We start from the raw sequence: 56,117 nt of genomic DNA, 5'->3' as shown, positions 1-56,117 counted from the left end.
CGATTACTTTTAGAGAAGAGTTTGTAAGACCTCCCCTGGCACCCCGCCGGCAGCGGGAAGCGTATATCCGCCAATTTAAATTGGAGCAGATGACCTCCAATGAATGGATCAGCTTTGAAAGGGCTGTGTCCTGCCTAACCGGCCAAAAGGATTTGATCACCTCGGGCGATGCGCGCCGCACTCTTTTAGATGCTATATGCGCGGGGAAGATCCACAGAGACAATCCGAGGGCATTACAGTGCTTGGATGCGTCATCCGGAGATGATTGGCACTGGAGCGTTTCTGACTTCAAGGCGCTCGTTGACCATCGCGAGGGACTGGAGGCCACACTGAAGAATGCCTACTTCGAGCGCGATAGCTTGCTCCGATGGATGAAGGGATGCGGGTTCGAGCCAACGGCCGACATCCAAAGCTCGCCACTTGCAGCGGCGGAGCAACTCGAGTCCACATTTCGAGAGCTGCCGAACAAGCGGCCGAAATCAAGCAGAAAAGCGGATTGTCTGGTGTACGACTTGTTGCTCAACAAGCATCCTGACCGCAAGATACCGCGCATAAAATTTGAAGCTATCCGAGATTACGCGCAAACTCTTTTAGCCGAGGAAATTAAGCGCGGCGGCATTTCGCTTGATGCAAATCTAAGAACAATCGGTATTGACGCAGTCCGCCGCGCGTTTGGTAAAAAGCTGTAGCACAGGCAAAACGGCAAATTCGGCGGCAAATCGGCAAACACACCCGCGCCCCTAATGTTAGCGTTAAATGCCTCCACATGCACCTAGCATGAATGGAGGCCAATTTGTCAGCACCGAATAAATATCTCACCACGAAGGAAGCCGCGCACTACGTCCGGCTATCCGAAAGCTCCCTAGAAAAAAAGCGTGTCTCTGGCGACGGCCCTGAGTTTCTCAAGGTCGGCAAAGCTGTTCGCTACGAACAGACGGCGCTGGACGCCTGGATGCAGACCGACCGCCGCACATCAACAGCGGACGTGGCCGCCTGAAACGACGAAAGGCCGGCGTCGGAAGCGCTCGGCCCTTCGAAAATCAATCCCGCAGTCATCAATCAGGAACACCAATGAACTATAGCTTTGCTTCGCCGCCTGCAAGCGGCAAATACCCGAACTACCCCGGTTCTAGAGACAACACACCCGAGACCAGCCGAGACGCTGCCAAGACCGTTGTCGATATCGCCAGGACTCATCGCTACAAAATCCTGGAGGCGCTGAAGGGCGAGACTTTCGGCCTCAGCTCCGAAGGGATCGCCGGCAAGGTCGGACTGACCAAGTATCCCGTCCGCCCTCGTATCAGCGAGCTCGTTGCGAGCGGCGACGTTATCGAGACGCCCTTCCGGCAGAAGAACGCCGAAGGCCGCTCCATTGTGATCTGGAGGGCTGTTCAGTGAATAAGACAGTCACCCCCAAACAGCCTCAGCTGACCGCCGGCAAAACCCGCGAGGAACTGATCCTGGCGACCGCGCCGCACATCGACCCGGAAAGCCCTGCGATGAAGGAAAGCATCGCGAAGGTCGAAAAGATCGAAAAGGAAGAAGCCGCACGGGCCGTCTTGGGTTCGGGCCTTGCATTCGGCGCTTCAGGCGATGACTTTGATTGGGATACAGACGATAGCGTTATCTTGCGAGAACAGCGCGCGACCGCTGCCTACCGAAACCGCCATGGCGAGCTGATCATTCGGCAGCGGGCAAGCTGGTGCGACGACGGAGACACCTTCGTTTACATCTCTCCAGAAAACGAAGTCTCCTTCATGGAAGGCCTCGCCAAGCGAGCGCGGGAGTAAAGCCATGAGCTTTGCAGAGTGGCAGCCCATCTATGCCGCGCACGGTCTCAGTACCTTCCCGGTGCGGATCGAAGCCGGCGACAAAAAGCCGATGGTGAAAAACTATCTGCGAGCTGGCCGGCGCTATAGCGATCGGCTGGCAAAGCAATTCCCGGACGCGCAAGCGTTCGGGTTTGCCCTTGGCGCTCGGACCAAAATCACAGTCTTGGACAGCGATTCCAACGATGATCGGATCCTCGCCGACGCGATGGCAAGGCATGGCAAAACGCCGCTCGTCGTCCGCTCTGGCTCAGGAAACTATCACGCCTGGTACCGACACAAGGGAGAGGGGCGGCACATCCGCCCCAACCCGGAAATTCCCGTCGATGTACTAGGAGGCGGCTTTGTCGTCGCCCCTCCAAGTCGGGGGGCAACAGCAGACTACGAAATCGTTGAGGGCTCGCTTGACGATCTGGATCATCTCCCGACCCTTCAAAACTTCGCCCCGCCCTCAACCGGCGAGGTGATCTCAATGGGGCGGCGTAACAACGCCCTATGGGAACATTGCATGCGACAATGCCGGTCGTGCGACGACTTTGGCGCTCTTTTGGATGTCGCGGAAACGTTCAACACCCAATCGCTCTCCCCTCCTCTTGATGCCGATGAGGTCACAAAGACCGCCCGCTCAGCCTGGCAAGCTACTGAGCGAGGGGAAAACAGGTTCGGCCAAATTGGCGCGTTTCTGTCTGTTGAAGAAACCAAATCCATGGTCGGCGACCCGCACCTACTTGCGTTGTTCGCCTGGCTAAAAGCCCAAAACTCCCCGACCCGACAATTTCTAATCGCTGATGGCCTTGAAACATTGCTGGAATGGCCGCTCGCCCAGCTCAGGCGATGCCGGAGGCGTCTCGTCGAGTTGGGTATAATCGAAATGGTGCGCCCGCCCAGCAAGGGATGCGCTGCGCTGTATCGTTGGGGCACTCAATCTGGCAATGGCCTATCGATTTCAGTAGGCCATGCCTTAGCTTTGAAGCCTCAAGCCCTAAGCAGTAGGGGGAGTGTTATTGAGGATAGCCTATCGATTTCAGTAGGCCATTGCCAAAATGAAAGCGGGATGACCGCCACCGTTTGGCGGATTGCATCGCGGGTTCCTCGATGACCCGCGCTCTATCTAAAATCAGATTAGCCGCTCTGCCTCGTCGGGGATTGTCCCGCGAGGAAGCCGCCATGTATCTTGGCATCGGTGCCGGGCTGTTCGACGAGATGCGAGCTCTAGGCCAAATCGGCCCCGCCCGGCTTATCAAAGGCCGCAAACTTTGGGATATCCGCGATCTGGACATGGCTTTTGACGCCCTGCCCCGCGAAGATGCCCCCGGCATCGGCGTGTCCTGGAGTGACGCCTGATGCTCGGGGTCGACATGGCAAATCTTCCTTACGTCAAGGAATACACGGACGATTGCGGTATCCGCAGGCGCTACTTCCGCCGGAAGGGGTTTAAGGGCGGCCCTCTCCCCGGCCCGATCGGCTCGCCGGAGTTTCTGGAGGCATATCAGGCTTTCATGGGTGGCAAGCCTGCGCCACTCGCCAAGGGCGCAAATGGTCCCGGAACATTCGGCGGCTTGATTGCCGACTATTACCGTTCCGTCGAATACGCCAATCTGAAACCGAACTCAAAGACGCTCTACCGTTACGCTCTAGAACCCCTGAAGGAAAAACACGGGCATCGCCCGTTGAGCACGATGAGCCGGGAAAACTTGGTTCGGATCATTGAGACGATCGGCGCTCGTGCTCCTGGGATGGCAAATCTCACGCGCGCTGTTTTGCAGAAGATGTTGAAGGTTGCCGTCGCCCGCGGCCAGATCAGGATTAATCCGCTCGCCGACAAGGTGGAGGCCTACAAGATCGGGACGCATCACACCTGGACCGATTCCGAACTCGCACAGTTCGAAGCCAGGTGGCCGTTAGGAACGCGTCAGAGGCTCGCCTATGCGTTGCTGTTCTACACGGGGCAGCGCGGCGGCGACGTGGTCCGAATGACTCGGGGCGACATTTCTGAGGGCCGGATCAAGGTCGTGCAGGAAAAGACCGGGACCGAACTCAAGATCAAGATACACCCGGACCTTGCTCGTGCAATCAAGGCTGGACCCGCCAAGGGACTAAATCTGATCGGCGACGAGCATGGGCGGCCGATCAAGCGGGCCGCACTGTCGCATCTCATGCGCGTTGCGATACGCGACGCTGGCTTGCCAGCGCGCTGCGTACCACACGGCCTTCGTAAGGCTATGTTGCGGACCATGGCAGAGGGTGGCGCGAGCGCCAAACGGCTTGCAGCCGTGAGCGGTCACAAGACCACTAAGGAGCTCGACCGCTACACCGCCGCAGCGGATCAGCAGACTTTGGCGGATGATGGTATCGCTTCGATTCCGTCCAGAAAGTGAACAAAAGTGTCTAGTCATTAAATCCGAGGTGTCTAGTTAAGCGAGAAATACCAATAAAATAGGGCACAACTTGCATTCTCAACTTTAAGAGGCGTAAAGGTTAAGCCGTTTTGCAACGAGCGGGCGAGCCCATCACAGGGTCGTGCTTTGAAAGACCCCGCAGATCAGGTCACGGGCGAATTGTCCTTGAGCGGCAGCAACACTCTGCTAACCATAATCATCGCGCGTCATCATTCCAGCGATGTAGCGGCACACGATGGTGCAGAACGCCACTGCAGCCAGCAGCCGTTAAGGCGATTGCTCGCGGTCGGGTGGTCAGTGAATTTCGGCGGACCGCCTCAAAGCCTCCTTCAGCTTCTCGAGGCTGAAATCCTTCGATCGTGCGATCTCGAGAATCGGCGTCTCGCGGCGGCCGCAGAGTTCGGCGGCATCCGGAATTTTTGCGGCAAGCTCGAGCGGAATCACGATCGCCCCATGTCGATCGGCATGAATGAGATCATCGGAGCGTACCGTCATCCCGGCGACGCGCACCTCGCCGCCGAAGCTTTCGGCATGAACCCAGGCGTGCGATGGTCCGATCGATCCGGCAAGCGCCTGAAAGCCGGGCGCCCATTGCGGGATGTCGCGAATGGAGCCGTCGGTGATGACGCCGAGGCAGCCGAGCGCCTTGTGGACGTTGCTTTGCACCTCGCCCCAGAAGGCGCCGTAACCGACGTCCGGACCATCGATGTCCTGGATCACCGTGATGCGCGGCCCAAGGCCGGTGCCGATATATTCGTAATAGGCGATCCGGCGCCTCGCCTGCTCCTCGGGGGCAAGCGCGGACTTCAGCACCGAGCGGATGGTGACGGTGCGGGCATGGCCGACCATCGGCGGCAGGTCGGGAAACGGGCACACCAGGGGCTTGGTGGTGTAGCCGATCAGGCGGCGTTCCGGCGCGACGATCTCCATCGCATTGCAAATCGTGGGCGTGTCATAGCGCGCCAAAGCCTCGAACAGGGTTGCAGGCAGCGGCGCGGTCGCGGAATTCGTCACGGCGTTCTCTCCGGATTTTTTTTCGATAGGCAGGTCTCTGCCGTCAGCCATATAGCCGACCGGCGGGCGATCGGCAAAACCGTATTCGGCGGACAAACGAATTCGTTTGTCGGCAGTCGCGTTTAGAACCAGGTAGTTCAGTTCAGGCGCGAGGGCCGATTGTCCTGATGGGCTTCGGTGACCTTCGACACATAGGGCTGTGCCGATTCCGGGGGAACGACATCGGCCGCTGTCGCGCCTTGCGCCGCGGCCCTGCGCTGATGGTCGCGATAGGATTTCCACCCCGCGGGCAGGCTGAGCAAATAAAGCACGGTGCCCACCGAGAGAATGTACCAGGGATAGCCGATCAGAAGCGCGATGAACAAAACCACGGAGACAAAGACCGGCAGCACCATTTCCGGCGGCACGCGCATGCGCCAGGTCTTGCCCGAGAATACCGGCAGGCGCGAGACCATCAGGAAGCCGATCAGGAGCGTATAGCCAGCCGTCAGCATGGCCGGCGGTTTGGAAAGACCGAGGAAGCCGAGATAGATCGGAAGCAGCACCGTGATCGCGCCAGCCGGCGCCGGAACGCCAGTGAAGAAATTCGCCGCAAAAGCCGGCTTGTTCGGATCGTCGATGCTGGCGTTGAAGCGCGCCAGCCTCAAGCCGCCGCTGATCGCAAACACCATCGCGGCGATCCAGCCGCCATTGTGCAGTTCGCGCAGTTGCCAGAAATACAGGATCAGACCGGGCGCAACGCCGAAATTGACGAAATCGGCGAGGCTGTCGAGCTCGGCTCCGAATTTCGACTGGCCCTTGATCATGCGCGCCACGCGGCCATCGATGCCGTCGAGCACGGCGGCGAACACGATTGCGGCCACGGCCAGTTCCATCCGCCCTTCCGTCGACAGCCGGATCGCCGTCAACCCGGCGCAGATCGCGAGCAAGGTGATGAAATTGGGAACGAGCATCCGTATCGGAATCGGGCGAAACCGGCGGCGGCGCATTTCCGGACTTTTGGGGTCGATCAGCATCGGCATGCCCTAGAAGCTATCGCAGCGACCTCTGATGCGAACTTCGGAATCAAAGGTTAATTCCAGTGCGGCTTTGAATTTGGAGTTCCTATCACGAACTTGCCGCGATACCGCAGGAACTTCAAATTCGCCGCACTAGATATAGCAAGCGTGGGCCGGTTCCGCCATTGCGGCGGTCGCCGGCAGGAGCGCAGGGAACGGATGGTTAATCGGGCCGGTAGGTTCGGCCCTGATCGGCAAGCCTGAAATCAGCCAGAACAGTCTCTCCGGCGACCGCGGTTTGACCTTCCGCGACCAGCAGATTTGTGCGCTCCGGGAGGTAGACGTCCAGCCGCGAGCCGAAGCGGATCAGGCCGAACCGCTCGCCCGCGCCGATCGTTTGCCCTTCCCGAACGAAAGACACGATGCGTCGCGCGATCAGCCCCGCGATCTGGATCACGCCAACGCGACCGTTCGGCGTCGAGATGACGAGCGAATTGCGCTCATTGTCCTCGCTCGCCTTGTCGAGTTCGGCGTTGATGAACGTGCCGGGCCGATAGGCGATGCGATCGATTCGCCCCGAGACCGGGCTGCGATTCACGTGGCAGTTGAACACGCTCATGAAGATCGAGATGCGAGGCAGCGGCCGGTCTCCGAGACCGAGTTCGGCCGGCGGCAGGGCTTGCGTCACCATCGAGATCCGACCGTCGGCCGGCGCCACCACGATGCCATCCCGAACGGGCGTCACCCGCACCGGATCGCGGAAGAACAGCGCACACCAGATCGTCAGCAAAGTACCAAGCCAGCCAAGCGGCGTCCAGATCCAGAACAGGATCAGGCTCGCGAGCGCGAAGCCGCCGATGAACGGATAGCCCTCTTGATGAATGGGCGGAATCTGCGCGCGAATGGAGTTGGCGATCGACATCAGGGCTCACCGTCTTCTTCCCCTCCCTGCAGGAGGGTTTTGGCATTCAAGTCATTCGGCCGCGGCCGGGGTGACCAGCGTGTCGTCGACCGGCGGCGGTACGAGGTTGGGCGCTTCGTTCTCGTCGGCGATCCGCGCGAGCCTCTCTCGTGCCTCCTGCGCCTCGCGCTGCCGGTTCCACATACTGGCATAAAGCCCATTGGCTGCCAAAAGCTGAGCGTGCGTCCCGCGCTCGGCGATGCGTCCCTGATCGAGCACGATGATCTCGTCGGCCGCAACGATGGTCGACAGGCGATGCGCGATCACGAGCGAGGTCCGGTTGCGCGACACCCGCTCGAGTGCGTCCTGAATTTCCTGCTCCGTGTGGCTGTCGAGCGCGGAGGTAGCCTCATCGAGCACCAGGATCGGCGGCGCCTTGAGAACCGTGCGCGCGATCGCGACGCGCTGCTTTTCGCCGCCGGACAATTTAAGTCCGCGCTCGCCGACCTGGGTCTCGTACCCTTTCGGCGACATCCGGATGAAACTGTCGATTTGCGCAAGCCGCGCCGCGCCTTCCACCTCGGCGTCGGTGGCGTCCCAGCGGCCATAGCGGATGTTGTAGCGGATGGTGTCGTTGAACAGCACCGTATCCTGCGGCACCATCCCGATCGACGCCCGCAACGAGGCCTGCGTGACGGTACGGATATCCTGACCATCGATCAAGATCCTGCCGCTTGAGACATCGTAGAGCCGAAACAACAGGCGCGAGATCGTCGACTTGCCGGCGCCCGACGGCCCGACGATGGCAACCGTCTTGCCGGCTGGCACCTCGAAGCTGAGGCCCTTGAGGATGGTGCGGTCGGGTTCGTAGGCAAATTGCACATTATCGAAACGCACGGTGCCCGACGTCACCATCAGCGGTTTTGCGCCCGCAACATCCGTGATCTCGGCCCGGCGCGACAGCACGCTGAACATCTTCTCGATATCGATCACCGCCTGCTTGATTTCGCGATAAACCATGCCCATGAAATTCAGGGGCTGGTAAAGCTGGATCATCATGGCGTTGACCATCACGAAATCGCCGACGGTATTGTGCCCGCTGCGAACGCCGATCGCGCACATCAGCATGGTCGCGGTAAGACCGGCGGTGAAGATGATGGCCTGGCCGGTATTGAGGAGCGCGAGCGAGGTGTAGGTTTTCACGCTGGCCTTTTCATAGCGCTGCATCGAGCGGTCGTAGCGCGCAGCTTCGCGCTCCTCGGCGTTGAAGTATTTGACCGTTTCGTAGTTCAGAAGCGAGTCGATGGCCTTGGTGTTCGCGTCGGTGTCGGAATCGTTCATCTTGCGGCGAATCTCGATCCGCCATTCGGTCGCCAGATAAGTGTAGTACATGTAGATCACGACCATGATCATGGTCGACACGACGTAACGCCAGTCGAACTTCCACAGCAGCACCAGCGTCAGCAGCGAGACCTCGACGATGGTCGGCACCAGCTGCAGGATCACCATGCGCACGATGACTTCGATGCCGGTTCGACCCCGCTCCAGCACCCGCGTCAATCCACCGGTCTTGCGCTCGAGATGGAAGCGCAGCGACAGCTCGTGCATGTGAACGAAGGTGAGATAGGCGAGCTTGCGTACCGCGTGCATGGCGACACGCGCGAAAATTCCGTCGCGCCACTGGGTCAATACCGCCATCAGCACGCGCAAGCCGCCGTAGCTCAAGGTCATGATCAGGGGTGAAGCGATCAGCCAGAGCGTCCAGTTCGACGCCTGCACCGGGGCAGTGTCCGCGCCGGTCAACGCATCGATCGCCCATTTGAAGGTGAACGGCACCGCCAGGGTCGCGACCTTGGCGAGCAGCAACAGCACCACCGACCAGACCACGCGCATCTTCAAATCGATGCGGTCGCTCGGCCAGATATACGGCCACAGATGCACCAGCGTCCCGGTCAGGGTCGCCTGCCCGAAGGGGTTGTCGGACGCCGGGATCTGGTCGCCGGTGCCCGAGGCCGGATCAAGATCGCTCATCGCGCTAGGTCCGGCTCAGCATGGCGCTTTGGCCAAGCGCACTCTTTTTCAGGTTTTTCCGCATTCCGCAGTCATATAGAGCGTTTGGGCGCCGCGCACACCCTCGCGGGAACCAAATTCTTTTGTAACCTTTGGGGTTTACGCCGTTGGATTTCATTCGCCAAACGAATCCGTTAAAGCTTGACGACTTTTACGCTGCAATGCCACATGGACCATATGAGCAAGATCAGAACAGTGTGTGTCTATTGTGGCTCCGGCCCAGGCACAAATCCCCGCTTCGTCGAAGCCGCCAGGGCATTCGGCAAAATCCTCGCCGAAAACGGTATCCGCCTCGTCTATGGCGGCGGCTCGATCGGCCTGATGGGTGCCTTGGCCACCTCCACACTTGACCACGGCGGCACGGTAACCGGCATCATCCCCGATTTCCTGACCATCCGGGAGAATGCGCTCAAGCGAGTCCAGGAACTGATCATCACGCCCGACATGCACGAGCGCAAGCGTCTGATGTTCGAGCACTCGGACGCGTTCGTGGCGCTGCCGGGCGGTATCGGCACGCTCGAGGAACTGGTGGAGCAACTCACCTGGCAGCAATTGGGCCGCCATTCCAAACCGGTGCTGCTTGCGAATGTCGAGGGCTTTTGGGAGCCGCTGTTCGCGCTTCTTGCGCATATGCGCGCCACCCAGTTCATTCGGCCGAGCCTTGCAGTCGACATTCTCAAGGCGGAACGGGTCGAGGACATCCTTCCGCGGCTGAAGGAGGCCGCCGCGCGTGCGCTTGAGGGCACCGAACAAATGGAGCCCGAAGTGGCCCGCCGCCTGTAGTACGTGATTGCGCTACCGCGGCGTCGGCGCCTCATCGCTCAAGAACGTCACCGCCTCGATGCGGTTTCCGTCGAAATCCCTGATGAAGGCCGCGTAATAGCGAACGCGATCGTGTGGCCGCAGGCCCGGCGCGCCATCGGAACTGGCGCCGGCCTCGAGCGCTGCGGCGTGGAACGCGTTGACCTCGCCAGTTGATTTCGCCCGAAGACAGATATGGCAACCGCTCTCTGGTGTGACCGGGGACATCCCGGTCCGCAAATTGATCCAGAACTCCGGGTAGCTCTTGCCAAAACCAACTGTGGCGGGCCGCGTCACCAGCCGCGAGAGCCCGAGCGGCGCGAGCGCCAGTTCATAGAAGCGCGCGGAGCGCTCGAGATCGCCGACACCGATGGAAACATGGTCGATCATCCTAGTCCTCACACGTCATTCCGGGATGGTAACAACGGGTCCGCGCAAAGCGCGGCCCGATGACAGGCTCCGGACCAGACCTCAGATGCGCAATTGCGCATCGGGGAATCTCGAGATTTTCAGGTGCGCAATCGCGCACCAGAGTTCAGGCTTCGCGCGCCCCGGAATGACATTGCTCACGCTGGCGCGCCGGATTTCACCAGCTTGTAGATGATCGAGTCCATCAGCGCCTGGAACGAGGCGTCGATGATGTTGGGCGATACCCCGATCGTAGTCCAGCGCTCGCCCTTCTCGTCCGCGCTTTCGATCAGCACCCGCGTCACCGCTTCCGTGCCACCATTGAGGATACGCACGCGATAGTCGATGAGCTTCAGGCCTTCAATGTACTTCTGGTATTTGCCGAGGTCCTTGCGCAGCGCTACGTCGAGCGCATTGACCGGACCATTGCCTTCGGCCGCCGAGATCAGCTTTTCGCCATCGACATCGACCTTGACCACGGCCATGGCCACGGTGACGCGCTGGCCGACGGCGTTGTAGCGCTGTTCGACGTTGACGTCGAATTGCTCGACCCGGAAATATTCCGCTACCCGGCCAAGGGTGCGCCGCGCCAAAAGATCGAACGACGCGTTGGCGGATTCATAGGCGTAGCCTGCCGCCTCGCGATCCTTCATTTCCTCGACCAGACGCGCCAGTCTCGGATCGTTCTTGTCATAGGAAATGCCGGCACGGTCGAGTTCGGCGATCACGTTCGAGCGGCCGGCCTGATCGGACACCAAAACCTTGCGGTGATTTCCCACGGCTTCCGGCACGACATGTTCATAGGTTTGCGGGTCCTTGAGAACAGCGGAGGCGTGAATGCCGGTCTTGGTCACGAACGCGCTTTCGCCGACATATGGCGCGTGGCGGTTCGGCGCGCGGTTGAGCATGTCGTCGAGCGTGCGCGAGACCTTCATCAAGGTCGCAAGCTTGTCTTCCATCACGCCGATTTCGAAGCGGTCGGAAAATTCACGCTTGAGCCGCAAGGTCGGAATCAGCGAGCACAGATTGGCGTTGCCGCAGCGCTCGCCCAGACCGTTGAGCGTGCCCTGGATCTGGCGCGCGCCCGCGCGCACCGCCGCGAGCGAATTGGCTACCGCCTGCTCGGTATCATTATGGGCGTGAATGCCGACATGATCACCGGGAATGTGCCTGATCACCTCGGTGACGATGGCTTCGATCTCGTGCGGCATGGTGCCGCCGTTGGTATCGCACAACACCACCCAGCGCGCGCCGGAATCATAGGCTGCTTTCGCGCAAGCCAGCGCGAACTGCGGATCCTCCTTGTAGCCGTCGAAGAAATGCTCGCAGTCGAGCATGACCTCGCGCCCGGCCTTCTTTGCGGCCTTCACGCTGTCGCGGATCGAGGCGAGGTTTTCCTCGTTGGTCGTTTCGAGCGCCACGCGCACCTGATAGGCCGATGATTTGGCAACGAAGCAGACCGCGTCAGCTTTGGCTTCGAGAAGCGCCACCAGACCCGGATCGTTCGACGGGGAGCGGCCGGGCCGGCGTGTCATGCCGAAGGCCGTGAAGCGGGCGTGAGCAAGTTTCGGCTTTTTGCCAAAAAATTCGGTGTCGGTGGGATTGGCGCCGGGATATCCGCCCTCGACATAATCGATGCCGAGTTCGTCGAGCATCTTGGCGATCAATCGCTTGTCGTGCAGCGTGAAATCGACGCCGTTGGTCTGCGCGCCGTCGCGCAGCGTGGTATCGAACAAATACAGGCGCTCGCGAGTCATCTCGGTGCCCCCGGCCTTTTGGCATCGTCCAGCTTTTTCTGCATCGTGGTATTGGCAAGCCACTCGCCGCCGACCGAGACGGTGTTGCGCTGCATGGCCTCATAGCCGCGCCTTGCAAAAAATTCCGCCGCGTTGTCGCTGGCGTCCACGGTGAGGTTTTTTGCGCCGCGTCCCTGCGCCAGCTTTTCCAGCGCGTCACAAAGCGACGCCGCCACACCCTGCCCGACCGCGGCCGGATGCACGTAGAGCATGTCGATGTGATCGGCACCTTTCAGCGAGGCGAATCCCACCGGCGATCCCTCCAGCGTGGCCACGAGTGTGAGGGCAGAGGCAAGGCGCTTGCCAAATTTGTCCTCGTCATCGGCTGCACCAGCCCAGGCCTGCTGCTGCGTCTCGCTGTAGTCGTCGCCGGTCAGTTCTTCGATGCTGGCAGCAAAAATCGCCGCCAGCACCGGCGCGTCTTGCGCGAGATACGGCCGCAGCGCGACCTTTGGCAGGGCCTGTCCCATCTTCTTTAAACATCTCGCTTGCTACCTCCCCCCTTGTGGGGGAGGTCGGCGCCGCGTAGCGGTGCCGGGAGGGGGGTAGCATCGGCGTTCGTTCCGCGGACACCCCCCTCCCCAACCCTCCCCCACAAGGGGGGAAGGAGCGAAAGAGGCGAGCGCCGCGCACGGGATGCTTTCAAAAAAAACATGATTACCAAGCCTCGAATAGTTTGAGCGCGATCACCACCGCGGCGGTGATCACAGTCCATTTCAAAACGATGTAGTAACGCCAGTGTCTTGGAAACGGTGTTTCAGGGCGGCTCACGGCGCGATCTCCCCTTTCCTGCCCTCTCCCCCTGCAGGAGAGGGTGACGTCCACTGTTGCCTCATTGTGCGGCCCCTCTCTTCCCCTCTCCCCCTGCGGGAGAGGGTGACGTCGAGCGTAAGCGAGACGTCGGGTGAGGGGTTGCATCGAGTCTGCGGAGAGGAAGTCGGCTAAGTACGGTCCGATAGGGACCTGGCGTCGAAACTTGAATGCCTCGAACCGACGATCCCTCAAGGCAAACCACAACTTCCTTTCGGCATCGGTCATTTGCGATCGCAATTTGCGCGCGACCTTCGTGAGGGAGCGCACCCCCTCACCCGCCTCGCGCTTTTTGCGCTCGGCACCCTCTCCCGCAAGGGGAGAGGGTGAAGCTTGCCGCTCTGTCATCGCGCGATCTCCCACGTGGTGCCTTCCTTGGAATCCTTGATGACGACACCCATCGCGGCAAGCTCGTCACGGATACGGTCGGATTCTTTGAAGTCCTTCCGGGCGCGTGCGGCGGTGCGAGCAGCCAAAAGCAGCTCAACTGCCGAAGAATCTACTCCTGATGTGGCAATATTTTTTGCCTTTCGTTCGGAGTTAGTTGGTAGCAACAAACCGACCAAGATCGCTGAAGATTTTAGATGCGCGGCGGCGTCCGTGCCGGTTCGATCTCCGAGCATAGTCACACCGGCCATCATTCTGCCCGCGACAGGAGGATGCGAAATTTGATGAAGGCGAGCAATCGCGGAAGGCGTGTTTAGATCATCTCTCAACGCTTCCACGAAGGAATGATCCGAAGTTGGAGCAGGCTCGCAATCTCCAATAAAATCGTACCATCCATCTAAGATTTTCGAGCTTTCTTCTAATCCCTTCAGAGTCCAGTCAATCGGCGAGCGGTAATGTGTCTTCAACATGTTGAGGCGCAGCACCTCACCGGGCCAATCTGCAAGCAGTTCCCTGATCGTGACGAAGTTGCCGAGGCTCTTCGACATCTTCTCGCCTTCGACCTGCAGAAAACCGTTGTGCATCCAGAAATTCGCCATGCGATTTTCGTGGAACGCGCAGCATGATTGCGCCAGCTCGTTCTCGTGATGCGGAAACACCAGATCGATGCCACCGCCGTGAATGTCGAACTGTTTTCCGAGATGCTTCCACGACATCGCCGAGCACTCGATGTGCCAGCCCGGACGGCCCTCGACCCTGATGCCCGACGGCGACGGCCATGACGGCTCGCCCGGCTTGGACGGCTTCCACAGCACGAAATCGGTCGCATCGCGCTTGTAGGGTGCGACATCGACGCGAGCACCCGCAATCATCTCGTCCAGCGAGCGGTTGGCGAGCGCGCCATAGCGCGGCAACACTGAGTTGGCCGCATTCATCGCCTGCGGCGAGAACAGCACGTGGTCTTCGGCGACATAGGCGAAGCCGCCGGCTACCAGCTTCTCGATCAGCTCGCGCATTTCGGCGATATGCTCGGTGGCGCGCGGTTCGACGGTGGGAGGCAGGCAGCCGAGCGCGTCGGCGTCCTCGTGGAATTGTTTCTCCGTCTGTTCGGTGACCTTGCGGATCGCCTCGTTCAGCGGCAGGCCCGCAAAATCGCGCACCGCACGGTCGTTGATCTTGTCGTCGACGTCGGTGATGTTGCGGACGTAGGTGACGTGAGCCTCGCCATAGAGGTGCCGCAACAGGCGGAACAGCACATCGAACACGATGAGGGGGCGCGCATTGCCGATATGGGCGAAGTCGTAGACGGTCGGCCCGCAGACATACATGCGCACATTGGCGGGATTAAGCGGCGTGAAAACGCGCTTTTCCCTGGTCAACGTATCGTAAAGGCGCAGTTCCATGGAATTCCCGTTATTGGTGCCGCCGATCTGAAGTTCCTACCCAAGGCTCCGCGAATTCGATCAGGAACTTAAAATCGAAAAGCGGCACCAGAATATTAATCTCTTGCCAGTGTCCCTTCGGCTCTCGCATCCGCAAAACGAGCGTGCCGCACCGGGATGCGGGTGCGAGAGCCGGGACAGTGCCGGCCGGGCGTCCAATGATCTCAGGTGAGAAAAGACGGCCTCAGCCAGCGAATCGCTAGCTCATAATCTCGCGGCAAATGCCGCAGATGGCGAGGAAACCGTACATGAAATTCACCTTGGGCCAGCATGGGCAGCCGCGTCAAGGGGCCGGACGGTCCGGCGCCAGATCACGATGCGATTAAGTGGAATCGCATCATGATCTCATCTCTTTGTTTGAGCATGATCTTTTCGGAAAACCGGTTTCCACTTTGCGCTAACGCGGCCGTTCCGGTCCGGATCATGCTCTAGGGCCGATTTCGGCCATGAAACCGCCGCGAGAACGCTGGTTAACCATTGTTTAAGCGTCGGGCCTGCCTTATGAGGGCGTCCCCTCACCATCGGTGCCACATGCGATTCGTTTCAGCAGTTTTGGCCTGTATTTTTCTGCTCGCGGCTTCGGCGGTCAGGGCCGATACTCGCGTTTTTATCATTTCCAATCCGGCGGACGGCTACGGCGTCGATCAATGCCTCGCCCGGGGCGACAAATGCGGCGCCCACGCCGCTCATTCCTATTGCAAGTCGCGGAATTTCGCCGAGGCCACGGCCTACAGGCGAGTTGACCCGGATGAGATAACCGGCACGGTTGCCAAGGCGAGCGACAATTGCCGTCGGGCGGGCTGCAACGAATACATCGCGATTACCTGCGAGCGGTAGACCATCAGCCCCGGCAAGAACCAATCCCGCCACACTCGCGCCCCGGAAACGACGTGACGCTGCCAGAAGACGAAGGTAATGGAGAGCGCAAGTGCCGGTTTTCGAAGTTCGCGATAGTTCGCAGCAGCTTATGATGCGAATTTGAAGAAACGGAGCACGCGCAAATCGCTTCTTTCGGGCGTCGCTTTTCGATACAACGTTCCTGAAATGAGCTTGGGGCAATTTGTGCAGGAACCCGAAATCGGCGGCGCCTCGCCGCGCCTTGATCCAGAACCTGCGCAGGTCGCCCCTCAATTGGCCGGATATGCCTGAAATCTTGATTGCCTGTCGATCCAGATCGATCCTGACCTGTGCCGTGCTGCTTTGCTCGATGCTCGGCGGACCTGCACGCGCGCAGGTCAGCCCTCCGCCGCCATCTCAGGCACCGGCAGCCAATCCGATCTGCGTGCGGCTTGAGGCTCAAATGGCAGCGGTCGACCGCGGCGGCGGCGGCGACCCGGCCAAGGACGAGCAAATCCGTCGCTATCAGGAGGCCGCCTCCAAGCAGCAGGGCGAACTCGATCGCATCACGTTGCAGGCCAAGCGGATGGGTTGCGACAGTTCCGGCTTTTTCTCGCTTTTCAACAATCAGTCGGCACAATGCGGTCCGGTGAACAATCAGATTCAGCAAATGCGCGCCAACCTGGATCAGATCACCACCAGCCTCGAGCGGCTGCGTAGCGGCGGCCTCGGCGGCAGCGATCGCGAAAACCAGCGCCGCTCGGTGCTTGTGGCCCTGGCCCAGAACAATTGCGGTCAGCAATATGCCAACGCCGTGCAGCAGATGCAGGGACCGGGTAACTTTTTGAGCAACCTGTTCGGAAACAACACCGCTCCGATGACGCCGCCGGCCGATCTCGGTCCGCCGTCAGGCACCTATCGCACCGTCTGCGTCCGCTCCTGTGACGGCGCTTTTTTCCCGATCTCGTTCGCCACCGTTCCGGCCCGTTTTCCGGACGACGACAGAACCTGCAAGGCGCAATGCCCGGCGACTGAGGCGAGCCTCTACTCCTATCGCAACCCCGGCGAAGACATGAACCAGGCGGTGTCGATCAGCGGTCAGCTCTATTCGTCCTTGCCGAATGCCTTCCGCTTCCGCCAGGAATTCAATCCGTCCTGCTCCTGCAAGGCCGCGGGCCAGACCTGGTCCGATGCGCTCAAGAGCATCGACGACAAGGCCGCCGCCGAACAGCAGGGTGATATCATCGTCACCGAAGAGAGCGCGAAAAAGATGTCGCGGCCGATCGCGAAATCGACGCCGGTCCAGGGCAAGAAAGGCAGTACAGCAGCCGTCCCCGCGCCGGACCCGGCTCCGACGCCCGCACCAGCCGCAAGCACTGCTGCGGCAACCTCCGGCGCGACACCGGACAACAAGACGATCCGCTCGGTGGGACCGACCTTCATCCCGGCGCGCTAGCCGCTGGAAATCGGTCTTCGCCCTATCCGTCAAACGCCTCAGCCGATCCGCTGGCGCCGCGCGAGATCAGCGTGTCATCGGGCTTTGCTTGTGGCCGTCCTTCATCGCGAAACTTGTTGGTGATGGGGTAGCGGCGGTCGCGTCCGAAATTACGGCTGGTCACCTTGACCCCCGGCGCAGCCTGCCGCCGCTTGTATTCGGCGATGTTGAGCAGGCGATCGACCCGCGCCACCACTTCCCGATCAAAACCTCCGGCGATGATGGCTGCGAGCGGCTCCTCGCGCTCGACCAGCCGCTCCAGAATCGCATCCAACACATCGTAAGGCGGTAGCGAATCCTGGTCGGTCTGGTTTTCGCGCAATTCCGCCGTCGGCGGCCGAGCGATGATGCCGGGTGGAATGACTTCACCCGCGGGTCCGAGCGCGCCAGGGGGCTTCCACTCATTGCGCAGGCGCGACAGGCGGAAGACCTCCGTCTTGTAGATATCCTTAATCGGATTGAAGCCGCCGTTCATGTCACCATAGAGCGTGGCGTAGCCGACCGACATCTCCGACTTGTTGCCGGTAGTGACCACCATCGCGCCGGTCTTGTTGGAAATCGCCATCAACAGCGTGCCGCGCGTGCGCGCCTGCAGGTTTTCCTCCGTGATGTCGCGCGGCAGCCCGGCGAAAGGCGCGGACAGGATTTCCTCAAAGCCGTTGACCGCCTTCGCAATCGGCAGCACCTCGTAGCGGATGCCAAGATTTGTCGCGAGGCTTGCCGCGTCATCAAGCGAGACCTGTGCGGTGAAACGAAACGGCAGCATGACGCCGCGCACGCGATCTTTACCCAATGCGTCGACCGCGATCGCCGCGCACAGCGCGGAGTCGATGCCGCCGGAAATGCCAAGCAGCACGCCTGGAAAGCGGTTCTTGCTGACGTAGTCGCGCAAGCCCAGCACGCAAGCCGCATAATCAGCCTTGTCGCCTTCGATCAAAGGCGCGATCGGGCCTTCGCAGCGCCAGCCGTTTTCACCCCGAGTCCAGCGCAGGGTCGTGATGTTCTCCTCAAAGGCCGGCAGCTGCGCCGCCACCGACAGATCGGCGTTCAAGACAAACGAGGCGCCATCGAAAACGAGCTCGTCCTGCCCGCCGACCTGATTGAGATAGACCAGCGGCAGACCGCTTTCGGTCACGCGCGCGACCGAGATCGAAAGGCGAATGTCGCCCTTGTCGCGCGCATATGGCGAACCGTTCGGCACCACCAGAAGTTCCGCGCCCGTCTCGGCCAGGCATTCCACGACATTCTCGTAGTCTTCGGATTCCTCAAGCCAGGTGTCCTCGCAGACCGGAACCCCCACCCGCACGCCCCGGACCGGCACGGGGCCGGGGACGGGCCCGCGCGCAAATACGCGCTTTTCGTCGAACACGCCGTAGTTCGGCAGATTGACCTTGAAGCGGATCGCCGCGATGCGGCCTTCGTCGAGAAGCGCGCAGGCGTTGTAGAGTTTGCCGTCTTCGACCCAAGGCGTCCCGACCAGGAGCGCCGGGCCGCCGTCGGCGGTTTCCCGCGCAAGATCCTCGACCGCGGCACGGCAGGCCGATTGAAAGGCTGGCTTTAAGACCAGGTCTTCCGGTGGATAGCCGGCGATGAAGAGTTCCGGCAAGACCACGAGATCGGCGCCATCGGCGCGGCCGCGCGCGCGGGCGGCGCGCACCTTCTCGGCGTTGCCCGCGACATCGCCGACCGTCGGGTTCAACTGGGCCAGCGTGATCGAAAACTGATTGGCGCGTTCGCTCATGGCATGGTCGTGACTTTAATCGTGCCTTTAATCCCGCCTTGAATCCTGCCTCGCGCGCGGGCAAACCGCAATTGCATGATTTAGATCGCGCCCATGCGCTCGGCGATCGAGAACAACCAGAACAGGCCCGCGGTGACCAGTGCGACGCCGACCGCCGCCGAACCCATGTCCTTGACCCGCCCGATCTGCGGATCGTGGTCGGTGGTGAGCCGATCGGCGAGCTTTTCGATCGCGGTATTGAGCAGTTCCACGATCAGCACCATGACGACGGCGGCGATCAGTTCGATGCGGCGCATCGTGGTCGTGCCGATCAGCCAGGCCAGCGGCAAGGAGAGCACGAGAGCCACGAGTTCTTCGCGAATCGCCTGTTCGGAGCGAATCGCAAAGGCGAGGCCGTTGCGCGTATTGATCGTGGCTCGCCAGAGCCGCAGCAAGGTTTTAAAGCCCTGCCGCGGCCGGCATCGGCTTGACCTTGCCGGCCCGCTCCTGCTTGAGCAATTCGGCGATCAGGAATGCCATGTCGATCGACTGCTCGGCATTGAGGCGGGGATCGCAAACCGTGTGATAGCGGTCGTTGAGGTCCTCGTCCGTAATCGCCCGCGCGCCGCCGATGCATTCGGTGACGTCCTGGCCGGTCATTTCCAGATGCACGCCACCGGCATGGGTACCTTCCGCGGCGTGGACCGAGAAGAACGACCTCATCTCCGACAGGACGCGGTCGAAGGGGCGGGTCTTGTAGCCTGAGGTCGAGGTGATGGTGTTGCCGTGCATCGGGTCGCACGACCAGACCACCACGCGCCCTTCCCGCTGCACGGCGCGGATCATTGGCGGCAGGAAATCGCCAACCTTTTCCGCGCCGAAGCGGCTGATCAGCGTCAGTCGCCCGGGTTCGTTGTCCGGGTTGAGCACGTCGATCAGCTTGAGAAGTTCGTCGGCTTTAAGCGATGGCCCGCACTTCAATCCGATCGGATTCTTGATGCCACGGAAATATTCCACATGGCCATGGTCGAGCTGGCGGGTGCGGTCGCCGATCCAGAGCATGTGGCCCGAAGTGGCGTACCAGTCGCCGGTCGTGGAATCGACGCGCGTGAAGGCCTGCTCGTAGCCGAGCAAGAGCGCCTCGTGGCTGGTGTAGAAATCGGTCGCGCGCAGTTCAGGGTGGCTTTCGAGATCGAGCCCGCAGGCGCGCATGAAATTCAGCGCCTCCGAAATCCGGTCGGCGAGTTCCTTGTAACGCCGCGACTGCGGAGAATCCTTCAGGAAGCCGAGCATCCACTGGTGCACGCTGCCGAGATTGGCAAAGCCGCCGGTGGCGAAGGCGCGCAACAGATTGAGCGTGGCCGCCGACTGTCGGTACGCCATCAACTGGCGCTGCGGATCGGGGGTGCGCGCCTGCGTCGTGAACGCGATGTCATTGATGATGTCGCCGCGATAGCTCGGCAGTTCGACGCCGTCGACCTTCTCCGTCGGCGAAGATCGCGGCTTGGCGAATTGCCCGGCGATGCGGCCGACCTTCACCACCGGCACTGCGCCGGCATAGGTCAGAACAACCGCCATTTGCAGAAACACCCGGAAGAAGTCGCGGATGTTGTTGGCGCCGTGTTCGGCAAAGCTCTCCGCGCAATCGCCACCCTGCAGCAGGAAGGCCTCGCCGGCGGCTACCCGCGCCAGCGCCTTTTTCAGGTTGCGGGCCTCACCTGCAAAAACCAGCGGCGGAAAGCTCGCAAGCTGCGCCTCGACATCCGCCAATGCCTTCGCATCCGGATATTGGGGCATCTGCAGCACCGGCCTGGTGCGCCAGCCGTCGGGTGTCCACCGCTCGGACATCAATCAACTCCTGAGTAAAAACCGCCACTTATCGGCATGAGACGATGCGGCCGCGTTATACACAGGCTGATCCAGCACCGCCAGTAGCGATAACTTAATGTGCAATTAGAGCCTTTGCCACGGCTTCCTTGACAAACCGTTGCGGCACAAGCCGAATTCGCATCTGGCCAGTGTCCGGTTCTGACATTCGTATTGTATTGTAGCGAGCTCGTTTACGAATGTCGGAACCAAAGGGGCACCAGCAAATATAGTCTTCTAGTGCGGTTTTGGATTTGACATTCGCTATGCGGGACTCGCGGGGATAGTGAAGCGAATGTCAAATCCACCGCCTAGCGAAGTCGCGAGTGCAGGGGGAAATCGCGATGGCAGGGGCCGCGCCGGACGACGTTTTTAGCGACGACATCACCTTTCCGGCCGCGGACGGATATCTGCTCGGCGCGACACTGTTTTTGCCCCGCACGGGCGCAAGGCATCATGCCGTCCTGATCAACTCGGCCACCGCGGTGCCGCGCAAGATCTATCGCGGTTTTGCCGGTTACCTCGCGCGGCGCGGCTGCGCGGTGCTGACCTACGACTACCGGGGCATCGGCGATTCCCGGCAGCGCGCGGTGACCGGCTACAACCAGCCGAAGTCGCTGGTCGGCTTCAAGGCTACGATGGCGGACTGGGCCGCGCTTGACGTCACCGCCGCGGTCGCATGGATGCGTGGGCGCTACAACAACCTGCCGCTCAATTATGTCGGCCACTCCTTCGGCGGCCAGGCGCTGGGACTGCTTTCCAACAACGCCGAAGTTTCCCGCGCGCTGTTGATCGCCGCGCAAGCCGCCTACTGGCGGCTGATGGCGTCGCCCGAGCGCTATCGGGTGTTGGCGTACCTGAACCTGGTCGGCAGGCCCCTCACCCGGACGCTCGGCTATGCGCCGGCCTGGACCGGATTGGGCGAGGACCTGCCGAAAGGCGTGTTCGAGCAATGGGTGCGCTGGGTGATGAGCAAACGCTATCTGTTCGACGATCGCGAGCTCAAGACGCTTTCCAACTTCGCCAACTACAAGGGCGCGTTGCGCGCGCTATGCCTGTCCGACGATCCCTGGGCGACGCGCCCGACGGTAGAACTTCTCTGCTCGGGATTCACGTCGACGAAGGCGGAAATCATCACCATCTCCCCTGGCGATATCGGCGCGACGACAATCGGCCATCTCGGCTTTTTCCGCCCCGAGCACCGCGACACGCTGTGGCGGGGCACGGCGGAGTGGCTGGAGGCGGACGGATAAGGGCCGAACAGCACGCCCCCGCCGTCGTCCCTGTGAACTCAGGGGGACCCATAGCCACCTGCGCTCGTCGTATCCGGCGATGCGGGGGGTTTGGCGTTGGCGCGGCGCATGTACTCATTTCCCGGCAAGCTGCATCCAGCCTTCCCGCTGCGATTGCGCCAATCTCTTTCGCTCTTCTTCGGATTCGGCGACACGCTTTGCCGCGGCCGTCATGGCCTGCGCCGCCGCGTTGTAGCGGTCCACCGTGCGCTGGATCGGAAAGATGAACTCGCCGTTGACGATCTTGAAGGCGCCGAGCTCGCCTTCGAGCATCGCGACATATTTTTCATAAGCGCGATAATATTCGGCGCGGGATGCGGATACTTTGGACATCACCGCCGCGGCCTCCGCCTGCCGCCGGTCGAGATTGTCCAAAATCCGCGACAGCCCCTCCTTGCCGACATTTTGCGAGAACGCGAAGCGCTCCACCTCGCCGCGCTCGCCCTTGAGAAGCGCAAGATATTGCGAGGCGAATGCGCTCGCTTTGGCTTCCGTCACCTTCAAATCGGCACGAAATGCGTCGAGATCGTTGCGGCTTGCCTTGACGTAATCGATCGGCCTCGAAAGCGACGGCGGTTCGATTTCGCCGAGCAACTTGTCCGCAGCAGCGTTGGTTTCCTCTGCGGCCTTCGCGACCTTCTGGATCGTGAGCAAGACCCTGTTCTGGGGATGCCGTTTGAGCGCCTCGCCGAGGTCCTTGGCATCACCGATTTCCTGCAACGCCGACTGGGTCTGGATCGTGGCAACGCGCTCGCGAAGATTATTGAAAGTGACAGCGAAATAGCCGCCAACGCCAAGAAGGAGGAACAGGAGGACGAACGCGATGACCGTGCGCGTGCGCGCTTTCCGACCAGAGGACGTCTTTGTTTTGCGATCCGAGGGCGATTTCACGAATCTTTTCCGTGCACCAGTGCCTTTTTACTCTTTTTCATCCTCGTTGGCGATGTGCGGCCGGCCCAACACGCGAATGCTGGTGTGGAACGCACACTTGGCCGGTGGCGATTCGACCCAATGAGCATCTCCAACGGCATTGCAGTTCGTCGACCTGGATCAAGGCGCTGCTGACACTCTCAAGGCTGGTGTCAATGGGACGCCCCCTAGCTTTAGCAACCCGCGACTCTGGCCGACTATGCGATAGCCCTGCAATGATCGTACGGCAGGCTGATCCTTGTCACTCTCCTTTTGGGATGTCCTGCACAAGTACAACCAGAGATAGGCAACAGGCAGTTGCGCTGCCGCACCCCCAATCCGCCGGCGATCCGCCACCCCCTCACATGCCTGCCATCGATCGTTTCCGTCTCCCCTTCTGCCGGGGTACGGTCGTATAAGCTATGTGAAGCATCTCACAGAGCGCCGACGTTTCCCGCGCGACGCTTTCGCCAAGAGCGAGATGGATAAATGGCTCTTTCGGGAATTTCGATGCGCACGCTTTGCTTCGTCGTTCTGACCGCTTTTTGCCTAAGTCTCTCCGCCGGCTCCGCTTGCGCGGAGAAACGCATTGCGCTGGTCGTCGGAAATTCCGCCTACCAGAATGTCACGCGCCTCGATAACCCGAAAAACGACGCCGCCCTCATCGCCACGACGATGCGGGACCTCGGATTCATGCTGGTCGGCAACGGCCCGCAGCTCGACCTGGACAAGGCCGGCCTGGACCGGGCCGTGCAAAATTTCGGGCGATCGATTCAGGGCGCCGACGTCGCCCTGTTCTTTTACGCCGGTCACGGCGTTCAGGTGAATGGTTCGAACTTCCTGGTGCCGGTCAATGCCAATCCAACCCGCGAAGCCGACGTCGATTTCGAGATGGTCGATGTCAATGTCGTCCTGCGCCAGATGCAGGGTTCGCGAACCAAACTCAATCTCGTCATCCTCGATGCCTGCCGAAACAACCCGTTTGGCGTGGGAGGCTTGCGCGCGGCCCAAGGCGGCCTCGCCCAGATGCGAGCGCCGGAAGGGACGCTGATTTCCTACGCGACGCAGCCGGGCAGCGTGGCGCAGGACGGTGACGTCAACAGCCCCTATACGAGAGCGCTCGCCAGCACGGTTCGCCGTCCCGGGCTCGACATATTCCAGACCTTCAACCAGGTCGGACTGGCGGTGAAGCGAGCAACCGGAGGTGAGCAGCAGCCATGGGTGTCGTCTTCCCCGATCGATGGTGATTTCTTTTTCGTCCCGCCACCGGGTTTGACTGCATCGCATCAGCCGGACGCGCCTGTCCAGGACATTCCCAAATCGGCGGCAGCTTCCGGCTCCAACGACACGCGCCGGTCGCTCGAGAAGTCTGCCAATGCGGGCGATGCCATCGCCATGGTCAATCTCGGCTTCATGTACGAGAAAGGCAATGGTGGTGCGCAGGATCTCACCGAGGCCCGCAGATGGTATGAGCGGGCGGCCGCCGCCGGCAACACCACCGGCATGGCAAATATGGGCGTCCTGTATCGAGATGGCATCGGTGTCGCGAAGGATCCCACCGAGGCACGCAAATGGTTCGAGAAGTCAGCGGCCGGCGGCGATTCCGACGCGATGAACAGTCTTGGCCTCTTCTACCAGACCGGTTACGGCGCGCCGCCGGACTACGCCACGGCCCGCAAATGGTTTGAGAAGGCGGTGGCGGCCGGCAACGTCTTCGGAATGAGAAACCTCGGCGTGTTCTATCGCGACGGAATTGGTGTGCCTAAGGATTTCACCGAAGCACGCAAATGGTTCGAGAAGGCGGCAGCGGGCGGCAATTCCGACGCGATGAACAGTCTTGGCCTGTTCTACCAGAACGGTTACGGCGCGCCGCCGGACTACGCCACGGCTCGCAAATGGTTTGAGAAGGCGGCCGCCGCAGGCCATTCGGGCGCCATGGTCAATCTCGGTTTCCTCTACGACAGGGGATACGGCGTCGCCCAGGACGAGACGGTTGCCCGCCAATGGTATGAAAAGGCGGCGGCGGCCGGCAACGTCTTCGGAATGAAAAACCTCGGCGTGCTCTATCGCGACGGAATTGGTGTGCCTAAGGATTTCACCGAAGCACGCAAATGGTTCGAGAAAGCGGCCGCGGCAGGTCACAGCGACAGCATGGTAAGCGTCGGCTATATGCACGAAATGGGCAACGGAGTGCCCAGGGATTTGGTCGAAGCCCGCAAATGGTACGAAAAAGCTGCCGCGGCAGGCAACGCCGTCGGCATGACCAATCTCGGCAATCTCTACCTCGACGGAAGAGGCGTCACCCAGGACAGGACCGAGGCACGCAAATGGTTCGAAAAAGCAGCCGCCACGGGTTATGAAAGAGCAAAGATTGCACTTCAGAAGCTGGACTCGCCCGAGCCGGGAAATGCGTCATTTCCGCAAGGAACGCCCCCGCCGCTGGTCGGAACGCCGCGTTGAGGAAAGCCGACAGACGGCGCTTCATCGCGGGTGACGGGCCAGCGCGACCGCGCCGCGTAGCGTTTCCACGCGGGCTCTCAAGCGCGCATAACTCCTTGAAGGACATTTAGATTTTATGCAAGTCCTGCTTATTGGCGTTTGATTTACATCAAGAGACGTGGGTTGCTCGCCGATACGCTTTCTACGAGCCGCGAAAACGGTGCGGTGGCGCATTGCTTCTCAAATCAGCGGGTGATCATCATGCCGTCACAACGGCCTAACGATCCAAGTCGTCGCCTTGTTCTCAGCGCACTTGCGGCGCTGCCAGCATTCTCCGTGCAGCTCGTTGCCAATGCGCAGGCGCAAACAACAACCGCGCAAGCACCGTCTACCGAAGGGGCCCCGTTTTCATTCGCTGCGGTCGGCGACACCAGACCGATGATGTACCTCCCGCTGAAGGAAGGGCAGCCGGACCTCAACAAGTTCTTCGTTGAGATGTTCGGGCTGGTCATGCCGGAGAAGGTTGCCGAAGCCGTTGTGGCGAGGGATGTGAAGATGATCTTCGATCCGGCCACAAAAGAGCTGATCAAGGTGGTCATGCCGTTCGCGTCCAAGACGGAAGTCATGACACTGACGGTCGATAAAGGGTGGGTGACAGAGGCATCCGTTGAGGACGTGAAGCTCCTTCCCGGCGTGCACCGCACGATGTTCCGGCTCCAGGGCGGCGAATGGGTGACGCGTGAAATCGTGAAGGACGTCCAGTCCGGTCGCGCCAAATTTGTGGTCAATAGCGGTGACGCCGTATGGTGGGGCAATCAGGGCTTGACCGTCAGCGACAGTCCATACTGGAAGCGTGTGAACGATACCATGTTGAAGAAGCTGCCCGCGCCAGATGACGAGATGCGCGCAGCCGGGCTAGATGGGCGGTTTTTCATGAGCGTGGGCAATCACGAGGTGTGGGCCGACCCGAAGATCGAGGGCGTTCTTTCGGCCGTGCCGTATTTGAAGAAATTCGGCGTGACGCCGGAAAACCTCATTTACAAATTCGACTTCAAAGGTACCCGCTTTATCTATCTGTGGAGCGGCAAGTATGACTACCGTTCGCCTTCGCTTTGGGACGCTGATCGGCCAAAGTATGCCGAACAGATGACACAGCTCCAGAAGTGGATGGACGAAGCCAAGGCCGCTGGCATTCGCAAGGCCTTTATCGTCTTCCACTATCCGGTGTTTGCGCGGTCTGGCTTGGGCCCGATCCCGGCCCCCGACAATCCGCACAAGGTGATTGCGCCGTATGCCAAGGACATGGAGGTCGTCGTGCTGAACGGGCACGTCCACACCACGGAAATCTACGACGTGGACGGGGTGAAGTATCTGATGCTGGGCGGTGGGGGCGCAGAACAAGACCCAATCCTTCCCGGTCGCACGAGCATCAAGGTGCCCGCTGACTATCCGCAGGACCTTTACTGGAAGGGCCAGGCTCCGCAGGAGGAGTACAATTACGTGCTTGTCGATGTCCAACCGGGCCAGAAGACGAAATTCACTCTCAACCGGTTCCGCCCGTGGTCCGCAGAGCCATTTGGGAGCGAGGAACTCTTCAAGTAAACAGGAAGGGGTCGTTTACGGGAGTGAGGTTCTGGCGACAGCTCTTCTGATCATCCACGGATTGATCGCAGTCGCACTGCTCGGCGCGATAACTCACCAGACTTTGGCGGCTTGGGCATCGGCCGACGCGCGGCCCGCCTCGTTCTTGGGCCGCTTTCGTTCGGTACCCACGGCCCCGTTCGCCGACGCCGTTGTCGTCCTGTATACGGTTTCCACCTTGCTCGGGGGGATCATCTACCTTTATTTCCGTGTGGATGTGCGGCCCGAGTTAGAGCGCGCGGGTCACTGGCACGTCCTAGGCTTCTTCGACCTCAAGGAACACTTCGCAGCTATCGGATTAGCGTTGTTGCCGGCCTACTGGGTTTGCTGGCGACGGCCGCTTGCCAAGGAACCTGCTCAGACGCGCACGGCGCTCACCTCGATACTTGCCTTCATCATTTGGTGGGGCTTTCTGTCCGGTCACGTCGCCAACAACATCATGGGTTTCGGCTCATGACATCATCAGCGCCGTTCCGCCGCTTTGCATTCGCATTCGGGACCACGTTTGCCCTCCTCTATGTGGTCGCACTCGCAAAGGACCTTGCTCTTTTCACCGTTTTCCCATCGCTCGGCATCGTGCTCGCGGGCACGCATCATTCGCGAGACGTGGCCGACCCTGCGATGGGGTTTCTTGCTCCTGCGATTTATTGGTACGGGTGGGCTGCATCGGCTGCAGTTGGAGCACTAGGGTTCGGCTTGGCCGCCGTAGTGTTGCCGGTGCGTTGGATCCGGACGTTTAGCTGGTCAGGTTGGGTATGGTTGGTTCCCGCCTTCTCGATGATCGCGTGTGTCTATCTCACTCTGCCCTGGTTTCGACTTTAGCCGATGCGCGATCATACTCATCGCCAAACCGCCCTTGACTGGCGGCCATTAATTCAATATTCGTTGAAATATGGAAAAGATGGATGCCGTGGCTGCGCTGTCAGCGCTCGCCCAGGACAATCGGCTGGATGTGTTCCGCCTCTTGGTGCAGGCCGGTCCGCAGGGGATGCCGGCAGGTGCGGTGGCCAGCGCGCTCGACCTTCCGCCCAATACGCTCACGTTCCATTTTGATCGGCTTCGCATGGCGGGACTTGTCACCGTCCGTCGTGAAGGCCGCTCCATGATCTACGCAGCGCAGTTCGACAGGATGAATGCGCTCCTCGGCTTCCTGACCGAGAATTGCTGCGGTGGCGCTCCATGCACGCCTGCCGCCCAATGCAAGCCGGTCCGTCGCCGCGCGAAAGTGCCAGCCTGAAAGGAAATGCCATGAAGCGTCTCCACGTGCATGTCGCCGTCAGCGATCTCTCGCGATCCGTGGGCTTTTATTCGGCCCTGTTCGCGATGCGGCCGAGCGTCCTGAAGTCCGACTATGCGAAATGGATGCTCGATGACCCGCGGGTGAACTTTGCCATCTCGACCAGAGGGCGAAAACCCGGTCTTGATCATCTTGGCATCCAGGTGGAGAGCCAGGAGGAACTTCACGAGGTCTACGGACGCTTGCGCGAGGCGGGTGGCAACATCATCGAGCAGGGACAGACCGCCTGCTGCTACGCCAAATCCGAAAAATCCTGGATTGACGATCCAGCGGGCATCTCCTGGGAAACCTTCCATACCACCGGAGAAAACATCACCTATGGCGACGGCAGCGGCGAGCGCGACGCGCGCGTTGCGCACGCAAAAGAAGGCGCCTGTTGCATGCCCGAGGTGGCCTCGCAGCAATCGGCTGCCTGCTGCTCGCAGCGGTGAAGCATGGCCGGCCAATCCTACAATGTCCTGTTCCTCTGCACCGGCAACTCGGCGCGCTCGATCATCGCCGAAGCGATTTTGAACAGAATCGGCAAAGGGGCGTTTCGCGCCTACAGCGCCGGCAGCCAGCCAAAAGGCCAGGTCAATCCCGGCGCAAGGGCGCTGCTCGAAAGCCTCGGTTACGAGACGGCGGGCCTGCGCTCGAAGTCGTGGGATGAATTTGCCAAAGCCGGCGCGCCGAAATTCGATTTCGTCTTCACGGTCTGCGACAACGCAGCGGCGGAAGCCTGCCCGGTATGGCCCGGCCAGCCGATGACGGCGCACTGGGGGATTGCCGATCCGGCGGAGGCCAAAGGCTCTCCGGCGGAGGTCTCGATGGCCTTCAAGGAAGCCTATCGACTGCTGAACCAGCGCATCGGCATCTTCACCGCACTTCCGCTGCGCTCTCTTGACCGACTGACGCTCAAGGGCAAATTGCGGGATATCGGTGAGATGGAAGGTGCCACCAAGACCTCGGAACACAGCTGATGGTGTCGCGCGAAAGGCGCATTTTCTGCGAATGGCTCGGCACGGCGTTCCTGCTGGCGGCAGTTGTCGGCTCGGGCATCATGGCCCAAAAGCTGTCGGGCGGTAACGTCGCGCTTGCTCTGTTGTGCAACACCATCCCGACGGGCGCCATCCTGGTTGTCCTCATCCTGGTCTTTGGTCCCCTTTCTGGAGCCCATTTGAACCCCGCGGTGAGCCTCGCCTTCGCCCTGAAACGGGAACTGTCGTGGCCTCTGGCAGGAGGTTATATCCTGGCTCAACTTGCAGGAGCCGTGACGGGGGTCCTCGCCGCGCACACGATGTTTGAGCTGCCCATTTGGCAATTCGCGACCACGGCGCGCGTGGGCGTGGGTCAATGGGCTGCCGAGTTCGTCGCAACGTTTGGCTTGATGCTGACGATATTGGGCTGCGTGGCGAAGACGCCCTCAGCCACGCCTTATGCGGTCGGCCTTTACATCACCTCCGCCTACTGGTTCACGGCGTCTACCTCGTTCGCAAATCCCGCTGTGACCATCGCACGCGCGCTCTCCGACACATTCGCTGGAATCGCCCCAGGCGGGGTGCTCGCCTTCATCGTGGCGCAACTGATCGGAGCGGCCACGGCCGTGATGCTGGGCGGATGGCTGTGGGCGTCTGCCGAATACAAAGGTGCGAGACAAAAACCTGTTATCGGCGGGCAAACAGGCTGAGCGGACAATCGCGCTTTCGGCATATCGGACACAAAGCGAGCGCTTCGACAATCCTACGCCCCTGCCCCCCTACTCCGCGGCCTGCCTCACATGCCGCGCGGTGGGGTTATGCATCGTCACCAGCTCTTCGGCCGCGGTCGGATGCAGCGCCATGGTCGCGTCGAAGTCGGCCTTGGTCGCTTTCATCTTCACGGCGATGCCGATGAGCTGCACCATTTCGGCGGCGCCGTCGCCGACGATGTGACAGCCGACGACGCGGTCGGAGGTGGCATCGACGATCAGCTTCATCAGCATCCTGGTGTCGCGGCCCGAAATCGTGGCCTTCATCGGCCTGAAGGTCGTCTTGTAGATATCGACATGGGTGAATTGCGCGCGTGCCTGCGTTTCCGTGAGCCCCACGGTGCCGACCTCGGGCTGGCAAAACACCGCGGTCGGGACATTGGCGTGATCGACATGGACCTGCCGCTTGCCGAACACCGTATCGGCAAAGGCATGTCCTTCGCGGATCGCGACCGGCGTCAGGTTGAGCCGATGGGTGACATCGCCGATCGCGTAGATGTGCGGCACCGAGCTGCGCGAGAAGCCGTCGACGGCTATACCGCCATTGCCCGGATTGATGCCAACGCCCGCCTTCTCAAGCCCGAGATTGGCGACATTCGGATGCCGGCCGATCGCGAACATCACCCGGTCCGAGCCGATGCTCGAGCCGTTCGACAGATGCGAGGTGAAATCCTTGCCGTGCTTGTCGATCGACTTGACCGTGCAGCCGGTCAGTATGGTGATCCCTTCCTTTTCCATTTCGCTGCGGACATGGGCGCGGACGTCGTCATCGAAACCGCGCAGCACGTTGTCGCCGCGATAGACCACCGTCACATCGGAACCGAAGCCGGCAAAGATGCAGGCGAATTCCAGCGCGATATAGCCGCCGCCCTGGATCAGGATGCGCCTGGGCAGCGAGGGAAGATGGAAGGCCTCGTTCGAGGAAATCACGTGTTCGATGCCGGGGATCGGCGCCCCGTGGTTCGGCGCGCCGCCGGTGGCGATCAGCACGTATTTGGACCGCACCCTCTCGCCACTCGCGAGCTTAAGGGTGTGGGCGTCCTCGAACTCGGCGCGCGTCTTGACCACCCGCGCGCCAGCCTTTTCGACGTTTGCCGTGTAGGCCGCCTCGAGCCGGGCGATCTCCTTGTCCTTGTTGGCGATCAGGGTCGGCCAGTCGAAGCTGACTTGCGGGATGGTCCAGCCAAAACCCGCGGCGTCCTCGATCTCGTGATGGATGTGGGAAGCATAGACCAGAAGTTTCTTCGGCACGCAGCCGCGGATCACGCAGGTGCCCCCCATCCGATACTCCTCCGCGATCATCACCCGCGCGCCGTGGAGGGCAGCGATGCGGGCCGCGCGAACGCCGCCCGACCCTCCTCCGATGACGAACAGATCGGTATCGAATTCGGCCATCTCAGCTCCGGTCAAATCAAAACCGCTCAGCCCAGCGGCTTGCCACGCTTTTTCATCTCGTTGCGGAATTCAGTGGCCACCGTTTCGGAAAACGCCTGCGCCCACTGGCCCATATAGTTCATGCTGGTCTGGATCGATTTCGGCTCTTGCGCGAGCACCTTCTGGCCGAGCGGCGACTTGTAGAAAGCGGTGAGGTCCTTCAATTCTTGCTCGGTGAAGTCGTTGGCGTAGATCTTCGCCATTTGCTCGCCGATCTCCTTCTCGCGGCCCGCCAGCGCCTTGGCGACCATGACGGCGACTTCATCGAGGTCCTTCTGATAGCTAAGGTTGTTGGCAAGAAAGGCGTCCTTGGTGCGCTGAACGATGTTGGGGACGGCCTGCGCGTAGACCTGGTTGACGTTTTTCACGGCGAGAAGGTCCTTCGCCGCCGCAATCGCCGACGGCGATGCCGGCTTGAGCGGCGCAGGCTGCTGGACTGCGGGCTGCTGCGCCGACGCCGGCAGCGTCGAAAACGCCAGTCCGATCGCGAGGTTCGCGGCGAGCAAGATTGGTGATGCACCCTTCATGTTTCGATCTCTCCTCGATTGACGGCGCTAGCGCCGCTCAAATATGCGAATTCCCTCAAGACCGGCCAGCATTGCGACGCTGGCGAGGCCAATGAAAAGCCCGTGCTCGACCACGCCCGGAATTGGGGCGAGCCATTGCGCCAGGCGCGGTGGGTCCGTGATGCATCCGAGATGGGCATCGACGATCCAGTGGCCACAATCGGTGACGAAAACGTGACCATCCGGGTCTTTTCTGAGCGCCATTTGGCCGGAAATGCCGCATTCCGCAAACGCTTTTCCAATGGCCCGCTGCGTCGCGCCGAGGCCGAACGGAATGACCTCGATGGGCAGCGGAAAACGGCCGAGCGTTTTGACCCATTTGGAATCGTCGGCGATCACGATCATCCGGTCGGATGCGGCGGCGACAATCTTCTCCCGCAGAAGCGCCCCGCCGCCGCCCTTGATCAGGTTGAGATCGGGGTCGATTTCGTCAGCGCCGTCCACCGTCAGATCGAGCCGGTCGATCTCGTCGAGCGTCGTCAGGCGAATGCCGCACCGGATCGCGTCAGCGCGCGTCGCCTCCGAAGTCGGCACGCCGATGACATCGAGCCCGTCGCGCACCCGTGCGCCCAAAAGCTCGACAAAATGCTTGGCGGTCGATCCGCTACCGAGGCCAAGCCTCATCCCGCCCTGCACGAAATCAAGCGCACGCGCCGCCGCCTGCCGTTTCAGTTCGTCCATGCTCACGTGCCAACAACCTTCGAACAGCGCCGCGCAACCCGCGCGGCTCGGCGCCGACGTTCTAGCTTCGTTTTAGGGCGGAGAATAGCGCCAATCACACGCCTGCCGTGACTTTCGGCTAGGGCGCGGTCACCCTGTCCATTGCCGCCCGGATGGCGGCGAACCGCTCATCGACCTCCTCGCGCATGTTCGGATGCGTGAACACATAGAGTTCGCCCTTCAGGATCGCTGAAAGCACGCGCGCCGCGACATCCGAAGGGTCTAGCCCCGCATCCAGCCGCCGTGCGATCTCAGCGACCATCATGCCGGCCGGACTCGCCGGGTCGAGCCGCGGGGTCTCGCCGTAGCGCAGCTGGCGGTTGCGTCCGCTCTCGCCGATGCGGGTGCGCACAAAGCTCGGGCAGAGCACACTGACCCCGATGCCGTGCGGCTTGAGCTCCACCGAAAGCCCTTCCGACATCGCGACCACGGCAAATTTCGTTGCGGCGTAGGGGCTGAAGCCAAGACCGGCGTTCATTCCAGCCATCGACGCGGTGTTGACGATGTGGCCGCCTTCGCCGTGCGCTCGGATATGCGGCAGGAAGGTGCGGATGCCGTGCAACACCCCCAATAGATTGACGTCGATCACCCATCGCCAATTGTCCAGCGAAATGTAGTCGATGCCGCCGCCGGCGGCGACGCCAGCGTTGTTGCAGACCACATGTACGCGGCCGAACACCTGAAAAGTGGCCTTCGCCGCTTCCTCGACGCTGCCGGGATCGGTGACATCGCAGCGGACGCCGCGCACCTTGGAACCGTAGTGGTTCATACTCTTGACGGTTGAATCGAGCGCATCCATCTCGATATCAGCAAGCATCACGTTCATGCCCGCTTCCGCGAAGGCGCGCCCGAGCGCAACGCCGATTCCGGATGCCCCGCCGGTAACGAATGCCGTCTTACCGGAAAATTCCCGCACGCCTTCCTCCACGTCTACCGGGTTTGCACAAAAGTTTAGCATGTCCATCTTGCATGATCGGCCGCCTCCCGCTAGCGATCTCAGATGGCCCTTCCCCCCACCGTCGTCTTCGATCTCGATGGTACCCTCGTCGATACGGCGCCCGACCTGATCAGCGCGCTCAATTTCATTCTCGGCCGCGAGGGCCTGCCGCCGGTGCCCCTTCATTCCGCGCGCAACATGATCGGCGCAGGCGCCCGCAAGCTGATCGAACGCGGACTGGAATTGGAGGGCCGCGCTGCCTCAACCTCCGAGATTACGCGGCTGACCGAGGACTTCATCGCCTATTATGCCGAGCACATCGCCGACGGTTCACGCCCCTTCGATGGCCTGGAGAACGCGCTCGACGAGCTCACCACGCGCGGCTATCGCCTTGCGGTCTGCACCAACAAGCTCGAGTGGTTGTCGAAACTTCTGCTGGACCGGCTCGGATTGAGCTTTCACTTCTCCGCCATCTGCGGCGCCGACACTTTCGGCGTCGCCAAGCCCGACCCAGCGATTTTGCAGCAGACGGTCGCGCGCGCAGGCGGCAATATCTCGTCGGCGATCATGGTCGGCGATGCCGGCACCGATATCGGTGTCGCACGCCGTGCGGGTGTCCCCATCATCGGCGTCGAGTTCGGCTATACCGATGTTCCGATCGCGGAACTCAAACCGGATCGCGTGATCAAACATATGAGCGAATTGCGCGACGCGGTCGAAAGCATAACGAGTCTACCACAATCTAACCAATTGAAGTAATTGTATTATTTATTTCATCCGATCGGCATTAACCAACAATTAACCTGGTCGGTTGCGTGAGCGTGACGAGGCTCATATGGTCGGTCCGGGATTGTGGGCGCGGCAGGGCCGTAATTAATAGATGATCGAGACATGCGAACGATTCACCGCGTCGGGCGGGCGATCGCAGAACGATTATGCTCACAAAAGAATCAGGGATCTTGATCCGACCGAACTCGATCGGATCGTGGCCTCCAGTGACGGGTCGATCATGCGCCGTGTCATCGCGATTGCCGCAACGGGATTGAGCCTGGCCGGCTGCTCGTCCTTTTCGACAGAATCCTTCACCAGTTACTTCCAGTCGGCTCCGCCAACCGTGCAACTCCAGCTTGAGTCGGCGCCGCCGGGCGCGGAAGCCAAGACCTCGATCGGGCCAAGCTGCAAGACCCCCTGCTCCATCACCATCACCCCTCCCGAGGGTGGTTTCACGGTCAATTACGCCCTGAACAAGTTCCAGCCGGCGACGGTCGCGGTGCAAGTTGCCAAAACGCCCGGCGATCTCCTGACGTCGGCAACCACCAAGGTCGACCCCAATCCGGTGATTGCGCAACTGCAGCCGACCGCGCCGGCGAAGCCGAACAAGCCGATGCGGCCGAAGAGGACGAAAAAGCCGCAGGAAGCTGCGGCACCCGCCGCGGCAGCCTCGCCGTTCCCGGATCCCGGCCAGGCGTCCCAATCGACCCGTTGATCCGGCTTGCACTGCACAAGCAAAATTCACGGATTGTGCAGGCCATGCAACGTGCCTAGATTGAGGTTGTTGCGCGGCTGTTGCTGATCGCGCGCCAGGCAATCCGACATGACCGCATTCCGATCGAGTTCCCCCACTTCGCTGTCCCGCCCGATGACCGATCCCTTCGGCCGGACGATCAGCTATCTGCGGGTGTCAGTGACCGATCGCTGCGACCTGCGCTGCTTCTATTGCATGTCCGAGGACATGACCTTCCTGCCGAAGGCTGATCTGCTGACGCTGGAGGAACTCGACCGGCTATGCTCGGCCTTCATCGCCAGGGGCGTGCGCAAGCTCCGCCTGACCGGTGGCGAACCCTTGGTGCGGCGAAACGTGATGTCGCTGGTGCGCTCGCTATCACGGCATCTGGAAACCGGCGCACTCAACGAACTGACGCTGACGACCAATGGTTCCCAGCTTGCCCGCTTTGCCGACGAATTGCGGGACTGCGGCGTGCGCCGCATCAACGTATCGCTGGATACGCTGGATGCAGCCAAATTCCGCGCCATCACCCGCTGGGGTGATCTCGACAAGGTGCTGGCCGGCATCGAGGCGGCGCGCGCGGCGGGGCTGGCAGTAAAGATCAATGCGGTGGCACTCAAGGGAATGAATGAGGAAGAAATCCCCTCGCTGATGGAGTGGGCCCACGGCAAGGGTATGGGGCTGACGCTGATCGAGATCATGCCGATGGGCGACATCGGCGCTGGCCGCATCGATCAATATGTGCCGCTGTCGCTGGTTCGCGCGCGGCTCGCCAAGCAATACACGCTGACCGACCTCGAGGAGACCACGGGCGGCCCCGCGCGCTATGTCCGGGTCGACGAGACCGGTGGCAAGCTCGGCTTCATCACGCCGATGACCCACAATTTCTGCGAATCCTGCAACCGGGTGCGGATCACCTGCACTGGCACGCTGCATACCTGCCTTGGCCATGAGGATGCGTCCGATTTGCGCAAGCCGCTGCGGGCCTCCGCCGACAACGAGCTCCTGAGTGCGGCAATCGACCGCGCCATCGGACTTAAGCCGAAAGGGCATGATTTCATCATTGATCGCAGGCACAACCGCCCGAGCGTTAACCGCCATATGAGCGTCACCGGCGGGTGAACTGCCGGGGCTGGTACCGCCGATCTGAAGTCCCCGCATCACAAACGGGCGTTCTTTCGGGGATTTCAGATCGACAAGCGGTACTAGAATCATCAACTTACTAATGCCCATGGCTTTCCAAAATTCGCAAAAAGGTGTCGCTGAAACTGCGAACTTCGAAAAGTGGGCATTGGCCGCTTTGACTTGCAAGTGTTTGATCTCCCGACTATTGGGCCCATTTTCCAATTGACGGCGCCACAGTGCGCTGAAATGGTGCCGCTGACACTTTTCGCTTTTCGCGCTCGATAAGCCGCTGCGCCCTGATCGGCCAGTCAAGACGGCACGGGCATCACGGGGGAGGATGATTGTTGCAATCGCTCTTTGAATCGAGCCGCGCCTTCTCGCGCGGACTGAAGGCGAACCCCGTTGCATCGACGGGCACAGCGTGATGGCCGCCGGGGATAACGCCATGCGCCCATTATTGGCACTGAGCAACGCAATCGACCTGATCAACGAAAAGATCGGTTACGTCTGCAATCTCCTGGTGCTTGCCTCCTGCGTCGTGAGTGCCGCCAACGCCATGATCCGCTATGCCTTCGGCTACAGCTCGAACGGCTGGCTTGAGCTGCAATGGTACATGTTCGCCATTCTGGTGATGTTCGGCGCGTCCTACACGTTCAAGCGCAACGAACACGTCCGTGTCGAAATCTTCTATCTCTTTCTTTCCGAGCGCGGACAGCTCCTGCTCGACCTGATCGGCACGCTGTTTTTCCTGATTCCGGCCTGTCTGCTGCTCGCCTACCTGTCCTGGCCCTTCTTCATGCAGGCCTACCATGTGGGCGAAATGTCCGGCAATGCCGGCGGCCTGATCCGCTGGCCGATCAAATTCGTGATTCCGGCCGGCTTCGTCATGCTCGCGTTCCAGGGTGTCTCCGAGGTCATCAAGCGCATCGCCGCTCTGCAAGGTGAGCTCACGATCGATGCGAAATACGAGAGGCCGACGCAATGATAACCTTGCAAACGATGCCGCCGCTGATGTTCGGCGGCCTGGTCATCTCCATGCTGATCGGCTTCCCGGTGGCCTTCACACTTGCGGCGATGGGACTGTCGTTCGGCTTTCTCGCAATCCATCTCGGTTTCTTTGACCTGAATTTCCTCCAGGCGATTCCGGGCCGCGTATTCGGCAGCGTGCTTTCCAACGAACTTCTGCTCGCGATTCCGTTCTTCACCTTCATGGGCGCGATCCTCGAGCGGTGCGGACTTGCCGAAGACATGCTGGATTCGATGGGCCAGCTATTCGGCCCGATCCGCGGCGGCCTCGGCTATTCGGTCATCATCGTCGGCTTCATCCTCGGTGCCATCACCGGCACGGTGGCGGCGCAGGTCATCGCCATGGCGCTGATCTCGATGCCGGTGATGATCCGCTACGGTTACAACATGCGCTACATCACTGGCGTCTTGGCGGCATCCGGCACCATCACCCAGCTGGTGCCGCCATCGCTGGTGCTGATCGTGCTGGCCGACCAGCTCGGCAAGTCGGTCGGCGACATGTATCTCGGCGCGTGGGGACCGTCGGTATTCCAGATAATGCTGTTTGCCGGTTACACGTTCCTGCTCGGCATCTTCAAACCCAATCACGTGCCGCCGGTGCCGAAAGAAGCGCGCACATTGACGGGCTGGGCGCTGTGGAAGAAATGCCTGCTCGGCATCATCCCGTCCGCCGTCCTGATCTTTGTCGTGCTGGGCACGATGATGATGGGCCTCGCCACACCAACCGAAGCCGGCGCCATGGGTGCGGTCGGCGCGGCCGTGCTTGCAGCCATTCACAACAAGGAATTCACTGCGACCGGCCGCAAGATGCTCGTCACCGGCGTGATCGCCGGCGGCATCGGCACCATCGTCGGGATCTTCTTCACCGAAGGGCTGATCTTCAAGGCCGCCTTTGCCATAACCTACCTTGCGGTGCTGTGGATCTGCGCGGAAGCCGTGCGCATTCCCGAACTGCGAAACCTGATCAAGCAGGGCTACGAGACGACCATGCGCATCACGACCATGGTGGTGTTCATCCTGATCGGTTCGACCTGTTTCTCCGTGGTGTTCCTCGGTGTCTCCGGCGGAGTGTGGCTCGAAAACATGCTCACCTCCCTGCCCGGCGGCGTCTGGGGCTTCCTGATCTTCATCAACCTGTTCATTTTCTTCCTGGCCTTCTTCCTGGATTTCTTCGAGATCGCCTTCATCGTCCTGCCGATGATCGCGCCGATCGCACAGAAGATCCTGGCACCGGTGGTGGGGGCGGATGCGGCGCTGATCTGGTTCGGCGTCATGCTTTGCGTGAACATGCAGACCTCGTTCATGCATCCGCCCTTCGGCTTCGCGCTGTTCTATCTGCGTGGCGTGGCGCCGAAGGAGGTCAAGAGCTCGGACATCTATTGGGGGGCGCTACCTTGGGTCGGATTGCAGGCGATCATGGTCGCGCTCGTGATCGCTTTCCCGATCACGGTGACCGGCCTGCTCGACAAGCCGGTCACCGTCGACCTGAACCAGATCAAGATTGACGTCCCGCAACTGGATTTGCCGCCGCTCGATTTCGGCCAGCCGAAGCAGTAGGTGGAATGGCAAGGAAAGAGAGCGGGCCTATGAACGAGCCGTCATTGCGGGCGCCAGCGAAGCCATCCAGCATTGAAGAACTGGATCGCCCGTCTATGTCTAAGCATGCTTCGGCTGACTTCAGGCGCGCCATAGCTCGCGTAAGCCGAGCGACGGTGGATCGCCGCGCTGCTCCCCACGATGACCGATAGGCAATTTCGCTCTTTTGACATAACCAGACAAAAACCCCGAAGCTCCGCTTCGGGGTTTTTGTTTTCGCCGAAATGAAACGGGCTAGCTTTGCAGGTGGCGCACCATGAAGTTGTCGTAGCCGACTTCTGCGACATGGTGCCGGATTGCGCAATCGCGGGCGCAGCGATCGTTGCCGCTCCTGCAACGCCGAGGCCCGGCCAGCCGGCGTTACGGGCACTCGCGAGGTTTGTGCGTCATCTGCGTCGTTCGGGACCAACCGACTTCCGTGGGTGACGATGCGGGTCAGGGTGCTATCTGGCGGATGCGCGTCGAATGGAGCGATAAAAGCCGCCACTTGTCGTCGCTGCGCCGCAGGATCGCGGTTTCGGTCCATTCAGGCACGCGGCGTTCGGCACCTTCTCCAAACGATCCGGTGTTGCGGTAAGTGACGGTGGCGAGGTCACCCGCATGCTGCACTTGCGCCTGCGTGATCGTCCACCGCCGCTTGACGGGATCGGCGGCGACGAGGTCAAAGATCTGGTCTGCCGTCATCAGCCGCCCGTCTTCATCAAGCTTGAAATCGGGCGCAAGCAGGGCATGGAACGCAGCGCGATCCTGCGCGCCAAGTGCGGCAAAAACGTCCTGCACCACCGTCTCGACCGCGCGATTCTCCGGCGGAGCCGGGCGGTTGATGGCCGCCACCAGCGCTTTGCCTGCAGCGGCCATGGCGCGAATGGCGGGATGCGGCTTATTGGGATCATTCGGGTCATCGCCAATGCCATGGCCCAGCCGCACCACCACCAGATCGTGCGAAGGCACGATCATCACGCGCTGGCCCTCGATCCCCTGCATCCAATAGGCGTCACATGGCCAGGGATCGCATGTCGCCTTGCTCAGCCACACTTGCCCGCCATAGGCTGGTGTCGTCCACCATGGGGCCGGAGCGCGGACCAAGGCCATGAATTCGGGCGAGAGCATACGTTGCCCGTTCCAAACGCCGTCTTGCGCATAGAGCAGCCCGAGCCGGGCCCAGTCGCGCGCGATGGCATAGCTGTAGGACGCACTTTCGAAATTGCCCACGCGGTCGGGTTCGAGCACCATCGAGCGGATGCCGAGCGGCCAAACACTTTTGCTGTGGCATAACCGGTCACGGTTTCGCCGGTTTTGCGCAATTCCTGCTGCACAATGTGGCCGACCACCATGGGCTGGCAGTTGGTATAGGCGCCGCGCGTCTCGCCTTGCGCGAGCGGGGGTCGGCTGATCGAATAGGCATAGACATCATCCGGCCCGCTGAACACATAGAGGCTTTCGACGTAGCCGTCGCGGCGCCATGCGGCATGGTCGAACCAGCCCTTCACTAGTCCTGGGCCGCAGGCGATCGGCGCCGACATCCGCAGCAGGTCGGCCAACGTAATCAGCCGCCGGGGATCACTGGCGCCCGACCATTCGGCAACCGGCGCCGGCTCAAACAGGTTTAGCCGCCGGTCGTGTTCCAGCGCGCCGACCAGGGTCGCTTGCACGGTCTTGGTAATCGACCAGCCCGGCAACCGCGTCCGGGCGGTAATGCCGGGTCCATAGCGTTCGGCCAGAATGCGGCCACGGTAGAGTACCAGATAGGCCGCGGTTTGCGCATCCGGGGCAAAGGCCAGGTCTACTGCGTGGTCGAGCGCCGCCTTGTCGACTTCGGCGGGCCAATTCTCCTGCGGCAGCGCGTCACCCTATGGCCAGGCCACGTCGGGCTTAGCAGTGACCGGCGACAGCGGGGTAAAGCCGACCTTCGGGTCTGCGCCATCGGGACCTAGCGCGATGCAGCCGGTGGCGCCAGTGAACACGGCCACCCCTTTTTCCCCGGTGGTCATTGTCAGCGTCACGCGCCGGTTGGGGCGGTCGACTTTCACATCGGCGATGCGCGTGCGATCTTCGGGCAGCATCCAGAATTTCGAAGCGAGCGCGAGATAGTCGCTCATTTCGCGCTCGGAGACGAATACCGCCGAACAGGCCTCCTTGGCGACCGACGCAGCCCCCAGCAGGACTAGATCGGTCGGCTTGAAATCCGAGGCAGCCGCTGGACGGGGCAGCAGCGTCAAGCCGAAGCATAGCAGCAAAATCCGGACAGGTTTCATCGTTTCCCCCACTGTCGATACGCGGTGTAGCCGTTGACGCCAGAAAAAACCGACTCAAGAACGGCAAGGACTCCCGCAACGCAAAACCGCGTCGCGGGAAGTGTCATCATGGTTCTCGGCGTCTTAGTGCGTCTTGCAACGAAGCCAGCTCTAGGTTGCATCGGTAGTAGATGCCAAACATTCGCCGGTGCTATTTTGAACCAGTTTATGTGTAGGTCCATCTGGACTGTCAAGTCCAATTGATGCAACGTGTTCTCGTGCCCATAATGAAATCCGAACCTCGCTCCTTGACCGTCCAAGGCGCGGCATAGCATTTTGACATTGATCCGATAAATGATATCTATTCTATCGACTGATTTCGAAACGAGATAAATCCATGTTCGATGGTCAGTTGCTGAGAACCTTTGTAGCTGTCTCCGAGTGCGGAGGTTTCACGCGAGCCGCTGAGCAACTCAATATGTCTCAATCGGCGGTAAGCGTTCACATTCGGCGTCTTGAAGAGCAGGTCGGCGTTCCACTGTTGCAACGTACGACGCGGAAAGTTGCGTTGACTGCGGAGGGCGAGACGCTCGTCGGCTACGCGCGCACGATAACCAGTCTGCAGGAGGAGGCCCGCTCACGACTGAGTCCGAGGTCTCGGCTCAACGGAAAGCTCAGAATCGGAACCTCCGAGGACTTTGCGGCCGCCGCACTGCCAATTGTTCTCCGAAGCTTCAACCTGCGAAATCCCGGCGTAGCTCTGGAAGTGCAAGTTGGCATCACCACTGACCTTGTGAACTTACTCGACCGCGGACGTCTAGATCTCGTGCTCGGAAAGCAGTGCGATCCCTTACACTCAGACCGGGGCGAGTTGCTTTGGCACGAAGAGTTGGTTTGGGCCTACTCTGCTCACACTCGTCCAAACGTTGATCGTCCAATTCCCCTTTCCTGAACCTTGCGCTTATCGGGATGCGGCTCTGAAGGCACTTTCGAAATCAAAGAGTCGTTGGCGAATTGCCTTCGTTAGTCCGAGTATCGCGGGGGTTCGTGCTGCCGCAATATCCGGGTTTGCCGCGACCCCGCTAACCAGGAGCATGATTGATTCCCAGCTCCGGATCATTTCAGCCCGAGAGGGTTTGCCGCAGCTCCCTCAGGTTCGATTCGTTATGTTTCGAGGCCGAGAGGGTGGACAACCGAACAGGATGATTCAACTGCTCGCATCCGCGATCAAAGAACAGGCCAACTCGTCGCGATTCGTCCAGCCCGGCTCGATGCTGAGCGTCATGTCCTCTTAGGAGCTACGACGAGAAACTGATTCATTTTTGCTGCTGATCTTGCAAGTCATGGAGATTCAGAATTTCCATGATCTTCTCCGCAAGCGGTAGACCCGGTTCATCAAAGGCACGTTTGGCAGGATGGTGGGACGGCGCTCGTCATATTGAGCCGGACGGGGTGTTCCGAAGCATTGACTGGAGCTTGCAACCAAAAAACGTCAAAATCGATTTCGAAACGTAGAGTCGGTTCTGTTTTGATGTCGATTGCTGGGCTACCCATGACGTGGCGCAAAACATTGCCGAACTCGGTAGTGTCGCTGGGGAGACAGGGCTCGCATCTGGTCAAGTTCTAAATTCAGCGCCAGTTTTTGCGATCGAAAGCGCGCACCTGAGAACTCGCCGGATTCATAGCTTTAATCCGCAACGGTGATGCTCTGCCACAACGCACGATTAATCACCGGTGATCATTAATCAGCGTGAGTAATATCATTTCTAATTGAATGGCTGCCTTGCTACCTGGATTTTGGTGATTGGCGACGACGATGCTTGTTCTCGCGCCGATCACGGCAATGACTACAAGAATGTGGTCCGCGCGCGGGCCTCGATGCAACGCTTGGCCGTATGGAATTAGGCATCTTGGAAAACACGAACCAAAAATTTATCGAAACATCGTCTTTGCTCGTCGCCTACGAGATCTCGGGGCCTGACGACGGCAATCCAGTGGTGTTATTGCATGGATGGCCCGACGATGTTCGCACCTGGGATCGCATTCTGCCGGCCCTACACGGATGCGGGATGCAAACGATCGTCCCGTACTTGCGGGGTTTCGGTCCAACACGGTTCTTGCGCTCTGATACCAAGCGGTTTGGGCAGTTGTCCGCCTTGGGTCAAGATCTTCTCGAATTTGCCGATGCGCTCAAACTTCGGAGCTTTGCTGTTGTCGGGCACGATTGGGGAGCTCGGGCCGCCTACATCGCGAGCTGCGTTGCTGGGTTTGGGCGAATCTCCCACTGTGCGGCCCTTTCGGTTGGCTGGGGAACGAACGATCCAAATCAGAGTATGTCCCTGAAGCAAGTGCAAAACTATTGGTATCACTGGTACATGGCTTTGGACCGCGGGGTCGAACTGGTTCGGAATGACCGGGACGTATTCACTCGATACATCTGGAACATCTGGAATCCGGGATGGGAGATCTCGGATGATGAGTTTGATCGGACCGCAGTTTCCTTCGCCAATCCGGATTGGGCCGAGGTGGTCGTTCACTCGTACCGGGTGCGTTGGGGGCTTGCACCTACGGATCCTACGCTTGCGGATTTCGAAGAGCGCCTCGCTCGGAACCCCGAGATATCAGTTCCGACGCTGGTCATCCACGGTGGGGCCGACCCTTGCAACGACCCCTCAACCTCAGAAGGAAAACAGCGCTTCTTCAAGGGCAATTACCAGCGCGTCGTTCTCGATGGCATCGGTCATTTCCCGCAACGTGAGGCGCCGATGGAGGTCGCCAATGTCCTGGTGCCGTTTCTTTCTGCAAACAATTTCGCCATCAAATGACGGCTAAGTTTGCTTGATTGGGTACAGCCAGATAAAATATTCACCCGCGCCGCCGGTGTGAGGCGAGCGCAGCACTTCTCATCGTCATTGCAAGGAGCGTAAGCGAGCGAAGCAATCCAGAGTTCTTCTAACACTGGATCGCTTCGCTCGCGCTCGCGATGACACTTCACTTGAAGACGCCGAGCAGGATGTCCTTCAAGCCCGGCGCGACCCAGACATAGGGCACGAGCGCCGACAGAATGCAGACGCCCGCGATCGATGACCAGGTCATCGCCGTGGCCGCGCGCTCCTGTCCGCTCATCATGCGCCGCAACGGCGCGAACGCGCCTTTGCACCGTAAGCTGGATCGTCGTCCTTTAGCTCTGCGAGTGGCGTGCCATGAAGTTGTCGTAGCCGACTTCGGCGACCTGGAACCACTGAAAGCCGTTGTTCGAAAAAGCTGTCAGCGAGTCATAGACCTTCTTGAAGTTCGCATTCGTCGCCGAGACCTCGCTGTGCAATTCCTTCGCCGCCCTGAAGGACGCTTCCATCACCTGTGGCGGGAAAGCGTGCAACTTGGCGCCGCTCGCCAGCAGCTTGCGCAGCGCCGTCGGATTTTGCGCATCGTATTTGGCCATCATCCAGTTGTTGGCGTAGTGGCCCGCCTGCTCGAGCAGACTCTGATATGATTTCGGCAGTGCATTCCATTTGTCGAGATTGACGATGGCCAGGAGCATGGGACCGCCCTCCCACCAGCCGGGGAAATAATAGTGCGGCGCGACTTTGTAGAAGCCGAGCTTTTCGTCATCATAGGGTCCGACCCATTCGGCACCGTCGATCGTGCCTTTTTCCAGTGCCGGATAGATGTCGCCGCCGGCGAGCTGCTGCGGAACGCAACCGAGTTTTTGCAACACTCGCCCGGCAAAGCCGCCGATGCGGAATTTCAATCCCTTGAGATCGTCGACGGTTGTGACTTCCTTCCGGAACCAGCCGCCCATCTGGCATCCGGTGTTGCCGGCCAAAAGCGAGATGATGTTGTAGTTCTTGAAGAACTCGTTGAGGGCCTCCCGGCCGCCGCCGATCGTGTACCAGGCCTGGTTGAGGCGCATATCGGGTCCGAACGGAATCGACGAACCGAAGGTGAAGGTCGCATCCTTGCCGTAATAATAGTAGGTCGCCGTGTGTCCCATTTCGACGGTCGCGCTCTGCACGGCGTCGAGAACCTGCAGGCCCGGAACAATTTCGCCGGCCGAGAACGTCTGGATCTGGAATTTGTTGTCGGTGCCTTCGCCCACGACCTTGGCCATTATCTCGGCGCCGCCATGCAGCGTATCGAGCGATTTCGGCCAGCTCGTCGTCATCCGCCATTTGATCTCCGGCATCGATTGCGCGATCGCGGGCGCCGCGATCGTTGCCGCGCCTGCGACGCCTATTCCGGTAACCTTGATAAAGTCTCGACGCTTCATTATTGAATTCCCTTCCCCTGGTGAGTGTGATCCCTGTTGGACGGCCCTCTTTTCGCGGCTTTGTCGATCGGAGCATGGAACATTCGCTTGTGGATTTCCATGCGTCGAATGGACTACCGCAACGCGAAAAAGCCCGGCCTCACACGAAGCCGGGCTTTGGATCGGGCCATTAATCGGCCAATCAGCCGCGGGTGCGCGAGCGGATCATGAAGCTGTCGAAGGTGTATTCGGCAACCTGCCACCACAGATACTGGTCCGAGCGGTAGGCCTGCATCGCATCGATCGACTTCTTGAAATCGGGATTTTTCGCCGAGATCTCGGCCCACAATTCGTTGGTCGCTTTCAGACAGGCTTCCAGCACTTCGTTGGTGAAGGGGCGAAGCTGCGTTCCGCCGGCCACCAGTCGCTTCAACGCCGTAGGATTCTGCATGTCATAGCGCGCCGCCGTCCAGCTGTTCGCATTGGCTGTCGCGTTCTGGATGATCGCCTGGTAATTCTTCGGCAGGGAATTCCACTTCTCGAGATTGCAGAACGCGTGGATCGCCGTGCCGCCCTCCCAGAAACCGGGATAGTAGTAATATTTGGCAACCTTCTGGAAACCGAGCTTCTCGTCGTCGTAGGGACCGACCCACTCGGCCGCGTCGATCGTGCCCTTTTCGAGCGCCGGGTAGATGTCGCCGCCGGCGAGTTGCTGCGGCACAACGCCGACCTTCTGCAGTACCTGACCGGCGATGCCTCCGATGCGGAATTTCAGTCCGGAGAGATCGGCAACGCTCTTGATCTCCTTGCGGAACCAACCACCCATCTGGGTGCCGGTATTGCCACAGTGGAATCCAATCAAGCCGAACTTCTTGAAGAACTCGTTGCCGAGCTCCATGCCGCCGCCCTGATACCACCAGGAGTTCTGCTGGCGCGCGTTGAGGCCGAAGGGCACCGATGCATAGATCGCAAACGTTGGATCCTTGCCGACGTAGTAATACGCAGCGGTGTGGCACATTTCGACGGTGCTGTTGGAAGTCGCGTCCAGCGCCTGCAAACCAGGAACGATCTCACCCGCGGCAAACAGCTGAATCTGAAACTTGTTGTCGGTCATCTCGGCAACCTGCTTCGCAAAATAGTCGGAGCCGCCGTAGAGCGTGTCGAGCGACTTCGGAAAACTTGACGTCAGGCGCCACTTGATCTCCGGCGAGGATTGCGCAATTGCCGGCGCGGCAACCGCCGTTGCCGCGGCACCTGCCGCTGAAACTTTCAAAAAATCACGACGCTTCATCAAGACATCTCCTTGTAGGGACGTTTCCCGTCTTCATCTTTTCAATCGGAAGGCGATTTCCGTAACAACCGAAGGCCCGGATGCAGTGGTTCAGAAGTTCTCTTCATCAGTGCTGCGCGTCCGTCAAGAGAACTTCTGAATCAAGACCACACCAGAATCACAGGCCCCCGGTGCCTTTTCGATCCGAAGTGCGCAGACAAAGACGCCGCCAAGTACGTGCAAACTTCGGATTCGACAGTACCAAGTGGGGGCTTTAACACGGATGGAGGACGAGCGAAAACGCGACGAAGGCATGAGTAGTGTTCATTTTCGGAAAGCTCGGCGCCTGCTTGCGGCAGCCGCTGTCGCGAATTTATTAAACGAAAGTCGCATATGCTCGCCGAAGGATTTGCTCAGGCCGCTTCGATGGCGCCCTTGAGCTGATCGCGGACCTTGGCGCCGATCGCCCGGTAAATCGCCGCATGGGGCCCGTTCGGCTCGCTCTCGACCACGGGCGTCCCTGCATCCGAGGTGGTCCGGATCGAGATATGCAGCGGGATTTCGCCGAGGAAGGGCACGCCAAGCCGCTCGGCCTCGTGCCGCGCCCCGCCGTGACCGAAGATGTCCGACTTCGTACCGCAGTGCGGACACTGGAAATAGCTCATGTTTTCGACGATGCCGAGCACCGGCACATTGACCTTCTTGAACATCGCGAGCCCGCGCCTGGCATCGATCAGCGAGAGGTCCTGCGGCGTCGAGATGATGATGGCGCCCTTGAGCGGGACGTTTTGCGCAAGCGTAAGCTGGGCATCGCCCGTGCCCGGCGGCATATCCACCACCAGAACATCAAGCGTGCCCCATGCCACATCCCGCAGCATTTGCGTGATGGCCGACATGACCATCGGCCCGCGCCAGATCATCGCAGTGTCCTCTTCGACGAGAAAGCCGATCGACATGATCGAAAGTCCAAACCGCAGAATCGGAATCATCTTCCTGTTGTCGTCGAGCTGCGGCTTCTCGTGGATGCCCGTCAATCTCGGCACCGACGGTCCGTAGATGTCGGCATCGAGCAGGCCGACACGCAAACCGAGGTCGCGCAAGCCCAGCGCCAGATTGAGCGCGGTGGTCGATTTGCCCACCCCGCCCTTGCCGGAAGCCACCGCGATCACCGCGGAAACGCCGGGAATTTCCGCCTGTCTCGACATCGGCGATTGCCCGCCTTGCGGCGGCCGGTGGGCTGAAACCTTCGGCACACCTTGCGCGGGCCGCTGCGGTGGTGCGGTGGCGGCGCCGGGTTTGCGTTCAGCGGTCAGCGCGACCATCGCCACGCTGACGCCCGCCACAGCCCGCACGGCGGTCTCGGCCGAGGCGCGCACGCTCTCCCAGACGCGTGCCTCAGCGGCATCGACGTTGATCGAGAAGAATACCTTGCCGTCATTGACCGTGATCGGCGACAGCACTCCGGCACTGGTCAGGGCGACACCGCTGGGCGAGGCCACCCTGGCGAGAGCATCGAGAACCTGTTGCTGCGTTACACCCACGGCGCATCTCCTTAAGGCATCCGGATGCGAGCCCAGTGCCCACTTTCCGAAGTTCGCAATCTCTCTCAGCAACACCATTTTGCGAACTTCGGAAAGTCATGGGCACTAGTGCGGTGAATTTGAAGTTCCTATCAGTGCTGCTGCAATCTCATTATAGGAACTTCAAATTCAAAAACCGCACTAGAAACATTAACTTGCTAGTGCTCCTTTGATTCCGAAGTTCGCATCAGAGATCGCCGCAATTGCTTGCGAACTTCGGAATCGGAGCACTAGCATCATAGGTTTTCTAGTGCCCTTGGCTTTCCGAAGTTCGTGTGAGAGGGTGCTGCGACGTTCCACGAACTTCGGAAAGAGGGCACCAGATGGTGGGCGGCAATATTTCGTCGGAAAAGATCGATCTTCTGGTTTACGGTCCGAACAAACCGATCGTCGACAACGGTTTTTCCGATCAGTTCGTGCTCCACGCTTCTGAAACGCGCGCCGATCTCGACCGCCTGAATCCGGCGGTGGCGGCAAAAATTCGTGGCGCCGCTGTCACTTACGGCACGGTTCGCTGCGACGGCGCCGTCATGGCCATGTTCCCGAAGCTCGAAATCGTCGCTTCGTTCGGCGTCGGATATGACCACGTCGATGCCAATTACGCGCGCGAACATAACATTATTGTGACCAACACGCCCGACGTCTTGACCGAGGAGGTCGCCGATATCGCGCTCGGACTTTTGATCTCGACCTTGCGCGAATTCATCAAGGCGGACCGCTATCTTCGTTCCGGCCTGTGGACGTCGGCGCAATATCCACTGAGTGTCGGCTCGCTCCGCGATCGCAAGGTTGGAATCGTCGGCATGGGCCGCATCGGCCAGGCGATCGGGCGCAGGTTGGAAGCCTCCCGTGTTCCTGTGGTCTATCATTCGCGCAATCCGGCGCCGGGGGTCAGCTACAAGCACTATCCCGACCTGATCGAGATGGCGAAGGCAGTCGACACGCTGGTAGTAATTGTCCCCGGCGGCCCCTCAACCGCCAGGATGATCAACGCCGACGTCTTGAAGGCGCTCGGGCCGCGCGGCGTGATCGTCAACGTGGCACGCGGCTCGGTGGTCGATGAAGGGGCGCTGATCGCCGCATTGAAGTCAGGAACCATTCTGGCAGCGGGCCTCGACGTGTTCGCCAACGAACCGAACGTGCCCGAGGAATTGCGCACGATGCAGAACGTGGTGTTGCTGCCGCATATCGGCTCCGCTTCGGTGGTGACGCGCAATGCCATGGATCAGCTCGTGGTGGACAATTTGAAAGCCTGGTTTGCCGGCAAGGCACCACTGACGCCGATTGCAGAAACACCGGCGAAGGAGCGCTGATGCCAGTGTGGCGGTTCAAAAGTCCGCATGATCTCGGCCGCGAGTCCGCCGTGCGGGCTTTTGAGCCAAGGCCACACCGGATCGATAGCTTGCTGTTGTCCTTGCGATTCCGAAGTTCGTAAACGTGGCTCCGAAGAAACATACGAACTTCGGAATCGGGATACCAGGCCGCCCCGGCATCGCGCTTGCGACGCTTGCGGCCATGCTCATTTGCACGCCGCAGGCCTCCTCGCAGGATGCTGCCTCGCTGAAGCGGGAAATGATCGGCCAGTGGGAGCTCTCGACCGCCGAGCGCAGCAAAACCTGCGTGGTGACGCTGAAGAACGATACGACGTCGCAAGGCCTCAAGCTTGAACTGGAGCCGGCTTGCGCGAAGTCGTTGCCCTTCACCAAAGAGATCACCGCCTGGAACGTGAAGGGGCTCGATATTGTCCGCCTGCAGGATGCCGCAGGCCAGCCGGTGATTGACTTTACCGAAGTCGAGAGCGGAATTTTCGAAGGTATGAGGCAAGGCGAGGGCATTTACCTGCTGCAAAATCTCGCCGCCGCACGTTCGCTCGCCAAGTCGATGGATCAGATGATCGGCGATTGGGCGATGGTACGCAATGACGGTCGTCCCATCTGCGGCCTGACCCTGACCAATACGGAAGCCAGGGCCGACAATTTCCAGGTCTTTCTCAAGCCGAAATGTGATCCCGCCGTCGAAGCCTTCAAGCCGACAATGTGGCGGCTGGAGCGTGGCGAACTGCTTTTGATGGCGGCCAATGGCGAGACCTGGCATTTCCAGGCCGACGACAATGCGCAATGGCGGCTGGTGCCCGACAGTGCCGATGCCCTGATCATGCTGCGGCAATAGGTCCTCAACCTGACCGTCGCTTGGCAGCTTCTGCGGGTCGCAGTGAGTACCGGCGGTCGAGCCGTGCCACATTCGACCGGGCCAAGAGAGGCTTGGGGCGCCAAATTGCCCCGCTGGCGCGGTCCTCGATCCATTTCAATGTGGCGGCAGAACCAGTAAAGTCCACCTTGCGGGACACTGCTGGCAGGAGACGAACTATGCCTGATTTTCCGCTAAGCCTTATCGAGATCGAAAGGCGCATTGCCGCGATCAGGGGGAACCTCCGGGAACTGGAGGAGCAGGCCGCCGCCATTTCCGGCGCGGCGGTCGAAGAGCTGAATGCGCGGCGTATCGCCGATCAAGAGGCGCAACTCCAGCGCCTGGTCACGCAGCGGGATGAACTGCTTCAGTCGAGGTCGTCAGCCTCGAAGCAGGCAATGGGCGTGAAGCCGCATATGCGGGTGATCGGCGCAGATGGCGTATTCATCGGAACCGTCGATCGGGTCGAGAACGGCAGGATCCGCCTCACCAGGGCCGATAGCGGCGAAGGCCGCCACAAGGGTCATCATCATTACATCGATCTCGGGCTGGTCGCTGACATCGAGGGGCAGAACGTCAGGCTGTCCGCGAACGCTGCGGTGGCGGTGACTCTGGAAGAGGAACGCTCCGGCAAGGGCACCTGAAGCGGCTGGTCCCACAATGGCGCGCGTGCGGCCGTTTAAATGACGTCGATCGAGCTTATCCCTGCTCACGCCGATGATCTTTCTTCCCCGCCGCCATGGCTTCGCCTCGGCATTTTGGCCGCGCCGAGGCAGGAATTTTCTGCTTCCGTCGCGGAAATCCTGAGCCAGGTTACCAAACCGGATCGGGACCAACGCTGGGGCGCGTTTTGGGCAACCGAAAGCTTCGAAGGTCAGGTTCGGGCTGTTGGTTTGTGTTCCTTCAAGGCGGAGCCGAGCGATCTGCCCGAGGTGGAGATCGCCTACTTCACGTTTCCGCATCGCGAGGGCCGCGGCATCGCGACCGCCATGGTCCGCGAATTGACCGAACGAGCTTTGCAATACGTCTCTCTCGTCATCGCCCACACGCTTCCGCTCGAGAACGCGTCGTGCAAGATATTGCGGCGGTGCGGTTACGAGCGGGCAGGTGAGATGATCGACCCGGAAGACGGGCTGGTCTGGCGCTGGCAGTATCCGACGATTGCTTCGCGCGACGCAAACAAATAGCCGAGCATATGGTCGGCGCCGCGCCAATCCTTTCCCAATACTCAAACCACAGTTCATTCCAAAACAAGCGCGATCCCACGATCGAGAACAATCTGTCGCTTTCCGCGGCGGCATTCTCGCCCGGTGGCCTCGCTGCGTCCGATAATTCAATCGATTCTGTAGATTGAAACATCATAAAATACTTGTTGGATCGATCCTTAGTCATGCGTCATCCTCTCTCGCATCGAAGCCGGGACGAAGGAAACGACGAATGACCGCCCAAGACGCCATCCACGCATTGTGGGCCGCTTCGATCGCAACACCCATTGATTCGAAGACCAACGGTGCGCGTGTCATCGCCATCGCGCTCGACCTATCGCTCGCGGGCATCTTCGCGCTGTACCAGAAAACGAAGATTTATCTCTGTCATATGTCGGGAGTGCGCTCTCATCGATTTTAGCGAAGTCAACGGGGTGGTTACTTCGCTGCGTGGGAACAGCCTGAACTCTTCAGTACGAGATACGAGCAGCATTCAGATCACTGCGCCAATCGACGTGAGATGAATGGCGCGCACGATGTGCGTCCCCCACAAACCTCACTCAACATCTTTGTCGCGATCAACCTGGTCCCGTCGGACCAACAACCAAGGAGATTGACCAATGGATACAATCAAGAAGCCCGAAGACATCAACCAGCCGCGCCGGCGTTTTTTTGGCACTGCAGCTCTGACGATCGCTTCCGCTCAGTTGGCCTTGAACAGCTTTGCCGAGGCGCAACCAAGCAAAGCGGAGCAGGCAGGTGTGCGCTCGATCAAACCGGGAACTAACACGTCGTTTGGCCCCTTGAAGCAGATCGACGCTGGCCTTCTCAATGTCGGATACGCAGAAGCTGGGCCTGCCGATGGTCCGCCGGTCGTTCTTCTGCACGGCTGGCCCTATGACATTCACAGCTTTATAGATGTCGCGCCCTTGCTGGCGCAGGCCGGCAACCGCGTGATCGTTCCCTATCTGCGTGGCTATGGCACGACACGCTTTCTCTCCAGCGCAACGTTCCGGAACGGCCAGCAGGCGGCGGTCGCGATGGATATTATCGCTCTCCTGGACGCGCTCAAGATCGAGAAGGCGACCCTCGCCGGATTTGATTGGGGAGCGCGGACGGCCAACATCATCGCGGCGCTCTGGCCGGAGCGCTGCAAGGCCATGGTCTCCGTGAGCGGTTATCTGATCGGCAGCCCTAACATGGTGCCGTTGCCGCCAAAGGCTGAACTCTCATGGTGGTACCAATATTACTTTGCAACGGAAAATGGCCGGGCCGGCTACGAGAAATATCGGCACGATTTTGCGAAGCTCATCTGGCAGCTGGTTTCGCCGAAATGGAATTTCGACGATGCCATATTCGATCGCAGCGCAGCGTCCCTGGATAATCCGGATCAAGTCGCCGTCGCAGTCCACAATTATCGCTGGCGAATCGGCCTCGCCAAGGGCGAGCCTCAATACGACGATCTGGACAAGCGACTTGCGGAATTTCCCGTCATCACGGTGCCTACCATCACGATGGAGGGCGATGCCAATGGTGCGCCACATCCGGAGCCTGGTTCCTACGCCAAGAAGTTTTCGGGCGAGTACCAGCACAGGACTATCAAGGGCGGTGTCGGACACAACCTGCCGCAGGAAGCGCCGCAGGCCTTCGCCAAGGCAATCGTCGAGGTTGCCGAGATTTGATCGGCGTTAGAGAGGACCTGCGGAGCGGTCACATCCACCCCGCAGGGCATCACACTGCGCACTCTTCTCTGTACGAGGACAACAGTCAGATGACAGGAAGACACGGTGGCCAAGGCTTGAACTTTGTAATCCCCGTGACGAAGCGGGACAAATCATCGGGGGCGCCGCTGGATATACCTGGGCAGGCATTTCCGAACTGAGACAGATGTGGATCGACGAAGCACATCGGAGGCGCGGATATGCTCGATCAGATCAGCCGCATTCCCTTCAGGCTCGCATGTCCGCTCTTGCCTACGATGATGTGGTCGTGGACGGAAATTCCGAGCGGAGCGGCAATGTCGATGATGGCCTTCGTCATCTGGATATCCGCACTTGACGGAGTCGGATCGCCGGAAGGGTGATTGTGCACCAGGATCAGGGCGGTCGCCGACAGTTCAAGGGGCCCGCTTGATGACTTCGCGCGGATAGACCGGCGTGTGGTCCACGGTGCCGGTCTGCTGCACTTCGTCCGAAATCAGCTGGTTGCGCTTGTCGAAGAACAAAAGACGGAGCTGCTCCTTGTCGGCAAAAGCCATGCTGGTGCGGCAATAGTCGATCACCTCATGCCACGACGAGAGCAAGGTGCGCCGCTGCAACTGGCCCTTGGCGATGCGCTGGGCGGCGGCGGCGATCAGTTTGATTTCGGTGATGGTCACTTCGCCCACGCCGTCGATCTCGCGCAAGCGCGTCTCGGGCGCGTGAATGGTTTCGGCGAAGGAGCCGAACTTCTTCAGAAGCGATTTGGCCAGCGGCTTGACGTCCCCGCGCGGGATGGCGCGAAACAGTACCATCTCCAGAAGCTCGTAATCGCTGAGCGCGTCCGCGCCGGCGCTGCGAAACCGCTCGCGCAGCCGCATCCGGTGGCCGTGATAATGCGGCACCTCGGCCGGCTGATCGGGCGTATCGCTGGTGTTCGCAGACATCCGCGCCACCATGCAACGGGAATTGAATTTTGCAACCGGTAATTGTCAGGCTTGAGGATGTCTGTCGCTCCTTCCGGGCTCTCCAATCAAGCGATCGTGATCGGCCGCGGAATTCCGGGTGCGGTCACATTCCGCGCGCCTCGAGTGTCTAGTGCGCGATGGCTGCGAGTCCTCGACTGGGTGGGAACTCGGCGCCAGTTTACGAGCGTGAAAACAGGATGTCTGAACCGAGGGAATGTCAGGCCGAGCAGGCCGGCACCGACCTGAATCAAGCTTTCGCCGAGTTGCGCCCGGCCATGCTGGCGCTGGCTTACCGCATCACCGGCAGCCGCGCCGACGCCGAGGATATCGTGCAGGAGTGCTTCCTGCGCTTTCATCGGGCTCGGCCGGAGGAGGCCGTGCGCTCGCTCAAGGCCTATCTCGGCACCATCACCGCGCGGTTGAGCCTCAATCGCCTTCGTGACCAAAGGGCGCGGCGCGAGACTTATGTCGGCGAATGGCTACCCGAACCGATCGCGACCATCGAGGAGCCTGGCATTGTGGCTGAAGACGTTTCGTTTGCCCTGCTCATGGTGCTGGAGCGTCTGTCTCCGGTCGAACGTGTGATCTTCGTGCTGCGAACCGCCTTCGATTTCAATTTTGCAGAGATCGGCAAGATTGTAGGACGCGACTCGGCCGCCTGCCGCAAGGCCTTCAGCCGCGCGCGCCTCCGGGTGCTCGCCGAACGGCCGCGCTTTTCGATCGACCGCGAACGTCATCGGGCGCTCGTGCGGGGATTTATGGAAGCCACCCGCGGCCAGGATCTCGAGCGGCTGGTGTCGCTGTTGGATGAGAAGGTCGAACTGCATGGTGATGGCGGCGGCAAGGCATTGACCGCCAAGAAGCCGGTCAGGGGCGGCCGGGCGGTGGCGCAATTCGTGCTCGCCGCGACCCGCGCTCGTCCACCGGGGACCTTCGTGACCGAAATCGATCTCAACGGCGCCCCTGCCCTTGTCTTGCGCGGGCGGGAGCCCGGAAACGTTGCCGCCGCCTTCCTTTTCGAAACGGACGGCAAGCGCATTTGTTCGATCTTCAGCGTCGCCAATCCCGACAAGCTTGCCGCGCTCAGCCGCGCGCTGCGCGGCAGCGGCGAAGATTCCGTGACCACAACCGACAAAGGAGCAGAGCTGTGATCGTGACCCCGTCCACCTTCATGCTGATCGAGGAAGTCCTGGTTGTGATCGCCATCATCGTGGGTGCGGCGTGGTACTTCTCGCGCCGGCGGCGCGGCGGCGCAGCGGCCGGCCCTGCCACCCCAAAATATCATCCGCTGTTCGTCCTGCTTCACTGGGCGGTTGCGTTTGCGATCGCCAACCTTCTGCTGCGCGGCGCCCTGATCATGCGGTACATCCCCAACAGCGATCCGGAAAAGATCGACGGTCTCAGAGCGCACATGTATGCGGGGACGCTCGTACTCACGCTGATGCTGATCCGCCTCGTGGTTCGCCGGAAAACCCAGCTGCCGCCGAGGGCAACCGCGCGCAACCGCGGGCTCGATTGGCTCGCCAAAACCTCGCATCGCCTGCTCTATGTCCTGGTGCTGGGGCAGGCGCTGAGCGGTCTGTATATGGCAGTGCAGACCGGCCTGCCCGACGTGCTGATCTTGGGCCGAGGCACCTTGCCGGAAGATTTCTGGATGTTTTCAATCCGCAGTGTCCATTATCTGGTATCAAGGCTCTTGATGGCGACCATCGCGCTTCACATTACTGGTGCGCTCTATC

Annotated in this window: 57 protein-coding genes and 3 pseudogenes (2 of these 60 cut by a window edge); 35 read left to right on the top strand and 25 right to left on the bottom strand. The window is 60.6% G+C overall.

The genetic code is table 11. The features are described from left to right. From VNX23_RS09055 to VNX23_RS09025, 7 genes are all read left to right on the top strand, one after another. Positions 1–689 carry the 3' portion of a hypothetical protein gene (locus VNX23_RS09055; RefSeq protein ID WP_325629174.1) on the top strand. The gene continues 4 nt to the left of window position 1, outside the view, so 689 of the gene's 693 nt are visible here — the last part of the coding sequence; its start codon lies beyond the left edge, outside the window; the stop codon is at positions 687–689. 104 nt (positions 690–793) lie between these two features. Beyond that, positions 794–997 carry a helix-turn-helix domain-containing protein gene (locus VNX23_RS09050; protein ID WP_325629172.1) on the top strand — a complete coding sequence of 68 codons (204 nt, stop codon included), beginning with the start codon at positions 794–796 and terminating at the stop codon, positions 995–997. 74 nt (positions 998–1,071) lie between these two features. Next, on the top strand, positions 1,072–1,398 hold the full coding sequence (locus tag VNX23_RS09045; protein ID WP_325629170.1) for a hypothetical protein: 327 nt from the start codon (positions 1,072–1,074) through the stop codon (positions 1,396–1,398). A 101-nt stretch (positions 1,399–1,499) separates the two neighbouring features. Then, positions 1,500–1,790: a hypothetical protein gene (locus VNX23_RS09040; RefSeq protein ID WP_325629168.1), complete on the top strand. Its 291-nt coding sequence runs from the start codon at positions 1,500–1,502 to the stop codon at positions 1,788–1,790. 4 nt (positions 1,791–1,794) lie between these two features. Then, positions 1,795–2,928, top strand: coding sequence for a bifunctional DNA primase/polymerase (locus tag VNX23_RS09035; RefSeq protein ID WP_325629166.1), 1,134 nt, complete (start codon positions 1,795–1,797; stop codon positions 2,926–2,928). Between the two features lie 68 nt (positions 2,929–2,996). Then, the gene (locus tag VNX23_RS09030; RefSeq protein WP_325629164.1) at positions 2,997–3,173 is read left to right on the top strand and encodes a hypothetical protein; all 177 of its coding nucleotides are present in this window, start codon (positions 2,997–2,999) and stop codon (positions 3,171–3,173) included. A 14-nt stretch (positions 3,174–3,187) separates the two neighbouring features. Continuing rightward, positions 3,188–4,207 carry a tyrosine-type recombinase/integrase gene (locus VNX23_RS09025; RefSeq protein WP_325629162.1) on the top strand — a complete coding sequence of 340 codons (1,020 nt, stop codon included), beginning with the start codon at positions 3,188–3,190 and terminating at the stop codon, positions 4,205–4,207. Between the two features lie 315 nt (positions 4,208–4,522). On the opposite strand, the gene VNX23_RS09020 is transcribed toward VNX23_RS09025, so the two are convergent. From VNX23_RS09020 to VNX23_RS09005, 4 genes are all read right to left on the bottom strand, one after another. Then, positions 4,523–5,242, bottom strand: a complete 720-nt coding sequence (locus tag VNX23_RS09020; RefSeq protein WP_325629160.1) for an RraA family protein — start codon at positions 5,240–5,242, stop codon at positions 4,523–4,525. Positions 5,243–5,379: 137 nt separating this feature from the next. Further along, positions 5,380–6,258: a phosphatidylcholine/phosphatidylserine synthase gene (locus VNX23_RS09015; protein WP_325629158.1), complete on the bottom strand. Its 879-nt coding sequence runs from the start codon at positions 6,256–6,258 to the stop codon at positions 5,380–5,382. Positions 6,259–6,463: 205 nt separating this feature from the next. Further along, positions 6,464–7,162: a phosphatidylserine decarboxylase gene (locus VNX23_RS09010; RefSeq protein WP_325629156.1), complete on the bottom strand. Its 699-nt coding sequence runs from the start codon at positions 7,160–7,162 to the stop codon at positions 6,464–6,466. Positions 7,163–7,213: 51 nt separating this feature from the next. Then, positions 7,214–9,172: an ABC transporter ATP-binding protein/permease gene (locus tag VNX23_RS09005; protein ID WP_325629154.1), complete on the bottom strand. Its 1,959-nt coding sequence runs from the start codon at positions 9,170–9,172 to the stop codon at positions 7,214–7,216. A 216-nt stretch (positions 9,173–9,388) separates the two neighbouring features. On the opposite strand from VNX23_RS09005, the gene VNX23_RS09000 reads away from it, so the two are divergent. Next, positions 9,389–9,994: a TIGR00730 family Rossman fold protein gene (locus VNX23_RS09000; protein ID WP_325629152.1), complete on the top strand. Its 606-nt coding sequence runs from the start codon at positions 9,389–9,391 to the stop codon at positions 9,992–9,994. Positions 9,995–10,006: 12 nt separating this feature from the next. Here VNX23_RS09000 and VNX23_RS08995 read toward each other — a convergent pair whose 3' ends face one another. From VNX23_RS08995 to cysS, 5 genes are all read right to left on the bottom strand, one after another. Next, positions 10,007–10,402: a VOC family protein gene (locus VNX23_RS08995; protein WP_325629150.1), complete on the bottom strand. Its 396-nt coding sequence runs from the start codon at positions 10,400–10,402 to the stop codon at positions 10,007–10,009. Positions 10,403–10,578: 176 nt separating this feature from the next. Beyond that, the gene (gene cimA, locus VNX23_RS08990; protein WP_325629148.1) at positions 10,579–12,177 is read right to left on the bottom strand and encodes a citramalate synthase; all 1,599 of its coding nucleotides are present in this window, start codon (positions 12,175–12,177) and stop codon (positions 10,579–10,581) included. Next, positions 12,174–12,686 carry a GNAT family N-acetyltransferase gene (locus VNX23_RS08985; RefSeq protein WP_325629146.1) on the bottom strand — a complete coding sequence of 171 codons (513 nt, stop codon included), beginning with the start codon at positions 12,684–12,686 and terminating at the stop codon, positions 12,174–12,176. The genes cimA and VNX23_RS08985 overlap by 4 nt, the downstream gene beginning before the upstream one ends. A 187-nt stretch (positions 12,687–12,873) precedes the next feature. Continuing rightward, on the bottom strand, positions 12,874–13,254 hold the full coding sequence (locus VNX23_RS31005) for a DUF559 domain-containing protein (protein WP_414642963.1): 381 nt from the start codon (positions 13,252–13,254) through the stop codon (positions 12,874–12,876). 116 nt (positions 13,255–13,370) lie between these two features. Further along, complete coding sequence (gene cysS / locus VNX23_RS08975; protein WP_325629144.1) at positions 13,371–14,816, bottom strand: cysteine--tRNA ligase; 1,446 nt, start codon at positions 14,814–14,816, stop codon at positions 13,371–13,373. Positions 14,817–15,386: 570 nt separating this feature from the next. Between cysS and VNX23_RS08970 the strand changes: the two genes are divergently transcribed. After that, positions 15,387–15,692, top strand: coding sequence for a hypothetical protein (locus VNX23_RS08970; RefSeq protein ID WP_325629142.1), 306 nt, complete (start codon positions 15,387–15,389; stop codon positions 15,690–15,692). 304 nt (positions 15,693–15,996) lie between these two features. After that, positions 15,997–17,148 (top strand): DUF2865 domain-containing protein, encoded by a 1,152-nt coding sequence (locus VNX23_RS08965; protein WP_325629140.1) that lies wholly within the window; start codon positions 15,997–15,999, stop codon positions 17,146–17,148. Between the two features lie 22 nt (positions 17,149–17,170). On the opposite strand, the gene VNX23_RS08960 is transcribed toward VNX23_RS08965, so the two are convergent. The 3 genes from VNX23_RS08960 to VNX23_RS08950 form a co-directional block, all read right to left on the bottom strand. Beyond that, positions 17,171–18,928, bottom strand: a complete 1,758-nt coding sequence (locus VNX23_RS08960; RefSeq protein ID WP_325629138.1) for an NAD+ synthase — start codon at positions 18,926–18,928, stop codon at positions 17,171–17,173. An 80-nt stretch (positions 18,929–19,008) separates the two neighbouring features. Next, complete coding sequence (locus VNX23_RS08955) at positions 19,009–19,362, bottom strand: diacylglycerol kinase (RefSeq protein WP_325629137.1); 354 nt, start codon at positions 19,360–19,362, stop codon at positions 19,009–19,011. A gap of 4 nt (positions 19,363–19,366) precedes the next feature. Continuing rightward, positions 19,367–20,755, bottom strand: coding sequence for a class II 3-deoxy-7-phosphoheptulonate synthase (locus VNX23_RS08950; protein WP_325629135.1), 1,389 nt, complete (start codon positions 20,753–20,755; stop codon positions 19,367–19,369). A 362-nt stretch (positions 20,756–21,117) separates the two neighbouring features. Between VNX23_RS08950 and VNX23_RS08945 the strand changes: the two genes are divergently transcribed. Then, complete coding sequence (locus tag VNX23_RS08945) at positions 21,118–22,026, top strand: alpha/beta fold hydrolase (protein WP_325629134.1); 909 nt, start codon at positions 21,118–21,120, stop codon at positions 22,024–22,026. A 114-nt stretch (positions 22,027–22,140) separates the two neighbouring features. On the opposite strand, the gene VNX23_RS08940 is transcribed toward VNX23_RS08945, so the two are convergent. After that, positions 22,141–22,956 carry a hypothetical protein gene (locus tag VNX23_RS08940; protein WP_325629133.1) on the bottom strand — a complete coding sequence of 272 codons (816 nt, stop codon included), beginning with the start codon at positions 22,954–22,956 and terminating at the stop codon, positions 22,141–22,143. A 528-nt stretch (positions 22,957–23,484) separates the two neighbouring features. Here VNX23_RS08940 and VNX23_RS08935 point away from each other — a divergent pair. The 9 genes and pseudogenes from VNX23_RS08935 to VNX23_RS08895 all read left to right on the top strand — a co-directional run. Further along, positions 23,485–24,456 (top strand): annotated as a pseudogene (locus tag VNX23_RS08935) (caspase family protein); the annotation flags it as partial. Positions 24,457–24,477: 21 nt separating this feature from the next. Then, positions 24,478–25,434 (top strand): SEL1-like repeat protein, encoded by a 957-nt coding sequence (locus VNX23_RS08930; protein ID WP_414642962.1) that lies wholly within the window; start codon positions 24,478–24,480, stop codon positions 25,432–25,434. A gap of 162 nt (positions 25,435–25,596) precedes the next feature. Next, positions 25,597–27,015 (top strand): metallophosphoesterase family protein, encoded by a 1,419-nt coding sequence (locus VNX23_RS08925; RefSeq protein WP_325629132.1) that lies wholly within the window; start codon positions 25,597–25,599, stop codon positions 27,013–27,015. A gap of 61 nt (positions 27,016–27,076) precedes the next feature. Further along, positions 27,077–27,511 (top strand): hypothetical protein, encoded by a 435-nt coding sequence (locus tag VNX23_RS08920; protein WP_325629130.1) that lies wholly within the window; start codon positions 27,077–27,079, stop codon positions 27,509–27,511. Further along, positions 27,508–27,876: a hypothetical protein gene (locus VNX23_RS08915; RefSeq protein ID WP_325629128.1), complete on the top strand. Its 369-nt coding sequence runs from the start codon at positions 27,508–27,510 to the stop codon at positions 27,874–27,876. The genes VNX23_RS08920 and VNX23_RS08915 overlap by 4 nt, the downstream gene beginning before the upstream one ends. 70 nt (positions 27,877–27,946) lie before the next feature. Then, positions 27,947–28,291, top strand: coding sequence for a helix-turn-helix domain-containing protein (locus VNX23_RS08910; RefSeq protein WP_325629126.1), 345 nt, complete (start codon positions 27,947–27,949; stop codon positions 28,289–28,291). Positions 28,292–28,302: 11 nt separating this feature from the next. Continuing rightward, the gene (locus VNX23_RS08905; RefSeq protein ID WP_325629124.1) at positions 28,303–28,782 is read left to right on the top strand and encodes an ArsI/CadI family heavy metal resistance metalloenzyme; all 480 of its coding nucleotides are present in this window, start codon (positions 28,303–28,305) and stop codon (positions 28,780–28,782) included. 3 nt (positions 28,783–28,785) lie between these two features. Further along, positions 28,786–29,310 (top strand): arsenate reductase ArsC, encoded by a 525-nt coding sequence (locus tag VNX23_RS08900; RefSeq protein WP_325629122.1) that lies wholly within the window; start codon positions 28,786–28,788, stop codon positions 29,308–29,310. After that, positions 29,310–30,017, top strand: coding sequence for an MIP/aquaporin family protein (locus VNX23_RS08895; RefSeq protein WP_325629120.1), 708 nt, complete (start codon positions 29,310–29,312; stop codon positions 30,015–30,017). The genes VNX23_RS08900 and VNX23_RS08895 overlap by 1 nt, the downstream gene beginning before the upstream one ends. A 69-nt stretch (positions 30,018–30,086) precedes the next feature. On the opposite strand, the gene gor is transcribed toward VNX23_RS08895, so the two are convergent. The 4 genes from gor to VNX23_RS08875 all read right to left on the bottom strand — a co-directional run bounded on the left by gor (position 30,087) and on the right by VNX23_RS08875 (position 33,713). After that, entirely contained in the window at positions 30,087–31,472 is a 1,386-nt protein-coding gene (gene gor, locus VNX23_RS08890; RefSeq protein WP_325629118.1) for a glutathione-disulfide reductase, read from the bottom strand. A gap of 26 nt (positions 31,473–31,498) precedes the next feature. Continuing rightward, the gene (locus VNX23_RS08885; RefSeq protein WP_325629117.1) at positions 31,499–32,038 is read right to left on the bottom strand and encodes a DUF2059 domain-containing protein; all 540 of its coding nucleotides are present in this window, start codon (positions 32,036–32,038) and stop codon (positions 31,499–31,501) included. Between the two features lie 27 nt (positions 32,039–32,065). Further along, complete coding sequence (gene rpiA, locus VNX23_RS08880) at positions 32,066–32,764, bottom strand: ribose-5-phosphate isomerase RpiA (RefSeq protein ID WP_325629115.1); 699 nt, start codon at positions 32,762–32,764, stop codon at positions 32,066–32,068. 112 nt (positions 32,765–32,876) lie between these two features. Further along, on the bottom strand, positions 32,877–33,713 hold the full coding sequence (locus VNX23_RS08875) for an SDR family NAD(P)-dependent oxidoreductase (protein ID WP_325629113.1): 837 nt from the start codon (positions 33,711–33,713) through the stop codon (positions 32,877–32,879). A gap of 84 nt (positions 33,714–33,797) precedes the next feature. Between VNX23_RS08875 and VNX23_RS08870 the strand changes: the two genes are divergently transcribed. The 5 genes from VNX23_RS08870 to VNX23_RS08850 all read left to right on the top strand — a co-directional run bounded on the left by VNX23_RS08870 (position 33,798) and on the right by VNX23_RS08850 (position 38,949). Next, a complete protein-coding gene (locus VNX23_RS08870; protein WP_325629111.1) occupies positions 33,798–34,493 on the top strand; it encodes an HAD family hydrolase in 696 nt (231 codons plus the stop codon). Between the two features lie 250 nt (positions 34,494–34,743). Then, positions 34,744–35,220 (top strand): hypothetical protein, encoded by a 477-nt coding sequence (locus tag VNX23_RS08865; protein ID WP_325629109.1) that lies wholly within the window; start codon positions 34,744–34,746, stop codon positions 35,218–35,220. A gap of 108 nt (positions 35,221–35,328) precedes the next feature. Continuing rightward, complete coding sequence (gene moaA, locus VNX23_RS08860) at positions 35,329–36,363, top strand: GTP 3',8-cyclase MoaA (RefSeq protein WP_325629107.1); 1,035 nt, start codon at positions 35,329–35,331, stop codon at positions 36,361–36,363. Positions 36,364–36,811: 448 nt separating this feature from the next. Then, positions 36,812–37,351, top strand: a complete 540-nt coding sequence (locus VNX23_RS08855; protein WP_325629105.1) for a TRAP transporter small permease subunit — start codon at positions 36,812–36,814, stop codon at positions 37,349–37,351. Further along, positions 37,348–38,949, top strand: coding sequence for a TRAP transporter large permease (locus VNX23_RS08850; protein WP_325629104.1), 1,602 nt, complete (start codon positions 37,348–37,350; stop codon positions 38,947–38,949). Before VNX23_RS08855 ends, VNX23_RS08850 begins: the two co-directional genes overlap by 4 nt. A 474-nt stretch (positions 38,950–39,423) precedes the next feature. On the opposite strand, the gene VNX23_RS08845 is transcribed toward VNX23_RS08850, so the two are convergent. The 3 genes and pseudogenes from VNX23_RS08845 to VNX23_RS08840 all read right to left on the bottom strand — a co-directional run bounded on the left by VNX23_RS08845 (position 39,424) and on the right by VNX23_RS08840 (position 41,243). Beyond that, entirely contained in the window at positions 39,424–40,221 is a 798-nt protein-coding gene (locus VNX23_RS08845; protein WP_325629103.1) for a nuclear transport factor 2 family protein, read from the bottom strand. An 89-nt stretch (positions 40,222–40,310) separates the two neighbouring features. After that, positions 40,311–40,769, bottom strand: a pseudogene (locus VNX23_RS31000) (serine hydrolase); the annotation flags it as partial. A gap of 69 nt (positions 40,770–40,838) precedes the next feature. Beyond that, on the bottom strand, positions 40,839–41,243 hold the full coding sequence (locus tag VNX23_RS08840) for a hypothetical protein (RefSeq protein ID WP_325629102.1): 405 nt from the start codon (positions 41,241–41,243) through the stop codon (positions 40,839–40,841). 376 nt (positions 41,244–41,619) lie between these two features. Here VNX23_RS08840 and VNX23_RS08835 point away from each other — a divergent pair, with 376 nt between their 5' ends. Further along, positions 41,620–42,174 (top strand): LysR family transcriptional regulator, encoded by a 555-nt coding sequence (locus VNX23_RS08835; RefSeq protein ID WP_325629100.1) that lies wholly within the window; start codon positions 41,620–41,622, stop codon positions 42,172–42,174. A 958-nt stretch (positions 42,175–43,132) separates the two neighbouring features. Beyond that, a complete protein-coding gene (locus tag VNX23_RS08830; protein ID WP_325629098.1) occupies positions 43,133–44,047 on the top strand; it encodes an alpha/beta hydrolase in 915 nt (304 codons plus the stop codon). 166 nt (positions 44,048–44,213) lie between these two features. Here the strand turns inward: VNX23_RS08830 and VNX23_RS08825 are convergent, their stop codons facing one another. The 4 genes from VNX23_RS08825 to VNX23_RS08810 all read right to left on the bottom strand — a co-directional run bounded on the left by VNX23_RS08825 (position 44,214) and on the right by VNX23_RS08810 (position 48,282). Next, the gene (locus tag VNX23_RS08825) at positions 44,214–44,351 is read right to left on the bottom strand and encodes a hypothetical protein (protein WP_325629096.1); all 138 of its coding nucleotides are present in this window, start codon (positions 44,349–44,351) and stop codon (positions 44,214–44,216) included. Between the two features lie 52 nt (positions 44,352–44,403). Next, entirely contained in the window at positions 44,404–45,492 is a 1,089-nt protein-coding gene (locus VNX23_RS08820; RefSeq protein ID WP_325629094.1) for a TRAP transporter substrate-binding protein DctP, read from the bottom strand. Positions 45,493–45,673: 181 nt separating this feature from the next. Further along, positions 45,674–46,762, bottom strand: coding sequence for a TRAP transporter substrate-binding protein (locus VNX23_RS08815; protein WP_325629092.1), 1,089 nt, complete (start codon positions 46,760–46,762; stop codon positions 45,674–45,676). 392 nt (positions 46,763–47,154) lie between these two features. After that, positions 47,155–48,282, bottom strand: a complete 1,128-nt coding sequence (locus tag VNX23_RS08810; protein ID WP_325629090.1) for an Mrp/NBP35 family ATP-binding protein — start codon at positions 48,280–48,282, stop codon at positions 47,155–47,157. Between the two features lie 362 nt (positions 48,283–48,644). Between VNX23_RS08810 and VNX23_RS08805 the strand changes: the two genes are divergently transcribed. The 6 genes from VNX23_RS08805 to VNX23_RS08780 all read left to right on the top strand — a co-directional run bounded on the left by VNX23_RS08805 (position 48,645) and on the right by VNX23_RS08780 (position 53,395). Continuing rightward, a complete protein-coding gene (locus tag VNX23_RS08805; protein ID WP_325629088.1) occupies positions 48,645–49,634 on the top strand; it encodes a 2-hydroxyacid dehydrogenase in 990 nt (329 codons plus the stop codon). 202 nt (positions 49,635–49,836) lie between these two features. Further along, positions 49,837–50,490 carry an AprI/Inh family metalloprotease inhibitor gene (locus VNX23_RS08800; protein ID WP_325629197.1) on the top strand — a complete coding sequence of 218 codons (654 nt, stop codon included), beginning with the start codon at positions 49,837–49,839 and terminating at the stop codon, positions 50,488–50,490. A 416-nt stretch (positions 50,491–50,906) separates the two neighbouring features. Further along, entirely contained in the window at positions 50,907–51,152 is a 246-nt protein-coding gene (locus VNX23_RS08795) for a DUF2171 domain-containing protein (protein ID WP_325629195.1), read from the top strand. Positions 51,153–51,191: 39 nt separating this feature from the next. After that, a complete protein-coding gene (locus VNX23_RS08790) occupies positions 51,192–51,695 on the top strand; it encodes a GNAT family protein (protein ID WP_325629086.1) in 504 nt (167 codons plus the stop codon). Positions 51,696–51,945: 250 nt separating this feature from the next. Beyond that, a complete protein-coding gene (locus VNX23_RS08785) occupies positions 51,946–52,134 on the top strand; it encodes a hypothetical protein (protein ID WP_325629084.1) in 189 nt (62 codons plus the stop codon). Between the two features lie 199 nt (positions 52,135–52,333). Further along, entirely contained in the window at positions 52,334–53,395 is a 1,062-nt protein-coding gene (locus VNX23_RS08780; RefSeq protein ID WP_325629083.1) for an alpha/beta hydrolase, read from the top strand. Positions 53,396–53,642: 247 nt separating this feature from the next. On the opposite strand, the pseudogene radC reads toward VNX23_RS08780, so the two are convergent. After that, positions 53,643–54,357 (bottom strand): annotated as a pseudogene (gene radC / locus VNX23_RS08775) (RadC family protein). A 218-nt stretch (positions 54,358–54,575) separates the two neighbouring features. On the opposite strand from radC, the gene sigJ reads away from it, so the two are divergent. After that, positions 54,576–55,529 carry an RNA polymerase sigma factor SigJ gene (gene sigJ, locus VNX23_RS08770; protein WP_325629081.1) on the top strand — a complete coding sequence of 318 codons (954 nt, stop codon included), beginning with the start codon at positions 54,576–54,578 and terminating at the stop codon, positions 55,527–55,529. After that, a protein-coding gene (locus VNX23_RS08765; protein WP_325629079.1) for a cytochrome b crosses the window boundary here: on the top strand, positions 55,526–56,117 show its 5' portion. Its footprint extends 134 nt past the window's final position; the window shows 592 of its 726 coding nt (coding positions 1–592); it begins with the start codon at positions 55,526–55,528; the stop codon falls past the right edge of the window. The genes sigJ and VNX23_RS08765 overlap by 4 nt, the downstream gene beginning before the upstream one ends.

This window comes from Bradyrhizobium sp. (assembly GCF_035570375.1).
Taxonomy (GTDB): Bacteria; Pseudomonadota; Alphaproteobacteria; order Rhizobiales; family Xanthobacteraceae; genus Bradyrhizobium.
The sequence above is the reverse complement of the archived record's forward strand: the minus strand, read 5'-3'. Positions and strand labels throughout refer to the sequence as shown.

Coding starts and splice junctions, on each gene's coding strand:
- VNX23_RS09045 (WP_325629170.1), top strand. CDS start 1,072: ATGAACTATAGCTTTGCTTCGCCGCCTGCAAGCGGCAAATACCCGAAC.
- VNX23_RS09040 (WP_325629168.1), top strand. CDS start 1,500: ATGAAGGAAAGCATCGCGAAGGTCGAAAAGATCGAAAAGGAAGAAGCC.
- VNX23_RS09035 (WP_325629166.1), top strand. CDS start 1,795: ATGAGCTTTGCAGAGTGGCAGCCCATCTATGCCGCGCACGGTCTCAGT.
- VNX23_RS09030 (WP_325629164.1), top strand. CDS start 2,997: ATGTATCTTGGCATCGGTGCCGGGCTGTTCGACGAGATGCGAGCTCTA.
- VNX23_RS09025 (WP_325629162.1), top strand. CDS start 3,188: ATGGCAAATCTTCCTTACGTCAAGGAATACACGGACGATTGCGGTATC.
- VNX23_RS09015 (WP_325629158.1), bottom strand. CDS start 6,258: ATGCTGATCGACCCCAAAAGTCCGGAAATGCGCCGCCGCCGGTTTCGC.
- VNX23_RS09010 (WP_325629156.1), bottom strand. CDS start 7,162: ATGTCGATCGCCAACTCCATTCGCGCGCAGATTCCGCCCATTCATCAA.
- VNX23_RS09005 (WP_325629154.1), bottom strand. CDS start 9,172: ATGAGCGATCTTGATCCGGCCTCGGGCACCGGCGACCAGATCCCGGCG.
- VNX23_RS09000 (WP_325629152.1), top strand. CDS start 9,389: ATGAGCAAGATCAGAACAGTGTGTGTCTATTGTGGCTCCGGCCCAGGC.
- VNX23_RS08995 (WP_325629150.1), bottom strand. CDS start 10,402: ATGATCGACCATGTTTCCATCGGTGTCGGCGATCTCGAGCGCTCCGCG.
- cimA (WP_325629148.1), bottom strand. CDS start 12,177: ATGACTCGCGAGCGCCTGTATTTGTTCGATACCACGCTGCGCGACGGC.
- VNX23_RS08985 (WP_325629146.1), bottom strand. CDS start 12,686: ATGGGACAGGCCCTGCCAAAGGTCGCGCTGCGGCCGTATCTCGCGCAA.
- VNX23_RS31005 (WP_414642963.1), bottom strand. CDS start 13,254: ATGACCGATGCCGAAAGGAAGTTGTGGTTTGCCTTGAGGGATCGTCGG.
- cysS (WP_325629144.1), bottom strand. CDS start 14,816: ATGGAACTGCGCCTTTACGATACGTTGACCAGGGAAAAGCGCGTTTTC.
- VNX23_RS08970 (WP_325629142.1), top strand. CDS start 15,387: ATGCGATTCGTTTCAGCAGTTTTGGCCTGTATTTTTCTGCTCGCGGCT.
- VNX23_RS08965 (WP_325629140.1), top strand. CDS start 15,997: ATGCCTGAAATCTTGATTGCCTGTCGATCCAGATCGATCCTGACCTGT.
- VNX23_RS08960 (WP_325629138.1), bottom strand. CDS start 18,928: ATGAGCGAACGCGCCAATCAGTTTTCGATCACGCTGGCCCAGTTGAAC.
- VNX23_RS08950 (WP_325629135.1), bottom strand. CDS start 20,755: ATGTCCGAGCGGTGGACACCCGACGGCTGGCGCACCAGGCCGGTGCTG.
- VNX23_RS08945 (WP_325629134.1), top strand. CDS start 21,118: ATGGCAGGGGCCGCGCCGGACGACGTTTTTAGCGACGACATCACCTTT.
- VNX23_RS08930 (WP_414642962.1), top strand. CDS start 24,478: ATGGCAAATATGGGCGTCCTGTATCGAGATGGCATCGGTGTCGCGAAG.
- VNX23_RS08915 (WP_325629128.1), top strand. CDS start 27,508: ATGACATCATCAGCGCCGTTCCGCCGCTTTGCATTCGCATTCGGGACC.
- VNX23_RS08910 (WP_325629126.1), top strand. CDS start 27,947: ATGGAAAAGATGGATGCCGTGGCTGCGCTGTCAGCGCTCGCCCAGGAC.
- VNX23_RS08905 (WP_325629124.1), top strand. CDS start 28,303: ATGAAGCGTCTCCACGTGCATGTCGCCGTCAGCGATCTCTCGCGATCC.
- VNX23_RS08900 (WP_325629122.1), top strand. CDS start 28,786: ATGGCCGGCCAATCCTACAATGTCCTGTTCCTCTGCACCGGCAACTCG.
- VNX23_RS08895 (WP_325629120.1), top strand. CDS start 29,310: ATGGTGTCGCGCGAAAGGCGCATTTTCTGCGAATGGCTCGGCACGGCG.
- gor (WP_325629118.1), bottom strand. CDS start 31,472: ATGGCCGAATTCGATACCGATCTGTTCGTCATCGGAGGAGGGTCGGGC.
- VNX23_RS08885 (WP_325629117.1), bottom strand. CDS start 32,038: ATGAAGGGTGCATCACCAATCTTGCTCGCCGCGAACCTCGCGATCGGA.
- VNX23_RS08870 (WP_325629111.1), top strand. CDS start 33,798: ATGGCCCTTCCCCCCACCGTCGTCTTCGATCTCGATGGTACCCTCGTC.
- VNX23_RS08865 (WP_325629109.1), top strand. CDS start 34,744: ATGCGCCGTGTCATCGCGATTGCCGCAACGGGATTGAGCCTGGCCGGC.
- moaA (WP_325629107.1), top strand. CDS start 35,329: ATGACCGCATTCCGATCGAGTTCCCCCACTTCGCTGTCCCGCCCGATG.
- VNX23_RS08855 (WP_325629105.1), top strand. CDS start 36,812: ATGCGCCCATTATTGGCACTGAGCAACGCAATCGACCTGATCAACGAA.
- VNX23_RS08850 (WP_325629104.1), top strand. CDS start 37,348: ATGATAACCTTGCAAACGATGCCGCCGCTGATGTTCGGCGGCCTGGTC.
- VNX23_RS08845 (WP_325629103.1), bottom strand. CDS start 40,221: ATGGTGCTCGAACCCGACCGCGTGGGCAATTTCGAAAGTGCGTCCTAC.
- VNX23_RS08840 (WP_325629102.1), bottom strand. CDS start 41,243: ATGAAACCTGTCCGGATTTTGCTGCTATGCTTCGGCTTGACGCTGCTG.
- VNX23_RS08835 (WP_325629100.1), top strand. CDS start 41,620: ATGTTCGATGGTCAGTTGCTGAGAACCTTTGTAGCTGTCTCCGAGTGC.
- VNX23_RS08825 (WP_325629096.1), bottom strand. CDS start 44,351: ATGATGAGCGGACAGGAGCGCGCGGCCACGGCGATGACCTGGTCATCG.
- VNX23_RS08820 (WP_325629094.1), bottom strand. CDS start 45,492: ATGAAGCGTCGAGACTTTATCAAGGTTACCGGAATAGGCGTCGCAGGC.
- VNX23_RS08815 (WP_325629092.1), bottom strand. CDS start 46,762: ATGAAGCGTCGTGATTTTTTGAAAGTTTCAGCGGCAGGTGCCGCGGCA.
- VNX23_RS08805 (WP_325629088.1), top strand. CDS start 48,645: ATGGTGGGCGGCAATATTTCGTCGGAAAAGATCGATCTTCTGGTTTAC.
- VNX23_RS08800 (WP_325629197.1), top strand. CDS start 49,837: ATGCTCATTTGCACGCCGCAGGCCTCCTCGCAGGATGCTGCCTCGCTG.
- VNX23_RS08795 (WP_325629195.1), top strand. CDS start 50,907: ATGGGCGTGAAGCCGCATATGCGGGTGATCGGCGCAGATGGCGTATTC.
- VNX23_RS08790 (WP_325629086.1), top strand. CDS start 51,192: ATGACGTCGATCGAGCTTATCCCTGCTCACGCCGATGATCTTTCTTCC.
- VNX23_RS08785 (WP_325629084.1), top strand. CDS start 51,946: ATGACCGCCCAAGACGCCATCCACGCATTGTGGGCCGCTTCGATCGCA.
- VNX23_RS08780 (WP_325629083.1), top strand. CDS start 52,334: ATGGATACAATCAAGAAGCCCGAAGACATCAACCAGCCGCGCCGGCGT.
- sigJ (WP_325629081.1), top strand. CDS start 54,576: ATGTCTGAACCGAGGGAATGTCAGGCCGAGCAGGCCGGCACCGACCTG.